At 58.4% G+C, this 57,242-nt stretch carries 50 protein-coding genes, 1 other RNA gene and 1 pseudogene (1 of these 52 running past the window's edge); 16 read left to right on the top strand and 36 right to left on the bottom strand.

The window, feature by feature from the left end:
• Positions 1 to 1,824 carry the 5' portion of a xanthine dehydrogenase molybdopterin binding subunit gene (gene xdhB / locus ACIPY9_RS20310; RefSeq protein ID WP_400705508.1) on the bottom strand. 543 nt of this gene lie to the left of the window's left edge, so the window shows 1,824 of its 2,367 coding nt (coding positions 1-1,824); the start codon lies at positions 1,822 to 1,824; its stop codon lies off the left edge, out of view.
• Entirely contained in the window at positions 1,817 to 3,271 is a 1,455-nt protein-coding gene (xdhA, locus tag ACIPY9_RS20305) for a xanthine dehydrogenase small subunit (protein ID WP_400705505.1), read from the bottom strand. The genes xdhB and xdhA overlap by 8 nt, the downstream gene beginning before the upstream one ends.
• 261 nt (positions 3,272 to 3,532) lie before the next feature.
• Here xdhA and ACIPY9_RS20300 point away from each other — a divergent pair, with 261 nt between their 5' ends.
• The 5 genes from ACIPY9_RS20300 (at position 3,533) to ACIPY9_RS20280 (ending at position 12,655) form a co-directional block, all read left to right on the top strand.
• Positions 3,533 to 4,192 carry a GntR family transcriptional regulator gene (locus ACIPY9_RS20300; RefSeq protein ID WP_400705502.1) on the top strand — a complete coding sequence of 220 codons (660 nt, stop codon included), beginning with the start codon at positions 3,533 to 3,535 and terminating at the stop codon, positions 4,190 to 4,192.
• Between the two features lie 4 nt (positions 4,193 to 4,196).
• Positions 4,197 to 7,685 carry a chromosome segregation protein SMC gene (gene smc / locus ACIPY9_RS20295; RefSeq protein ID WP_400705499.1) on the top strand — a complete coding sequence of 1,163 codons (3,489 nt, stop codon included), beginning with the start codon at positions 4,197 to 4,199 and terminating at the stop codon, positions 7,683 to 7,685.
• Positions 7,686 to 7,937: 252 nt separating this feature from the next.
• Positions 7,938 to 8,795, top strand: a complete 858-nt coding sequence (gene zipA / locus ACIPY9_RS20290; protein WP_400705496.1) for a cell division protein ZipA — start codon at positions 7,938 to 7,940, stop codon at positions 8,793 to 8,795.
• 113 nt (positions 8,796 to 8,908) lie between these two features.
• Positions 8,909 to 11,272 (top strand): NAD-dependent DNA ligase LigA, encoded by a 2,364-nt coding sequence (gene ligA, locus ACIPY9_RS20285; RefSeq protein ID WP_400705493.1) that lies wholly within the window; start codon positions 8,909 to 8,911, stop codon positions 11,270 to 11,272.
• Positions 11,273 to 11,482: 210 nt separating this feature from the next.
• Positions 11,483 to 12,655, top strand: a complete 1,173-nt coding sequence (locus ACIPY9_RS20280; protein ID WP_400705490.1) for a putative zinc-binding metallopeptidase — start codon at positions 11,483 to 11,485, stop codon at positions 12,653 to 12,655.
• A gap of 43 nt (positions 12,656 to 12,698) precedes the next feature.
• On the opposite strand, the gene ACIPY9_RS20275 is transcribed toward ACIPY9_RS20280, so the two are convergent.
• Entirely contained in the window at positions 12,699 to 12,974 is a 276-nt protein-coding gene (locus tag ACIPY9_RS20275; protein ID WP_400705487.1) for a hypothetical protein, read from the bottom strand.
• Positions 12,975 to 13,428: 454 nt separating this feature from the next.
• Between ACIPY9_RS20275 and ffs the strand changes: the two genes are divergently transcribed.
• The 6 genes and pseudogenes from ffs to ACIPY9_RS20245 all read left to right on the top strand — a co-directional run bounded on the left by ffs (position 13,429) and on the right by ACIPY9_RS20245 (position 19,144).
• An RNA gene (gene ffs / locus ACIPY9_RS20270) (signal recognition particle sRNA small type) lies at positions 13,429 to 13,525 on the top strand.
• A gap of 217 nt (positions 13,526 to 13,742) precedes the next feature.
• Entirely contained in the window at positions 13,743 to 14,183 is a 441-nt protein-coding gene (locus ACIPY9_RS20265) for a hypothetical protein (protein WP_400705484.1), read from the top strand.
• A gap of 589 nt (positions 14,184 to 14,772) precedes the next feature.
• The gene (locus ACIPY9_RS20260; RefSeq protein ID WP_400705481.1) at positions 14,773 to 16,065 is read left to right on the top strand and encodes an HNH endonuclease; all 1,293 of its coding nucleotides are present in this window, start codon (positions 14,773 to 14,775) and stop codon (positions 16,063 to 16,065) included.
• 53 nt (positions 16,066 to 16,118) lie between these two features.
• The gene (locus tag ACIPY9_RS20255; RefSeq protein WP_400705478.1) at positions 16,119 to 17,546 is read left to right on the top strand and encodes a hypothetical protein; all 1,428 of its coding nucleotides are present in this window, start codon (positions 16,119 to 16,121) and stop codon (positions 17,544 to 17,546) included.
• A 386-nt stretch (positions 17,547 to 17,932) separates the two neighbouring features.
• A pseudogene (locus ACIPY9_RS20250) lies at positions 17,933 to 18,839 on the top strand (IS3 family transposase).
• 62 nt (positions 18,840 to 18,901) lie between these two features.
• Positions 18,902 to 19,144, top strand: a complete 243-nt coding sequence (locus tag ACIPY9_RS20245; RefSeq protein ID WP_400705475.1) for a pyocin S6 family toxin immunity protein — start codon at positions 18,902 to 18,904, stop codon at positions 19,142 to 19,144.
• 293 nt (positions 19,145 to 19,437) lie between these two features.
• Here the strand turns inward: ACIPY9_RS20245 and argE are convergent, their stop codons facing one another.
• From argE to ACIPY9_RS20205, 8 genes are all read right to left on the bottom strand, one after another.
• A complete protein-coding gene (argE, locus tag ACIPY9_RS20240; RefSeq protein ID WP_400705472.1) occupies positions 19,438 to 20,589 on the bottom strand; it encodes an acetylornithine deacetylase in 1,152 nt (383 codons plus the stop codon).
• The gene (locus tag ACIPY9_RS20235) at positions 20,586 to 21,263 is read right to left on the bottom strand and encodes a DUF1028 domain-containing protein (RefSeq protein ID WP_400705469.1); all 678 of its coding nucleotides are present in this window, start codon (positions 21,261 to 21,263) and stop codon (positions 20,586 to 20,588) included. The genes argE and ACIPY9_RS20235 overlap by 4 nt, the downstream gene beginning before the upstream one ends.
• 11 nt (positions 21,264 to 21,274) lie before the next feature.
• The gene (locus ACIPY9_RS20230) at positions 21,275 to 21,691 is read right to left on the bottom strand and encodes a RidA family protein (RefSeq protein WP_400705466.1); all 417 of its coding nucleotides are present in this window, start codon (positions 21,689 to 21,691) and stop codon (positions 21,275 to 21,277) included.
• Between the two features lie 48 nt (positions 21,692 to 21,739).
• The gene (locus ACIPY9_RS20225) at positions 21,740 to 23,041 is read right to left on the bottom strand and encodes a flavin-containing monooxygenase (protein WP_400705463.1); all 1,302 of its coding nucleotides are present in this window, start codon (positions 23,039 to 23,041) and stop codon (positions 21,740 to 21,742) included.
• 125 nt (positions 23,042 to 23,166) lie between these two features.
• The gene (locus tag ACIPY9_RS20220) at positions 23,167 to 23,898 is read right to left on the bottom strand and encodes a class II aldolase and adducin N-terminal domain-containing protein (protein ID WP_400705460.1); all 732 of its coding nucleotides are present in this window, start codon (positions 23,896 to 23,898) and stop codon (positions 23,167 to 23,169) included.
• A 58-nt stretch (positions 23,899 to 23,956) separates the two neighbouring features.
• Complete coding sequence (locus ACIPY9_RS20215) at positions 23,957 to 24,790, bottom strand: transporter substrate-binding domain-containing protein (RefSeq protein WP_400705457.1); 834 nt, start codon at positions 24,788 to 24,790, stop codon at positions 23,957 to 23,959.
• Positions 24,791 to 24,817: 27 nt separating this feature from the next.
• Positions 24,818 to 25,690 (bottom strand): phytanoyl-CoA dioxygenase family protein, encoded by an 873-nt coding sequence (locus tag ACIPY9_RS20210; RefSeq protein ID WP_400705454.1) that lies wholly within the window; start codon positions 25,688 to 25,690, stop codon positions 24,818 to 24,820.
• A gap of 30 nt (positions 25,691 to 25,720) precedes the next feature.
• Positions 25,721 to 27,241, bottom strand: a complete 1,521-nt coding sequence (locus ACIPY9_RS20205) for an amino acid ABC transporter permease/ATP-binding protein (protein WP_400705451.1) — start codon at positions 27,239 to 27,241, stop codon at positions 25,721 to 25,723.
• 440 nt (positions 27,242 to 27,681) lie between these two features.
• Here ACIPY9_RS20205 and ACIPY9_RS20200 point away from each other — a divergent pair, with 440 nt between their 5' ends.
• Entirely contained in the window at positions 27,682 to 28,650 is a 969-nt protein-coding gene (locus ACIPY9_RS20200; protein WP_400705448.1) for a LysR family transcriptional regulator, read from the top strand.
• Here ACIPY9_RS20200 and ACIPY9_RS20195 read toward each other — a convergent pair.
• From ACIPY9_RS20195 to ACIPY9_RS20165, 7 genes are all read right to left on the bottom strand, one after another.
• A complete protein-coding gene (locus tag ACIPY9_RS20195; RefSeq protein WP_400705445.1) occupies positions 28,642 to 29,475 on the bottom strand; it encodes a lipopolysaccharide kinase InaA family protein in 834 nt (277 codons plus the stop codon). The two genes, ACIPY9_RS20200 and ACIPY9_RS20195, sit on opposite strands and share 9 nt — an antisense overlap.
• A 301-nt stretch (positions 29,476 to 29,776) precedes the next feature.
• Positions 29,777 to 30,292: an N-acetylmuramoyl-L-alanine amidase gene (locus ACIPY9_RS20190; RefSeq protein ID WP_400705442.1), complete on the bottom strand. Its 516-nt coding sequence runs from the start codon at positions 30,290 to 30,292 to the stop codon at positions 29,777 to 29,779.
• A 104-nt stretch (positions 30,293 to 30,396) separates the two neighbouring features.
• The gene (gene acpA / locus ACIPY9_RS20185) at positions 30,397 to 32,073 is read right to left on the bottom strand and encodes an acid phosphatase (RefSeq protein ID WP_400705439.1); all 1,677 of its coding nucleotides are present in this window, start codon (positions 32,071 to 32,073) and stop codon (positions 30,397 to 30,399) included.
• 103 nt (positions 32,074 to 32,176) lie between these two features.
• Positions 32,177 to 32,932: a substrate-binding periplasmic protein gene (locus tag ACIPY9_RS20180; protein WP_400705436.1), complete on the bottom strand. Its 756-nt coding sequence runs from the start codon at positions 32,930 to 32,932 to the stop codon at positions 32,177 to 32,179.
• A gap of 223 nt (positions 32,933 to 33,155) precedes the next feature.
• The gene (locus ACIPY9_RS20175; RefSeq protein ID WP_400705433.1) at positions 33,156 to 34,322 is read right to left on the bottom strand and encodes an MFS transporter; all 1,167 of its coding nucleotides are present in this window, start codon (positions 34,320 to 34,322) and stop codon (positions 33,156 to 33,158) included.
• 10 nt (positions 34,323 to 34,332) lie between these two features.
• A complete protein-coding gene (locus ACIPY9_RS20170) occupies positions 34,333 to 37,248 on the bottom strand; it encodes an aldehyde dehydrogenase family protein (protein ID WP_400705430.1) in 2,916 nt (971 codons plus the stop codon).
• A 139-nt stretch (positions 37,249 to 37,387) separates the two neighbouring features.
• Positions 37,388 to 37,531, bottom strand: coding sequence for a hypothetical protein (locus tag ACIPY9_RS20165; RefSeq protein WP_400705427.1), 144 nt, complete (start codon positions 37,529 to 37,531; stop codon positions 37,388 to 37,390).
• A gap of 486 nt (positions 37,532 to 38,017) precedes the next feature.
• Here ACIPY9_RS20165 and dnaX point away from each other — a divergent pair, with 486 nt between their 5' ends.
• From dnaX to recR, 3 genes are all read left to right on the top strand, one after another.
• Positions 38,018 to 40,153, top strand: coding sequence for a DNA polymerase III subunit gamma/tau (gene dnaX, locus ACIPY9_RS20160; RefSeq protein ID WP_400705424.1), 2,136 nt, complete (start codon positions 38,018 to 38,020; stop codon positions 40,151 to 40,153).
• Between the two features lie 61 nt (positions 40,154 to 40,214).
• The gene (locus tag ACIPY9_RS20155) at positions 40,215 to 40,541 is read left to right on the top strand and encodes a YbaB/EbfC family nucleoid-associated protein (RefSeq protein ID WP_400705421.1); all 327 of its coding nucleotides are present in this window, start codon (positions 40,215 to 40,217) and stop codon (positions 40,539 to 40,541) included.
• A gap of 190 nt (positions 40,542 to 40,731) precedes the next feature.
• Positions 40,732 to 41,334 (top strand): recombination mediator RecR, encoded by a 603-nt coding sequence (gene recR, locus ACIPY9_RS20150; protein WP_400705418.1) that lies wholly within the window; start codon positions 40,732 to 40,734, stop codon positions 41,332 to 41,334.
• A gap of 138 nt (positions 41,335 to 41,472) precedes the next feature.
• Here recR and ACIPY9_RS20145 read toward each other — a convergent pair whose 3' ends face one another.
• Entirely contained in the window at positions 41,473 to 42,021 is a 549-nt protein-coding gene (locus ACIPY9_RS20145; protein ID WP_400705415.1) for an adenine phosphoribosyltransferase, read from the bottom strand.
• A gap of 62 nt (positions 42,022 to 42,083) precedes the next feature.
• Entirely contained in the window at positions 42,084 to 42,818 is a 735-nt protein-coding gene (gene fnr, locus ACIPY9_RS20140) for a fumarate/nitrate reduction transcriptional regulator Fnr (protein ID WP_400705412.1), read from the bottom strand.
• 152 nt (positions 42,819 to 42,970) lie between these two features.
• On the opposite strand from fnr, the gene ACIPY9_RS20135 reads away from it, so the two are divergent.
• A complete protein-coding gene (locus ACIPY9_RS20135; protein ID WP_400705409.1) occupies positions 42,971 to 43,438 on the top strand; it encodes a chemotaxis protein in 468 nt (155 codons plus the stop codon).
• A 29-nt stretch (positions 43,439 to 43,467) separates the two neighbouring features.
• On the opposite strand, the gene hemN is transcribed toward ACIPY9_RS20135, so the two are convergent.
• The 16 genes from hemN to ACIPY9_RS20055 all read right to left on the bottom strand — a co-directional run.
• Entirely contained in the window at positions 43,468 to 44,850 is a 1,383-nt protein-coding gene (gene hemN / locus ACIPY9_RS20130; RefSeq protein WP_400705406.1) for an oxygen-independent coproporphyrinogen III oxidase, read from the bottom strand.
• 127 nt (positions 44,851 to 44,977) lie between these two features.
• Entirely contained in the window at positions 44,978 to 45,661 is a 684-nt protein-coding gene (locus ACIPY9_RS20125) for a sulfite exporter TauE/SafE family protein (protein ID WP_400705403.1), read from the bottom strand.
• 20 nt (positions 45,662 to 45,681) lie between these two features.
• The gene (gene ccoS, locus ACIPY9_RS20120) at positions 45,682 to 45,903 is read right to left on the bottom strand and encodes a cbb3-type cytochrome oxidase assembly protein CcoS (protein ID WP_400705400.1); all 222 of its coding nucleotides are present in this window, start codon (positions 45,901 to 45,903) and stop codon (positions 45,682 to 45,684) included.
• Positions 45,882 to 48,416, bottom strand: coding sequence for a heavy metal translocating P-type ATPase (locus ACIPY9_RS20115; RefSeq protein WP_400705397.1), 2,535 nt, complete (start codon positions 48,414 to 48,416; stop codon positions 45,882 to 45,884). Before ACIPY9_RS20115 ends, ccoS begins: the two co-directional genes overlap by 22 nt.
• Entirely contained in the window at positions 48,413 to 48,952 is a 540-nt protein-coding gene (locus ACIPY9_RS20110; protein ID WP_400705394.1) for a FixH family protein, read from the bottom strand. Before ACIPY9_RS20110 ends, ACIPY9_RS20115 begins: the two co-directional genes overlap by 4 nt.
• A gap of 12 nt (positions 48,953 to 48,964) precedes the next feature.
• Positions 48,965 to 50,380, bottom strand: coding sequence for a cytochrome c oxidase accessory protein CcoG (gene ccoG, locus ACIPY9_RS20105; RefSeq protein WP_400705391.1), 1,416 nt, complete (start codon positions 50,378 to 50,380; stop codon positions 48,965 to 48,967).
• A 190-nt stretch (positions 50,381 to 50,570) separates the two neighbouring features.
• Positions 50,571 to 51,023: a type II toxin-antitoxin system VapC family toxin gene (locus ACIPY9_RS20100; protein ID WP_400705388.1), complete on the bottom strand. Its 453-nt coding sequence runs from the start codon at positions 51,021 to 51,023 to the stop codon at positions 50,571 to 50,573.
• Positions 51,023 to 51,274 carry a type II toxin-antitoxin system Phd/YefM family antitoxin gene (locus tag ACIPY9_RS20095; RefSeq protein ID WP_400705385.1) on the bottom strand — a complete coding sequence of 84 codons (252 nt, stop codon included), beginning with the start codon at positions 51,272 to 51,274 and terminating at the stop codon, positions 51,023 to 51,025. Before ACIPY9_RS20095 ends, ACIPY9_RS20100 begins: the two co-directional genes overlap by 1 nt.
• Before the next feature lie 139 nt (positions 51,275 to 51,413).
• The gene (ccoP, locus tag ACIPY9_RS20090) at positions 51,414 to 52,391 is read right to left on the bottom strand and encodes a cytochrome-c oxidase, cbb3-type subunit III (protein ID WP_400705382.1); all 978 of its coding nucleotides are present in this window, start codon (positions 52,389 to 52,391) and stop codon (positions 51,414 to 51,416) included.
• Positions 52,388 to 52,582, bottom strand: coding sequence for a cbb3-type cytochrome oxidase subunit 3 (locus ACIPY9_RS20085; RefSeq protein ID WP_400705379.1), 195 nt, complete (start codon positions 52,580 to 52,582; stop codon positions 52,388 to 52,390). Before ACIPY9_RS20085 ends, ccoP (ACIPY9_RS20090) begins: the two co-directional genes overlap by 4 nt.
• A 5-nt stretch (positions 52,583 to 52,587) precedes the next feature.
• Positions 52,588 to 53,196, bottom strand: coding sequence for a cytochrome-c oxidase, cbb3-type subunit II (gene ccoO / locus ACIPY9_RS20080; RefSeq protein WP_400705376.1), 609 nt, complete (start codon positions 53,194 to 53,196; stop codon positions 52,588 to 52,590).
• Positions 53,196 to 54,638, bottom strand: coding sequence for a cytochrome-c oxidase, cbb3-type subunit I (gene ccoN, locus ACIPY9_RS20075; RefSeq protein ID WP_400705373.1), 1,443 nt, complete (start codon positions 54,636 to 54,638; stop codon positions 53,196 to 53,198). The genes ccoO (ACIPY9_RS20080) and ccoN overlap by 1 nt, the downstream gene beginning before the upstream one ends.
• A 361-nt stretch (positions 54,639 to 54,999) precedes the next feature.
• A complete protein-coding gene (gene ccoP, locus ACIPY9_RS20070) occupies positions 55,000 to 55,950 on the bottom strand; it encodes a cytochrome-c oxidase, cbb3-type subunit III (RefSeq protein WP_400705370.1) in 951 nt (316 codons plus the stop codon).
• Positions 55,947 to 56,150, bottom strand: a complete 204-nt coding sequence (locus ACIPY9_RS20065; protein ID WP_201006186.1) for a cbb3-type cytochrome c oxidase subunit 3 — start codon at positions 56,148 to 56,150, stop codon at positions 55,947 to 55,949. Before ACIPY9_RS20065 ends, ccoP (ACIPY9_RS20070) begins: the two co-directional genes overlap by 4 nt.
• A gap of 3 nt (positions 56,151 to 56,153) precedes the next feature.
• Positions 56,154 to 56,762: a cytochrome-c oxidase, cbb3-type subunit II gene (gene ccoO / locus ACIPY9_RS20060; RefSeq protein ID WP_400705367.1), complete on the bottom strand. Its 609-nt coding sequence runs from the start codon at positions 56,760 to 56,762 to the stop codon at positions 56,154 to 56,156.
• Positions 56,763 to 56,772: 10 nt separating this feature from the next.
• Positions 56,773 to 57,242 (bottom strand): cbb3-type cytochrome c oxidase subunit I (locus ACIPY9_RS20055; RefSeq protein ID WP_400705364.1); only part of this gene is annotated, 470 nt, incomplete at its 5' end.

Here is a 57,242-nt window from a genome sequence, read left to right as displayed (position 1 = left end):
GGTCTTGTAATAACCCGTGCTGGACAGCGATACCTGGCCCATCCATGCCTGTTGCGCCAGTTCCGCGAAGGTCAGCACCTGTTCGCCAACGCGCACATGGCCATTGCGAAACAGCACCTGCGACGCTTCGACCTGATAATGCCGCGCCGCAAACTCGATCAGCCGTTGCTTGAGCGTTTCCGCCGCATTCTGCGCGGCCTTGCCATTGAGGTCGGTGCCGCTGGAGGCCGCCGTGGGCGAGGTATTCGGCACCTTGTCGGTGTTGGTCGCGGTGATCTGGATACGCTCGATATCGACCTGAAACACCTCGGCCACCACCTGTGCGACCTTGACGTTCAGGCCCTGGCCCATCTCAGTGCCGCCGTGGTTCAGGTGGATGCTGCCGTCGGTGTAGATATGAATCAGCGCACCGGCCTGATTGAGGAAGCTGGCGGTAAAGGAAATCCCGAACTTGACCGGCGTCAGCGCCAGGCCTTTCTTGAGGATCGGGCTTTGGGCATTGAAGGCCCGAATCGCCTCGCGCCGTTCCGCGTACTGGCTGCTGTGCTCCAGATCGGCTGTCATTTCTTCCAGCAGGTTGTGCTCGACGGTCTGGTAGTAATGAGTGACGTTGCGCTCAGTCTTGCCGTAGTAGTTGGCCTTGCGCACCGTTAGCGGGTCCTTGCCCAGATAACGGGCGATGCAGTCCATCACTTCCTCGATGGCCACCATGCCCTGCGGGCCGCCGAAGCCGCGATAAGCCGTGTTGGAAGCGGTGTTGGTCTTGCAGCGATGGCCGTTGATGGTGGCATCGCCCAGGTAATAGGCATTGTCGGCGTGGAACATCGCCCGATCGACGATCGAAGCCGACAGGTCCGGCGAATAGCCACAGTTGCCTGCCAGTTCCAACTGAATGCCCTGCAGACGCCCGTCGTCATCGAACCCCACGTCGTACTCGATGTAGAACGGATGGCGCTTGCCGGTCATGGCCATGTCTTCGACCCGTGGCAGGCGCATCTTGGTCGGCTGGCCAGTCAGGTGCGCAATCACTGCGCACAGGCAGGCGGGGCTGGCGGCCTGGGTTTCCTTGCCGCCGAAGCCGCCGCCCATGCGTCGCATATCGACCACGATCCGGTTCATCGAAACGCCCAGCACTTCGGCCACCAGCTTCTGGATTTCGGTGGGGTTCTGGGTCGAGCAATAAACGATCATGCCGCCATCTTCGGTGGGCATCACCGACGAGATCTGGGTTTCCAGATAAAAGTGTTCCTGCCCGCCGATGTGCAGATGGCCTTGCAAGCGATGGGGCGCTTTTTGCAGCGCACTGGCCGAATCGCCGCGCTGATGGGTGTGGCTGTCCACCACGAAGTGCTTCTGGCGCAAGGCCTGGACCACATCCAGTACCGGCTCCAGATCCTCGTATTCGATAACGGCGGCCATGGCGGCCTTGCGTGCCGTTTCCAGGTCCCGGGCGGCCACGGCCAGCACCGGCTGACCGACGAATTCCACCTTGTCGATGGCCAGCAGCGGGTCGCCCGGCAGCAGCGGGCCGATATCCTTCAGGCCGGGAATGTCTTCGTGAGTGATGACGATGCGCACCCCGTCGAAGGCGTGACAGGGGCTCGTATCGACACTGATGATCCGGGCATGGGCGCGATCCGACAGGCGCGCATACACGTGCAACTGGTTGGGAAACTCCAGGCGGTCATCGATATACACCGCCTCGCCGCTGACATGCTTGTCGGCGCTGTCATGCTTGACGCTTCGGCCTACGCCGGTAGTCAGGTCCTGCTGAAACAGCTCGACCATTTCGGCCTGGGTCTTGTGCGAAGAGTGATTAGACATAGTCAGTCACCCGCGTCGCAATTGTCGGCGTTTGCAGTTCGATGAAGTATTTGCGCAGCAGGTTCTGTGCGCTGAGCAGCCGGTACTCCTTGCTGGCACGGAAATCCGACAGAGGTGTGAAGTCCTCGGCCAGCGCGGCACAGGCCTGTTCGACCGAGGCAGAAGTCCAGGGATGACCGATCAAGGCCCGCTCGCAGGCCGCTGCCCGTTTTGGAATGGCCGCCATGCCGCCGAATGCGATACGCGCCTCCACAATGCTGCCGTTCTCGATCAGCAGGTTAAAGGCGGCGCACACGGCGGAAATGTCGTCATCCAGCCGTTTGGACACCTTATAGGCTCGGAAGGCCCGGTGACCGGTAGCCTTGGGCACAATGATCTTCTCGATGAACTCGCTTTCCTGGCGCGCCGTGACCCGGTAATCGATGAAGTAGTCCTCCAGCGCCAACGTCCGCCGAGTATTGCCCTTGCGCAGAACAAGCTGCGCACCCAGGGCAATCAGCAGGGGCGGGGAGTCGCCGATGGGGGAGGCGTTGCCGATATTGCCGCCCAGCGTGCCCTGATTGCGGATCTGCAACGAGGCGAAGCGTTGCAGCAGCTCACCGAAATCAGGGTATTCGGCCTTGAGGGCCGCATGGCAATCGGTCAGGGAAGCGGCGGCGCCGATCTCCAGCCGATCATCGAAGTGTTCGATACGCTTGAGTTCAGCGATATGGCCGACATGGATCATCACCGGCAAGGGCTTGTGAAACTGAGTGACCTCCAGCGCCAGGTCCGTGCCGCCAGCCAGCAGCCGTGCCTGTGGGTGGGCTTCATAGAGCGTGGCCAGATCCGTCACGGTCAGCGGCACCAGAGAGCGCTTTTCGCCGTCATTCAGCTCGCCGGTTTCCTTGGGGGCAATGGCGCTCAGGCGGGCGATGGTCTGTGCCTGGCGCTGATCGAACTGGTCGGGTTGATGCGAGCTGCACGCCTGCTCGGCAGCGGCCAGGATCGGGCGATAACCGGTGCAGCGACACAGATTGCCGGCCAGCGCTTCGTGGGCCTGATGAGTGTCCGGCTGGCTGCTGTTCTTTTGCAGGGCGAACAGCGACATGACAAAACCGGGCGTGCAGAACCCGCATTGCGAGCCATGGCAGTCGACCATGGCCTTTTGCACGCTGTGCAATTGCCCCTGATGTTTGAGGTCTTCGACGCTGATCAATTGCTTGCCGTGCAGCGAGGCCACGAAGGTCAGGCATGAGTTGAGGCTGCGATAACGAATATGTTCGCGGCCCTGGCCATCGGTTTCCAGTTCGCCGACCACCACGGTACAGGCGCCGCAGTCACCGCTGGCACAGCCTTCCTTGGTGCCCGTCTTGTGGGCGTGCCCGCGCAGGTAGTTGAGCACGGTCAGGTTCGGGTCCAGGGTGTGCTCGGTCTTGAGCTCTTGGTTTAAAAGGAACTGAATCACGGTGCAGCACCCTCAATTTTTTGTAATCGACTGTGTCGATGAATCTATCAGTTTTGACCGTTGGGTCAATTTTTTCCTGACTTTAAGGTCAGAAAATGATGTTTTATTGAGCCATTCGCCTTGACACTGGCCTGTGGGTAGCAAGCCTCCACGAAGATTTGCTTGAATCGTGCCAGTTTCCACTGCCATGGCCCTGCGCCATGCCCGCAGGTTGCGATACACTTCGCCTCTTAATAAATAGACCGGCTTGAAAGGAAAGACATGACGTTCAAGGCATCGGACAGCCTCGCGGAACAAATCGCTCAGCACCTTGCCGAGCGGATTATCCGTGGCGAACTAAAACCTGGAGAGCGAATCCAGGAACAGAAAGTTACGCAGGCGTTGAACGTCAGCCGGGGAAGTGTGCGTGAAGCGCTGCTGATCCTTGAACGCCGCCATCTGGTGGCAATCCTGCCACGCCGCGGGGCGCAGGTGACAACACTGGATGCCCACAGCGTGATCGGCCTGTGCTCGTTGATGGCAGAGCTGTACATTCTGCTTGCCACGGCGGTTGCCGAACGTTGGCAGCGCGAGTCCGACCTGACGCCGTTCATGCAGATCCAGCAACGCCTCAAGGCCAGTCATGACCTTGGTGAGGTGACCGTGTTCGTTGATGAAAGCTTCAATGTCATGCGCGCAGCCTATCCGTTTGCCGACAACCCGTACCTGCAAGAGACGGTCGAGAACCTGCAGCCGTCCATGAGCCGCAGTTACTTTCTTGCCCTGGAACAGCGCAAGGCGGAGCTGGGCGATTACCTGGCCCTGTTCTCTCAACTGCTCGAAGCCGTTGTGGCCCGCGATCTGGTACAGATCCGCGAGGTACTCACTCAATATTGCCAACGCAGCTGCAGGCTGGTGCTGGCCGCGCTGACGGCAGGCTGACAGCATGCGTCTGAAGTGCATCAAGCTGGCGGGGTTCAAGTCCTTCGTCGACCCCACCACGGTGACCTTCCCCAGCAACATGGCGGCCGTCGTCGGCCCCAATGGTTGCGGCAAGTCCAACATCATCGACGCCGTGCGCTGGGTAATGGGCGAAAGCTCGGCCAAGAACCTGCGCGGCGAGTCGATGACCGACGTCATCTTCAACGGCTCCACCAGCCGCAAGCCCGTGAGCCAGGCGAGCATCGAACTGGTGTTCGACAACTCCGACGGCACCTTGGTGGGCGAGTACGCCAGCTATGCGGAAATCTCCATTCGCCGCAAGGTGACCCGCGACAGCCAGAACAGCTACTACCTCAACGGCGCCAAATGCCGGCGTCGCGATATCACCGATATCTTCCTGGGCACCGGCCTGGGGCCGCGCAGCTACTCGATCATCGAGCAGGGCATGATCTCCAAGCTGATCGAGGCCAAGCCTGAAGAGCTGCGCAACTTCATCGAAGAAGCCGCCGGTATCTCCAAATACAAGGAGCGTCGCCGGGAGACGGAAAACCGCATTCGTCGGACCCACGAAAACCTGGCGCGCCTGACTGACCTGCGCGAAGAGCTGGAGCGCCAGCTCGAACGACTGCACCGCCAGGCCCAGGCCGCCGAGAAGTATCAGGAATACAAGGCCGAGGAGCGTCAGCTCAAGGCCCAGTTGTCGGCCCTGCGCTGGCAGGCACTGAACGAACAGGTCGGCCAGCGCGAAACAGTGATCGGCACCCAGGAAGTGGGTTTCGAGGCGCTGGTGGCCGATCAGCGCAGCGCCGATGCCAGCATCGAGCGGCTGCGGGACGGTCATCACGAACTGTCCGAACGCTTCAATCTGGTGCAGGGGCGCTTCTATTCCGTGGGCGGTGACATCGCCCGTGTCGAACAGAGCATCCAGCATGGTCAGCAACGCCTGCGTCAGTTGCAGGACGATCTGCGCGAAGCCGAGCGCGCCCGGCAGGAAACCGAATCGCACCTGGGCCATGACACCACTCTGCTGGCCACCCTGAGCGAAGAGCTGGAAATGCTCGAGCCGGAACAGGAAATGACCCTCGCTGCCGCCGAAGAATCGGCCATCGCGCTGGAAGATGCCGAAGCCACGATGCAGGGCTGGCAGGAAAAATGGGACACCTTCAACCAGCAGTCTGCCGAGCCTCAGCGTCAGGCTCAGGTGCAGCAGTCGCGCATTCAGCAACTGGAGCAGAGCATCGAGCGCCTGGCCGAGCGTCAGCGTCGCTTGAGCGAAGAGCGCCAGTTGCTGGCCGCCGACCCTGAAGACGCCGCCATTCTGGAACTGAGCGAAGACCTGGCCACCCGTGAAATGGCCATCGACGACCTGCACCTGAACGAAGAGCAGATCGTCGAGCAACTGGAGCAATTGCGCGACCAGTTGCAGCAGGCCAATCAGGCGCAGCAGCAGGCCCAGGGCGAACTGCAACGCCTGAACGGTCGCCTGGCGTCGCTGGAAGCCTTGCAGCAGGCGGCCCTCGACCCGGACACCGGCACCGCCGAATGGCTGCGCGACCAGCAACTGGCCGAGCGCCCGCGTCTGGCCGAAGGGCTGAATGTCGAAGCCGGTTGGGAGCTGGCGGTGGAAACCGTGCTGGGTGCCGACCTGCAAGCCGTGCTGGTGGATGATTTCGACGGGCTCGATCTGGCCGGTTTTCAACAGGGCGACCTGCGCCTGTTCAGCCCCGGTGCCGAAACCGGTCGGCTGCCCGGCAGCCTGCTGGACAAGGTCGACAGCCCGGTGGACCTTTCCGCCTGGCTGGGGCAGGTCATGCCGGTGCAGAGCCTTGATGAAGCCCTGGCCCGCCGTGGGCAGTTGAATGCCGGGCAAAGCTTCATCAGCCGCGATGGCTATTGGGTCGGTCGGCACTTCCTGCGCGTGCGCCGTGCCAGTGAAGCCCAGAGCGGCGTACTGGCCCGTGGTCAGGAACTGCAACGGCTGGAACTGGAGCGCGATGAGCTGGAAGCGGCGCTGACGGCCCGTGAAGAGCAACTGCTCACGCTGCGCGAGCAGCAATCGCAGCAGGAGGAGGCCCGCGAGGATCTGCGCCGCCGCTTGCAGGACGAAACCCGTCAGCAAAGCGAACTCAAGGCGCAACTGTCGGCCGCCAAAGCCAAGGTCGAACAGTTGACCCTGCGCCGCACCCGGCTGGACGAAGAACTCACGGAAGTGGGCGAGCAACGGGCCATGGAGCAGGAACACCTGGGCGAATCCCGCGTGCAGTTGCAGGACGCGCTGGATGCCATGGCTCAGGACACCGAACAGCGCGAACTGCTGCAAGCCCAGCGCGACAGTCTGCGCGAGCGCCTCGACCGGGTGCGTCAGGAAGCCCGCCAGCACAAGGACCGCAGCCACCAGTTGGCGGTGCGTCTGGGCTCGATCAAGGCGCAGCACGATTCGACACGCCAGGCCCTTGAGCGCCTGAAAATGCAGTCCGAACGCTTGACCGAAAAGAGCGAGCAACTGGGCCTGAACCTGGAAGAAGGGCAGGCGCCTCTGGAAGAACTGCGCCTCAAGCTTGAAGAACTGCTGGAAAGGCGCATGGTCGTCGATGACGAAATGCGTGTTGCCAAGATGGCCCTGGAAGACGCTGACCGCGAACTGCGCGAGGCCGAGAAGCGCCGCACCCAGGCCGAACAGCAATCGCAACTGCTGCGCAGCCAGCTGGAACAGCAGCGTCTGGAGTGGCAATCCCTGACGGTGCGACGCAAGACCTTGCAGGACCAGTTGCACGAAGACGGCTACGACCTGCATGGCGTTCTGGCGACGCTGACCCCCGAAGCCACTGAGGCCGGGGCCGAGCAGGAGCTTGAAAGCATCGCGGCACGCATTCAGCGCCTGGGCGCGATCAACCTCGCGGCCATCGATGAGTATCAGCAACAGTCCGAGCGCAAACGTTATCTGGATGCCCAGAACGCCGATCTGGTGGAAGCCCTCGAAACGCTGGAAAACGTGATCCGCAAGATCGACAAGGAAACCCGCAACCGCTTCAAGGAGACCTTCGATCAGATAAACAGCGGAATTCAGGCACTTTTTCCAAAAGTTTTCGGTGGCGGCTCTGCTTATTTGGAACTGACGGGCGAAGATTTACTCGATACAGGGGTGACGATCATGGCGCGTCCTCCCGGCAAGAAAAACAGCACGATTCATTTGCTGTCCGGTGGGGAAAAAGCCCTGACTGCACTGGCACTGGTTTTTGCCATTTTCAAACTCAACCCGGCACCGTTCTGCATGCTCGACGAAGTCGATGCGCCACTGGACGACGCCAACGTCGGTCGTTATGCGCGTCTAGTGAAAGAAATGTCACAAACAGTGCAATTCATCTATATCACCCACAACAAGATCGCCATGGAAATGGCCGATCAATTGATGGGGGTGACCATGCATGAGCCCGGTTGCTCGCGGCTTGTAGCGGTGGATGTGGAAGAGGCCATGGCCCTTGTAGAGACGTGATTTACCGAGGGATGCGCCCAGGATCTGGCGTTTTAATGGCTCAAATATGTGAAGCGGTAGCGATAGATACCACCCTTGGCGCCAAAGAGGTGCAACAGACGGTGTAAAGTTACCTTTGGTCGTGCTAGTTTAGTGACCACTTTTTTATTTTGACGTGGGCAAAATGCCAGTTAGAACATAGACTTGGCACCACGTATTAAAGGGGTTTAGGCCCTTGTTTTCAAAAATATTCTTTTAGAGGCACTGGATTACATGGAAATCGGTCTGCGCGAGTGGCTGATCGTCATCGGCATTATTGTCATTGCCGGTATTCTCTTCGATGGCTGGCGCCGTATGCGCGGCGGCAAGGGAAAACTGAAATTCAGGCTCGACCGAAGCTTTTCCAACCTGCCGGACGACGATGACAGTTCATCCGCCGAACTGCTCGGCCCGTCCCGGGTGCTGGAGACCCATAAAGAACCCAAGCTGGACGAAGACGACCTGCCTTCGATGAGCGCGACCCCGCGTGAAACACGCGAAAGCAAGCGCAGCAACAGCGAAAAGAAACGCAAGGACGAGCCACAACAGGGCGACCTGAACCTGGACATGGATGGCCCGAGCCTGTTCACCGACCGTAACGACGACTTCCCGGACGACAAGCCTGCCCAGCGCATCACCGAAGACAAGGACCAGACCCCTGTCGAAGAAGTGCTGGTCATCAGCGTGATCTGCCGTGACGAAAGCGGCTTCAAAGGGCCTGCACTGTTGCAGAACATCCTGGAAAGCGGCCTGCGCTTCGGTGAAATGGACATCTTCCACCGCCACGAAAGTATGGCGGGCAATGGCGAAGTCCTGTTCTCCATGGCCAACGCCGTCAAGCCGGGCGTGTTCGATCTGGACGATATCGACCACTTCAGCACCCGTGCCGTGAGCTTCTTCCTCGGCCTGCCGGGCCCGCGTCATCCGAAGCAGGCGTTCGATGTCATGGTCGCTGCTGCCCGCAAGCTGGCCCATGAACTGAACGGCGAACTGAAAGACGACCAGCGCAGCGTCATGACCGCTCAAACGATTGAGCATTATCGCCAGCGCATTGTCGAATTCGAGCGCCGTGCGCTGACCCAGCGCCGCTGACAGTAGGAGCGAATTCATTCGCGAGGCGACCTTTCGCGAATGAATTCGCTCCTACAGGAATATGCGTTTGAATAAGCAGCCAAGGCTGCTTTTTTGTTTTTGAGAGAAACCGTATGAAAGCCGTCGAAACCCGAATCCTGGAACTGCGCTCAGAGCTGGACCAGCATAACTACCGCTACCACGTGCTGGACGAGCCCAGCATTCCGGATGCCGAGTACGACCGCCTGTTTCACGAATTGAAGGCGCTGGAAGCGGACAACCCGCATCTGGTCACCCCGGATTCCCCGACCCAGCGGGTCGGCAGTGCCGCGCTGTCGGCCTTCACACAGGTGCGCCACGAAGTCCCCATGCTCAGCCTGGGCAACGCCTTTGAAGAAACCGACATGCGTGAGTTCGACCGCCGCGTGAACGAAGGCCTCGACCTGCCGGCAGGCGACCTGTTTGGTGGTGGCGGCAAGGTGCAATACAGCTGCGAACCCAAGCTCGACGGCCTGGCGGTCAGCCTGCTGTATCGCGATGGCGCGCTGGTGCGTGGCGCGACCCGTGGCGATGGCACCACCGGCGAAGACATCAGCGTCAACGTGCGCACCGTGCGCAATATCCCGCTCAAGCTGCAAGGCACCGGCTGGCCTGATGTGCTGGAAGTGCGTGGCGAAGTGTTCATGTCCAAGGCCGGTTTCGAGCGTCTCAACGCCAGCCAGATGGAAATCGGCGGCAAGACCTTCGCCAACCCGCGTAACGCGGCGGCAGGCAGCCTGCGCCAGCTGGACTCGAAAATCACCGCCAACCGCCCGCTGGAATTCTGCTGTTATGGCGTCGGGCAGGTATCTGCCGAAATTTCCGACACCCATGTAGGCCTGCTCAACAAACTCAAGGACTGGGGCATGCCCATCAGCCGTGAGTTGAAGCTGGCCGACGGGATTGAAGAGTGCCTGGCGTACTACCGTGACATTGGCGAGCGTCGTCTTGAGCTGGCCTATGAAATCGACGGCGTGGTGTTCAAGGTCAACAACCTGCAGTCCCAGCGCGAGCTGGGTTTCCGTGCACGTGAGCCGCGTTGGGCCATCGCCCACAAATTCCCGGCCATGGAAGAGCTGACCGAACTGCTGGACGTCGAATTCCAGGTGGGTCGTACCGGCGCAGTCACACCCGTGGCGCGCCTCAAGCCGGTCAAGGTGGCAGGCGTTATCGTCTCCAACGCCACGCTGCACAACATGGACGAAGTGGCGCGCCTGGGCGTGATGATCGGCGACACCGTCATCATCCGCCGCGCCGGTGATGTGATCCCGCAAGTGGTGCAGGTCGTGCCGGAACGTCGCCCGGAAAGCGCCCGCCCGGTCGAAGTCCCGCAAAGCTGCCCGGTGTGCGGCTCCCATGTGGAGCGCACGCAACTGATCAAACGCAGCAAGGGCAAGGAAACCGTCAGCGAAGGCGCGGTCTACCGCTGCGTAGGCCGGTTGGCCTGCGGGGCGCAACTCAAGCAGGCGATCATCCACTACGTCTCGCGGCGGGCCATGGACATCGAAGGCCTGGGCGACAAGACCATCGAGCAACTGGTGGACGAAAAACTCATCGGCTCGCCCGCTGACCTCTACAAGCTGCAATACGAACAGATCATCGACCTGGAAGGCTTTGCCGAAGTCTCCAGCAACAAACTGCTCAAGGCCATTTCCGACAGCCGGAAGCCGACCCTGGCGCGCTTCATCTACGCCCTGGGCATTCCCGATGTGGGCGAAGAGACCGCCAAGGTGCTGGCCCGTTCGCTGGCCTCCTTGCAGCGCGTGCGTCAGGCCTTGCCGGAAGTGCTCACCTACCTGCCGGACATCGGCCTGGAAGTGGCCCACGAAATCCACAGCTTCTTCGAGGACAGCCACAACCGCGAAGTCATCGACGCCTTGCTGGGCGAGAGCGGCCTGCAATTGCAGGATGAAGGCGAGTTGGGGGCCGAGTTTGCGGCCAGCACTACGCTGGGCAGCCTGATCGACAAGCTGCACATCTTCTCGGTCGGGCCGGGCGGGGCGCAGAAACTGGCCGACAAGTTCGGCACCCTGGAAAACGTGATCAGCGCCGACTGGCTGGACATGCGTCAGGCACTGCCCGAGAAACAGGCCAAGGCCGTGCGCGAGTTTTTCGATGACAGCGCCAACGCCGAGCGGGCGCGGGCCATCGAAGAACAGCTCAAAGCGTTCGGCATGCACTGGCGTAGCGAAAAGAAAACCGTTGAAGGCCTGCCGCTGACCGGTCAGACCTGGGTGCTGACCGGCTCGCTGGAACTCATGAGCCGTGACATCGCCAAGGAAAAACTCGAAAGCCTCGGTGCCAAGGTGTCCGGCTCGGTATCGGCCAAGACCCACACCGTCGTCGCCGGGCCGGGTGCAGGTTCCAAACTCACCAAGGCCAATGAACTGGGCGTGAACGTGCTGGATGAAGATGCCTTCGTCGCATTCTTGGCCGGGCACGGCATCGCGGTGGATTGATTACCTCTTACACCCTGTGGGAGCGGATTCATCCGCGAAGACGGCGCTACGGCCCGGGTGTACTTCGCGAATGAATTCGCTCCTACACGCCCCGTAGGAGCGAATTCATTCGCGAAAGCCCCCATCCAAAAATCACCACCCCGCCAAATCCACGGAACCCCTGAACCTCCCCCATGATCTAGTCTGTTCACGGAGCACAGGGAGCCCGCCATGTACCGCTTTTTCGAACAACTGAGTTCACGGATCGCTGCACCCTTCGTCGGCGAAACAAAGCGCAACAGCAAGATCTGGCAATGCCGCTGCGGCCAGTCGGTGTTCTTCCCCAACTCCCAGTGCCTGGCCTGTTCGGCGGCCTTGGGCTACCTGCCTGAGCAGGAACGCATCGCCGCGCTCGAACCCGCCGCTGAACCCGACACCTGGCGCCTCAGCGACGACCCCGGCGCGGGTCTCTACCGACGCTGCGCCAACCTGCATACACCCGCCGCCTGCAACTGGTTGTTTCCCGCCCATAACACCGGCGAATTCTGCATCGCCTGTAGCCTGAACCGCACCATTCCCGACCTGTCTGTCCCGGAAAACCCCGAGCGCTGGCGCAAGGTCGAAACCGCCAAGCGGCGGCTGGTGGCGCAACTGATCTCGCTGGGTCTTGAAGTCATTCCCAAAAGCACCGATGAAGACACCGGGCTGGCCTTCGATTTCGTTGGTGTCGACCTGGAAGGCAAACGGCCCACCACCGGCCACGCCAATGGCCTGATCACCCTGAATATCGAAGAAGCCGACGATGCCCATCGCGAAGCCATGCGGGTGCAGATGCACGAACCGTATCGCACGTTACTGGGGCATTTTCGCCATGAGGTCGGCCACTATTACTGGGACCGGCTGATTGCTGACACCCATTGGCTCGAGGGCTTTCGCGCGCTGTTTGGCGACGAACGCGCCAGTTACGCCGAGGCATTGGAGCAGCACTACCAGAACGGCGCGCCGGACGGCTGGCCGCAACAGTTCGTCAGCGCCTACGCGACCATGCACCCCTGGGAAGACTGGGCGGAAACCTGGGCGCATTACCTGCACATGATGGACGCGGTCGATACCGCGCTGGGCTTCGGCATGAGCGCCCGGGAAATGGAACTGGACTACCAACCCTTCCCGCTGGACGTCCTCTACGACCCCCAACACCCGGAAGGCCCGGCCTTCCTGTCGTTCGTCAACGCCTGGATAGAACTGGCCAGCATGCTCAATGAACTGTCACGCAGCATGGGCCAGCCAGACTTCTACCCCTTCGTCCTGCCAGCCGCAGCCATTACCAAACTGCACTTCATCCACCTCGTCATCCAGGGCACAGGCGGCAAGGCAGACGAAGTGCTACAGGCCGCCAACCCGTAGGAGCGAATTCATTCGCGAACAGCCCTCACAGGGTGCGGCCAGCCTAATGCCTGACCGCCGCCCCGTTCGCTACAGCCCGAAACACTTGCTTCTCCACGGCATCCAGTGCATCACAGCCATCGCTCAACAACATCAATGCGGCATTGGCCATATAACGCACATCGCTGTCATCGGCGCCGTCCAGACACTCCAGCAGGCGACGAGCCATGCGAATGCGCCGGTCGGCACTGGCAAACAGAAAATCCAGCGGCGCCTGACTGTCGATATGCAGCACGGGGGTATCGGTGTTGTTGCTTCGGAGCGGGATAAAGCGACTCATGCTGCACCTCCGCAATGTGCGGGGGCAGGGGGATTGGGTGTGATTTTGAACATGATTGATTTCCTCATTGGATAGTGCTGCCAAAAACTCACTTCCACATGAGTGGGTGGCAGCTGTGCGAGGGTGTGGAAGACCGGTCAGAGGAACCCGGCGCACCCGAAGGTGCCCCCAGCGCACAGCCGCCATAGCGTAGCCATCGGACACCCGATGGTCTCCGATTACTAAGTACAGGCTTCTGTGGCCTCTAACACAGCGGGGCTTCCACACCCCATCGCTGATATGCAGCGACCGCGGGACTATAAGCCCCGAGCCCGCTCCCTGCAACCCGCACAGCCCTTGCGACACAAGTGCTTGAGCACTCTCGAATTTTTATCCTGGATTACGGGTTGTAACTTCGCGCCAGACCGGTACAATGGCGCGGCTCGCCGACTGGCGAGTGTCGTTATGGTGACCCCATTGGTCCCCTCGCAACGATTACCCGTCAACCTGGTCAGGCCCGGAAGGGAGCAGCCATAGCGGGAACATTGTGTGCCGGGGTGTGGCTGGTGGGGTTGCCTCCATTCTTTAAGTCCTTGAATTCTCAAGGATTTCTCGCTCAAAAATCTCGAAGTGGACCAGTGCCGTAGTACACCAAAGTGGTGCACTGTGCTGAGCATTCTAGTCGACTGTAAATCCCCGAGCCAAGCTCCTGTCATTGATGTCTCAACACTAGTCGCGTCCGCTAGGTTGCTCTAATGTTAGGGCTCCAATTCTCTACAGGGCAGTAGTATGGACATTGCAGCACTCAACGGCGTGGTGCAGGGGATCAACCTAACCAAACAACTCGCCAAGGCTGCGTTTGATGGGAGGGTAGATGCTGAGGCTAAAGCGAAGATCGGTGAAGTCCTTGAAAAACTGGGGGACGTGCAAGATGGGATGTTCAATCTGAGAGAAGACCTACACAGGCTCCAGCTAGAGCGAGACGATCTGAAGAAGAAGCTGGATGCCGCAGACTCGTGGCGACAACGAGCAGCCGCTTACAAACTTACGCAGACAGCGGGCGGTGCAGTTGTGTACATTTCGAGTGACGAAACGCCCCATTTCGCCTGCCCAAGCTGCTTCAATAAGAAAGAAATCCACCCGCTCCAAGACAACCGGACTGCCCGAGGCAAGTTCCGTTGCACTGGGTGCACGGCAGAATTCCCCATAAAGCCACAAAGAGGGGAGTGAGCGTACGTAGGCTGGAATAGCCGCGACACTAGCAGGAGCGGCAGTTACCGCTCCTTCGGGATTGTGTCTACTGTGGGTGTGGGGGTTGGCGCTTTCAGTGCTTGCTGCGGTCCCTGTGATCGCTACCATGGCGGGCGGTGTGATGTTCTTTCCGGCAGTAGCTTCTCTCTATGCTAAGTTGCGGAAGCGGCGCTCAATGGAAGGATAATTGACTGAAAACCCCAATCTCTCTGTCATACATCGAGAACCTCCCGTAGATAAAGGTCTGCGGGGTTCCGTTTCTGAATTGCACTGCTCTAATCCACCTTGCCCGTTTTGCCTAAGCTGCCTCTCTGTGGTCCCGTCCACTGCCCTTTGTTAGGACGCATGACCAATCCTCATCGGCCTCTAGCCGTCTCCAGCTGATGCAAGAGGCCTACCAATGAGCAGGATAGCCAAGCCTAGTCAATTGCCCATCTCTCGCGTTGAAGAGGGGGGCTTGTTGATGTGTCTTGTTTTATAGATTTGATCAGTTGCGCCTTGCATTCAAAACTCTCTCATGGGATGGTGGCATGTTGACATGCTTTGATTCCATGGAGGATGCCTTCATATGGCCGTTTGGGTAATTGCAGCAGGTGGCTTGAATGATGCTACTGCTCTTGAAAACTACAACAAGACCTTAGCAGCTCCTATTTCAAAAGCCCGACTTGATTCACTTCCTCCTGAAGTGATAATTCCTGATGGTGACCTGTATGCTTGGGGGTTTCCCAAAACACAGAAAGGTGGTAATGAGCGAAAGTTTGGTCAGATAGCTACAGGTGATATCTGCTTTTTCTGCACTACTCGCTGTGAGGGGCGGAGGAGCAATTGGTCCAATGCTTATAATTGGGTTGCCAAGGTTGTCGGTACAATTGATGGCGTCCACTCGGCGGCCGTGTCGTCAGCCTTCTGGGACTCTGAAAATTTCTTCCCGTATCTGCTTGGTAAACCCCTAGCTATAAATATCAGTTTTGAAGAGTTTTCTCGAGAAATTGATCCTGCAGGTAGGTACTATAACGGCAGTCCACAAAGTTCAACTAGACTTACTGATCTGGAAAAGTTGAGCCACGTTATTGATAAGTACGGCTCTGTAGATAATTGGGCTGAAAGCTACATCGGTAGGCTTTCTGTTCTGCCGGTTGTCACTGAGTACAATCAGCCAACATCTATGGTCAGTCGGGGTGCCCCCGAAGTAAGCGCGAGCAAAGTAGGTTATAAGATTGGTCTTCCTGTGATGAGGGAGTGGTTGATTAGAATCGCTCAAGCAAGGCGTAGGGTAACTTATAGAGAGTTTATGGATGTCTTTGGTATAGATAGGTACACCTCTAAGCACAGCATGGATAGACTGGGTGAGTATTCTCAGGCGCAAGGTGAGCCAATTATTACTGCGCTTTTAGTTGGTGGTGAGAGTAGTCATTCTTCTGCTGGTTTGAATAAATTTGGGGTTTTAGATGATGAGGCTGAGCGCCAGAAGCTCTATGAGTTTTGGTCTGGTGTTGAGATTGATGTTTCAGATTCGTGGATGTCTGATTCGCTTGAGGTAAGGGCGGCAAAATTTGCTAGTGTTGAGACGCGACCAGAACAGGCGGCGTTTAGACGTAAGCTTTTCAGTGCATACAGAGGCCGTTGTGTCGTAAGTGGATGTGATGTAGTTCGTGCACTAGATGCGGCTCATCGCCATGGGCGTCAATGGCGAAAAGGGCATAATAACGCAGGGGACGGATTTCTCCTTCGTAAAGACTTGCATGCCTTATATGATTCTAAGTTGCTAAGAATATCTGATGGTGGTCTTGTTGAGTTGTCAGATGAGGCTTTGGGGTGTTATGAGAGTTTTAATGGAGTTGTCGTAAAGCTGATTTCGTAATGATTTTATTGAGGTCTCAACTCTAGTTGGTTGATATTTTCAGGGGGTGAGTTGTGGCTAAGATCAAAACTCCTGCGACTATTAGTACAGAGTTTAATATAGATCTGGGTGTGTTGCTTAATGCGGGGATTATCGATACCCAGCTTTCGAGTGATACCAATTTGTTCATTGATCCCCTCCTTTTAGAGAGGAGCGTCCATCCTGAGATTAATATAGGAGCTGCGACAGCATATGAGCAAAGGTTTGAGCGTATAATAAAATTGTTGCGTGTCTCCGAAGCGAAAGGCGATTTGCCATGGCGGACAGTTGAGAAGCTTTTTAAGTTTTCAGAAATCAGTTGGACTTGCCTTGGCTATAGTTCGTCAGTTCGTGGTGCTGGCTTCGGGAAGGAGTTGACTACACATGCGTTGGATACGGCCTATCAAATCGTAAAGCTTGGAATTACCGATATAGACTTCTTTATGGGGCTCTCGCTTTTTGAAGAAGGTATAGGGGCTGATCGCATAAGCGATATGACGACGAATATAATTATCAAAGATTTGGTGCGGATGACTCAGAGGATCAATGCAGATCTTAAAATCCCCTCTAGAGAGTTCAAGGTGGAAGGGGAGTTGCAAGAACTGCCAGTTAATCCCTATACAGATGACCCCCTTATATTCGTTCCCACAGATATCGTTCGTGATCTCCCGATTGCCACCGATTGGGGTGATATATCTCGAGCGGTTAAAGAGAATGAAGAGTTGCGTGAGAGGGTGAGCGGAAAGATAGGTCAGATTTGGTCAACAATGACCAAGAAGGACAAGGCAAAAGTTAAGGTTGCGGCCCTTTCTAGTAAAGAAGCATTTGAACAGTTATTGGAGATGCTGCGGGAGGTTCCTCTCGAGTCCTATGATTTTGCGAAGGATACGAATGGAGAGGCATTTTGGGCGAAGTTGACAAAAATTGGTTATGAGTATCCAGTTAAGTTCAAAAGCAATACGGCTCCTGCTACGCCAGAAGATGCTGTGGCGTTTGTTGAGGAAATGATCTTACAATTTCAAGATCTTATTGAGAATAAAGGGGTTTGGAAAGAGCTGTGGAGTGATGATAAAAAACCGCGTAGAGAGAAGGCTGCTCAGCGATTGTTTTTTACCATGGCTTATTCATATTGTAAGGCTAATAATTTAGATATTACACCTGAGGCCGACGCAGGTAATGGCCCGGTAGATTTCAAGTTTTCTTCAGGCTTTAACAATCGGGTGCTTGTGGAGATAAAGCTATCAACCAACTCCCTGTTGCATGGCTATCAAAAACAATTAGAGATTTATAAGGCTGCCGAAGATACTGATCATGGAATTTACTTGGTCATTGATGTGGGTGGGCTTGGGCAAAAATATGCTGAGGTCCAGCGAGTCCGGAGGGAAGCAATTGATCGTGGAGAAAAGACGTCGAAGATATTCTTGATCGATGGGAATAGGAAGGCTTCCGCGAGTAAAAGGTGATAATCAGCTACCTTGCTTATCTATTGATTGCTGCAGTATGAAGGCAAGGTGGTTTCATAAGAACGCTCATCCCGAGCCACAAGGGTGAGGCACTTACACATGCTCTTGAGTTACCTAGTCCGGCAAACAAGATCGATAGCGGTAAATCTATTGCCCTACAAGAGGTGCTTGAGTACAAGCGGTCATACTAAATTAAGAAGGATGAAGCATGAAAATTTACAGGTACTCATTGTATTACAAGAATATCCGGTCATTCAAAGTCCTTACCAAGGAGGAGCAGGAACGTAACATTGGTTTGTTTTACACTGATCTTATTATGTAGTGGTCTAATGATTCCGGGCACCCATTTAGGCGAGAATGCTCGCCAGATGATATAGAGGTGTTTGATGGCCAAGCAACGTCGTTCCTTTTCCGCTGAATTCAAACGCGAGGCCGCAGCCCTCGTGCTCGATCAGGGCTATAGCCATATCGAAGCCTGCCGCTCACTCGGGGTAGTCGAGTCTGCGTTACGTCGCTGGGTGAATCAGCTCCAGCAGGAACGCAGCGGTGTGACTCCGCAGGCTAAAGCTCTGACACCTGAGCAGCAGAAGATTCAGGAGCTGGAAGCCCGCATCGCTCGTCTTGAACGGGAGAAATCCATTTTAAAAAAGGCTACCGCGCTCTTGATGTCGGAAGAGCACGAGCGCACGCGCTGATTGATCAACTGAGCGCCCAAGAGCCGGTTGATTGGCTTTGTGTGGTCTTTGATGTCACTCGCTCGTGCTACTACGCCCACCGTCTCAGACGTCGAACTCCAAACGCTGAGCGGGTTCGGTTACGCAGCCGGGTCAACGAACTGTTTACGCAAAGTCGAAGCGCTGCCGGTAGCCGCAGCATCGTGTCGATGATGCAGGAAAATGGCGAGCAAATCGGGCGGTTCAAAGTGCGTGGATTGATGAGGGAACTGGCGCTAGTCAGCAAGCAACCTGGATCACATGCCTACAAACAAGCGACGGTCGAGCGGCCGGATATTCCGAACATCTTGAATCGAGAGTTTGAAGTGCCGGCCCCCAATCAGGTCTGGTGTGGCGATATCAACTACATCTGGGCTCAAGGGAAATGGCATTACCTGGCTGTCGTTCTGGATCTCTACGTGCGTCGAGTTGTGGCTACATGACGGTTCAAGAAGCGCACCGAGACATCAGTCATTACTTGATGCATCGCTACAACTGGATTCAACCGTACCAGTTCAACGATGGGATGGCCCCGGCTCAGGCCGAGAAAAAGCTTAACGTCGTGTCCGGGATTAGTTGACCACTACAGACCAAACCCGCAAAACCGGGTAGAACAACTCCTAAATAGATTGAGAGGTGTATATGCATTTGTGCATCGAAGGTTTTTTTCCTGAAGGTCACGAAAACGAGTTTGTGCAGTTTGAGCTGGATGTAGCACCAGAGCTCAATCAGTCCGTGCTTGATTTGGTGGGGTGGGAGTCCCTTCAGGAAGGCGTGAGACATGGTGTTATAGAGCTTACAGAAGAGCAGGTCCGGCAGATTGAAGGTGTGCTCGGGAAGCCCATACCGCATGAACTTGATATTTGTATCAGCGTCCTGGCATAGGACGTTTTTTGCATCTGCCGGGGCGTTGAAATGATTGTCATTGGTTCTCGGCCGTCCAACAACAGCTTGCTCTCCTTGGTTGATGTGGTGTCGAAAAGGCAATCCAGGGGAGGCGTGTTGCAGTCGACGCTCGAGACGCTGACGGCCAGTCAGTAATGCTCTGGACAAACCTTCCAGGAACGGCACCTTGTCTGCGGAGCAGGGGCGGCAGGCTGCACGGTTGGCCATGAAGTAACGGGTTTAACGTGGCGGCTGAGCTGATACCCGTGCATCAGGCTCAGCTTGGCCGGGCATCACCGACAAACAAACGCCAGTACCTGTTTCAGCATGTCATCGCACTTTTCAAGCTGTTCGACGCTGATGAATTCATCCGGCTTGTGCCCTTGCGCCATGCTGCCTGGTCCGCATATCACAGCAGGGATTCCAGACTGGTCGAACAATCCTCCTTCGGTGCCGAAGGCAACGGTGTTGAATGCCCGGGAGCCGCAGAACTGCGCAATCCATTCTGCTGCCTGGCTGTGCAGTGAGGTGTCGAGCGCCGGGTAGCTCGACAGCTCGGTAAAGCGGATATCGCTTTGCCCACTCACGGCCCGCATTGCTGGCAGCAGGTTGTGTCGGGCGTAGGTGTGCAGGGCAGTGACGATCTGGTGTGGGTCCAGTGTCGGAAGCGAGCGGACTTCAAAGTCGAAATGGCAATGTGCGGGCACGATGTTCAGCGCGGTGCCTCCGTTGATGACGCCTGTCTGTACCGTGGAGAACGGCGGGTCAAAACGCACATCCTGTGCATCGTCGGTTTTTAACGCTTCCCCAAGACGACCCAGTTCACAGATCAGCCGTGCAGCGTATTCGATCGCATTGACGCCGCTGGGCGCATGAGCCGAATGGCAAGCAGCGCCATGGATTTCGCAGCGTACGGCCACTTTGCCCTTGTGCCCCAGCACGGGTTTGAGTTCTGTGGGTTCGCCGATGACGCACAGCAGGGGTTTTACCGGGCGGGAACGAAGCGTCTCCAGCAATGAGCGTACGCCCAGGCAACCGACTTCTTCATCGTAGGAAAGGGCAATGTGCACGGGCATGCGCAGCGATGCCTTTGCTAATGCCGGGATCAGTGCCAGCACGCAGGCAATGTAGCCTTTCATGTCGGCAGTACCACGGCCGTAGAGTTTGCCGTCGTCTTCGCTCAGCGTGAACGGCGGGAAGGTCCAGGCCTGGCCATCCACCGGTACGACGTCGGTATGTCCGGACAAGACGATGCCCGGCACTTCGGCGGGGCCGAGGGTGGCGAACAGGTTGGCTTTGGTCTTCTGCTCGTTGTAGATCAGTTCGCAGGCGACCCCGAAGCTGTCGAGGTAGTCACGGACAAAGTCGATCAAGGCCAGATTGGACAGTCGACTGGTGGTGTCGAAAGCGACCAGCCGCGCTAACAGCTCGCGACTGGTGTTCATCGTTCATCCCCTGGTACGCCATAACCCGGTGCCCCGGTGGGGTTCAGGGCGCGGTCGAGGTAATCCTGCACCTGTGGCCGGTAGGCTTGCCATAGAGTGTCCAGCTCATGGATCGGGTCGTGTTCGGCCCAGTCCACACGCAGGTCAACGATGGGCCAGGAGGGTTCGCCCACTACTTTCAGTGCAGCCGAATGCACCGGTCCGGCTTCGCCGCCTGCCGTCAGTCCTGCACGCATGGCGTGTATCAGACGCTCAGCCAATGGCCCGGAGGCCTGCTCGAAAGCCTGAATCATGGCGTCGATGACGGCAGGGCTCGCGAGCATATTACCGGCGGCGACGCACTGATTGCCGCTGCGTGCGTTATTGATCCCCAGTGTTTCGCTGCCGCTGAAATGCGCGCAGCGCCCCAGATGATCGATGACTGTCACTTGTCGATAGTCGCTGAAGACATTGCCCGCCAACGCTTGCTCCAACGCCTGGTCTGGCAGCATGCCTTGTTCTATGAGGTCCAGCGTTTGTGGCCCCAGTGCGGGCAGGGTGATGTTCTGCGAAGACACCGCGCCAACGCCGGCGCGCAGCCAGGGGCAACGTGCGCCTACGGCAATGCTCGATGAGCTGATGGCGATACCCAGCTGTCCGGTTTCCGGGCAGTGTGCAGCAATGGAAAAGGTCATGGCGGCAGTCCTTATTCGGGGATAACGGCGATCACATCGATTTCCATCAGCCATTGCGGCTGGCCCAATGCAGACACGACCAGGCCTGTGGAAATGGGGAAGACACCTTTCAGCCATTTACCTACTTCGTGATAGACCGGCTCGCGGTAGCGCGGGTCGATGATGTAGGTGGTGGTCTTGACGATGTGTGACAGGTCGCTGCCTGCTTCTTCGAGCAGTTGTTTGACGTTCCTCATCGCCTGATTCGCCTGTGCGGCGGGGTCGCCAAGGCCGATCAGGTTGCCGTCGAAGTCGGTGCCGACCTGGCCCCGCACGTACACGGTGTTACCAGCGCGCACGGCCTGGCACAGATCGTTGTCCAGATTTTGATTGGGGTAGGTGTCCTTGGTGTTGAACATGCGAATACGGGTATGGGTCGGGGTAGCCATGTGGAACTCCTGTGAGTATCGGGAGCGATGCGCGCCCTCGTAGAGTGATCAACCGTTGACGTTGCGTAACCGGGCAACAGGGGAAGGGGCGGCACGTTTGCCTTGGTCGTAGGACCGATACTTGTGCTGGGTGGCGATCTGCTCGGCCACATGTCTGGCGTCGTGCCACACACCCCAGATGAATGCGGAGCCGCGACGCGACAGCCATGGCAGGCCGACGAAGTACAGACCTTGTTCGCTTGACACGCCGCGCTGGTGGCGAGGCTTGCCCTTGCTGTCAAAGGCATCGACCTGCAACCAGCTGTAATCCAGGGAATAGCCCGTGGCCCAGATGATCGAGGTGACACTGGCTGCGGCCAGATCCAGTTCTTGCAACGGGTGGGTGATGCAGTCGGCATCGGCCACTCGCTCGCGTGCCGAGGGTTCCAGAGGGAGGTCCAGACCATTACGCTGCGCATAGGCATCGGCGGCATCGAGCAGGGATAGATAGTTCTCGTCGCCTCGGTTGAGGTTGTCCACCAGGTCTTTCTGGAAGCGCACCTTGCCATCGGCAAAGCGCTCGGTCAGCCCCACCAGGGTCATGCCTGCCTGGGCCAGACGACGGAAGTCCACCGTATAGCCTCCACGCGCACCGCTGACCGCAATGGTCACGTGTTCCTTTCCAGGCTGCACGGTTTCACTGTCCCACAGCCCCAGCACGCCCAGCCACCAGCAGAAATCCCGGCCACGGTAAGCACGTGGCGGACGGTCGTGAGGGCCGACCGATAGGTAGACCTGGCGGCCGGCGAGCAGTAGCTCTTCGGCAATCTGTACGCCGGAAGAACCCGCGCCCACCACCAGCACGGCCCCGTCAGGCAATTGCTGAGGGTTGAAGTACTGGGCCGAGTGAATCTGGTGGAGGGTGCCATCCCTGGGAGCTATCGCCGGAATGACGGGCTTCTGGAACGGGCCGGTCGCCGATACCAGGTGATTGACCACGTAAGTGCCTGCACTGGTCTCGACGGTGAATCCAGCACGTTCCAGATTACGGGTCACGCGCTTGACCTCAACGCCGGTCTTGATGGGGGCCTCAAATTTGCGTGCATATTGTTCGAGGTAATCGGCGACCTGTTCCTTGCCGGCGAACCCGTCCGGGTCGATGTCGAACTCAAGGCCCGGAAACCGGTCATGCCAGGCTGGGCCGTTGGCGACCAGAGAATCCCAGCGGCCACTGCGCCAGGCTTCGGCAACGCGGTGTTTTTCCAGTATCAGATGCTCAATGCCAAGGCGGCTCAGGTGCTCGCTCATGGCAATACCGGCTTGACCCGCTCCCACGATGAGCGTGTCTATTTCTGTGATTTTCTCTGTCATTTCGGCATCCTTCAACAGGCCGTTATCGACGTGTTGGCAGTAAAAAAGTAACGAAACGTCGGCGCGCAGGCGCAGAGCGTCCTACGGCATCCGCAGACGTGTAGCTCAGTCAGTAGCGGGTGTTGTCAGTCGACCAGCGAAGGGTCCTGCTGAATCATCAGCAGTTTCATTTCTTCAAAATGCTGGCGAGAGAAGTCGCTGATCTTTTCCCAGTCGCGGGCAGTCTTTTCCGCGACAGCGTCTGGAAGAATCTTCAGCGGCTGGCCTGTGGACCATGCGGTTACCAGAATCTGGCAGGCCCGCTCCAGGGTCCATATGTCGTCGAACGCTTCACCGATGGTCGGAGCGATGACGATCACGCCATGGTTGCCCATCAGCAAACGACTCTTGTCTTCGAGCAGCCCGGTCAGGCGGGCTCCTTCGGCGGTGGTGTCGGCCATGCCACCGTACAGTTCGTCCACCGCTACCCGGTTGAAATAGCGTGCGGTGTTCTGGTCGATCGCCGGGATATGCGGCTTGGCCAGACAGGCTACGGCGGTGGTGTAGACCGGGTGCAGGTGCAGCACCACACGGGCATCGGGCAGGCGTTGATGGATCTGCCCATGAATGGACCAGGCGGTGGCATCCACATCGGGCCGGTTGGCGGTGTCGGCATCATCGGCGTCAAGCAGCAGGAGGTCGCTGGCGCGCAGGCGTGAGAAGTGCTTCCACTTCGGATTCAGCAGGAACTGTTTGCCGTCGGCTGACAGGGCTGCACTGAAATGGTTGGCGACAGCTTCGTGCATGCCCAGGTGGGCGATGATGCGGAAGGTCGCGGCCAGGTCTATGCGCGTCTGTTCTTCAAGGGTGAGGGCCATGGTTATTGCACTCCGGTAGCGCGTGCCCGCCAGGACAGCAGGGCACGTTCATGGGCTGTCAGGGTTTGGGCATCAGTGCCGCGATATCGTCGGCTGTCGGTGCCTGAAACTTGTACTTTTCCAGCAGTGCTGCGTACTCCGGGGTTTTGCTGAATTTCTCAAGGCCATCGATAAGAGCGTTCTTGACCGTGTCGTTGCCTTTTTTCACACCAAAGCCATTGAGCACGGGGTAGATCAGGGTTTCGGAAGAGATCACTACACGACTGCCCAGTTTCTCGACCACGCCGCGAGCCACGGCTGCGTCGGTGATCTGTGCTTCAACTGCGTGCGCCAGCATGGCCTGGGTCGCTTGCGGGTCGGTGCCATACTCACTGATCGCGATAGGTTTCAGGCCGTTCTTCACGCAGTACTCGGTGGAGAGTTTCTGCAGTTGTTGCAGCCATGAAGTGGCGGCCATGGAACCGATTTTGTGTCCGCAGAAGTCTTCCGGGGTCTTGGGTTGATAGGCGCTGCCCTTGACCGACAGGATGGACTCGCCGCTCTTGAGGTAGGGGATCATGTCGATGACCTTGAGCCGGTCGGCGGTGATGTACATCGACGAGTTGGTGATATCGAACCGGCCGCCTTGCAGCCCGCCGATCAGGTTGGGAAAACGGGTATCGATGTTCTCTGCCGTCATCCCCATCACTTTTGCCAGCCCATCGAGAAACTCGATGTCGAAGCCTGCCGGGCGGTTCTTGTCCATGTATTCATACGGGAAGAACGTCATGTCGGAGCCCGCGATGATCTTGCCTGGCTGCTGGAAAGCCGAGGCCATCGATGACGTCATGGCAACCGCAGCGCCTAATACAGTCAGTGCAACGGGACGAACAATCAGACTTAACAGATTCATGGGTATTCCTCGAAGAGTCGGTAGTGTTCAGGCAGTAGCAATGTCGTTTCCGGCCTGTTGCACGAAAAACGAAGCGCCTTTGGGTTTCTGTGGCAGGCGGATCTGGTGCGGGGTGCTGCGTACCAGGCCGCTTTCCTGGCCGGCGACCATCAAGCCGGTGTGTTCGCTGGGCAACGGGTTTTCACCGAAGGGCAGGGCGTCCTCGGCGGCGTACACGCTGATGAACAAGGTGCGTGGGAATTCTGTTTCGTTGGGGCTTGAGGCATGCAACAAGCGGGTATGCATGAAGCACACTGAGCCCGAGGGGCCATGGCAGGCGACTGGTTGCTGGCAATGTTCCCGAATGACTTCGTCTTCCACGGCCCCTGTAAAGCGACCGTTCTGCCAATGGGACCAGAGCGCTCCCTTGTGGCTGCCCGGCACGACATTGAGAGGGCCGTTTTCCGGTGTCACGTCACTGATCATCAACAGGGCCGTTACCAGATCGTCATTGCTGTGCGGCGTAAACAGGAAGTCCTGGTGCCACTTCACCTGAGTGGCGGTGTGAGGCAGTTTTGAGTTGATCTTGCTGTGATGAAAGCGGGTGCCGTTGCCACCGATCAGTTGCGCGGCAATGGTCGCCATACGTGATTGAAAGGCCGTCCGGTGGTAGGCAGGCGAGATTTCCGTGGGGGAGGTCACGCGACGCAACGAAGGGTGATCGGGGCGATGGTCGCTTTCCAGATCGAAGCGTGGTCGACCGTCCTGAGTCTGTCCCCAGGCCTGGTTCTGGCTGCGGCTGTTTTCTACCCATTGGTCGAAGTCCTGTTGCAGCGCTGCCACTTCGTCGGTATCCAGCACGCTCTCCACCACGAGAAAGCCCTGTTCATGAAACTGGTCTATCTGCCATTGCTCGATCATGTTCTTCTCTCATCAAACAAACGTTAAGGTTTAAGCCAGCGAGACATCTTTCAGAAACGCTTCAACACGCGGGTGCTGGCCGTTGCGCAGCGCCTGTGGGTTGTCATCGCACACCACGCGCCCCTTCTCCATGAAGACGATGCGGTCGGAGACCTTGAAGGCGAAGTTCATTTCATGGGTCACGATGACCATGGTGATGCCTTCCTGCGCCAGGGTTTCGATGACCTGCAGTACCTCGTTGACCTTCTCCGGGTCCAGTGCGGAGGTGGGTTCGTCGAACAGCATGATTTGCGGGCGCATCATCAATGCGCGAGCAATGGCCACACGTTGCTGTTGACCACCGGAGAGCTGATGCGGGTACTTCCACGCGTGTTCCAGCATGCCGACCTTGTGCAGCAACGCGTACGCCTGCTGTTTGAGTGCCGGCTCGGATGCCAGGCGGTGGTAACGCGGAGCCAGTAGCAAGTTGTTGAGCACCGTCAGGTGCGGAAACAGGTTGAAGCTCTGGAACACCATGCCGATCTTCAAGCGATGCTCGACGTTCTCCACATAGCGCGGTTTTTGTGCGCCTTGGCGGGTCAGGTGAATGAATGGCTGGCCATTGATCTTGATGTCGCCGTTATCGATCTGCTCAAGGCCGTTGAGCAGGCGGATCAATGTGGTCTTGCCTGAGCCCGACGGCCCGATCACCGATACCACTTCGCCGGGGTGGATCTGCAGGTTGACGGCTCCCAGCACTTCGATGTCGTTGTAAGCCTTGTGTAAGCGGGTCGCCTGAAGTGCAGGGCCTTCAATGCTGGAGGCCGGACGGTCGGCGGCAACGCGCTGTTGGGTGGCCAGTTTGAGCATCTCAGCATCCGGTTCGCGTATCACCTTGCGCTGTGTCACATCCAGATAGCGTTCAAGTCGCTTGAGCAGGAAGTCGAATACGGTGACGATCAAGACGTAGTAGAAGGCCACTGCTGCCATGGTTTCCATCACCAGGAAGTTCTGTGAGTACAGGCGCTGGCCTACCATCAGGATCTCGGTCAGTGAGATCACCGAAACAAGTGAGCTGAGCTTGACGATGGAGATGTATTCGTTGGTCAGTGATGGCAATGCAACACGAAGTGCTTGTGGGATCACGATCCGCCATTGTGTGCCGACAAAGCTCAGGCCCAGTGCTCTGGCTGCTTCGCTCTGGCCCTTGGCAATGGACAAGAGGCCGCCGCGATGGATTTCCGCGACGTAAGCGGTCTCGCATATCACCAGAGCGATCAGGCCTGCCCAGAACGGGTTGGCCAGCACTGCCGAAGTGGCTGGCACCGCTTGTGGCAAGTTATAGATGAATATCAGCAATACCAGTAAAGGCAAACTACGGAATAACCAGATATAGCCCCGGGCAGGCAAGTTTATCAAGGGGTGGGAAGATTGTTTGGCCAGTGCCAGAACAAAGCCAAGCACAATACTGGCTACCCACGTTAATACACTGAGCTGAATGACGGTCCAGGTCGCCCTCCAGAACTCGGTGTCGCTGAGTAGACTAAACATGTATTTCCAGTCAAACGTCATCGTCAGTTCGCTCGGCAAATGAATAGTGAGGGGGGACGTCCTGTCTAAGTTAAATAGTGAACGTTCTTTTTTCTCCCTTCTGTGCCCATCATGATCGATGCCAAGCCTGCTAACCAAATAGTAAGTTTTGGTCCATAGCATAGGAAAATCCTAAGCTGTCAGATCCGAACGGCTTTTAACGCCGGATCCGAATGTCAGTCTTGTTGTCTGCGAAGTGCGCACTTTTAGGGCGGTCAATCAAACAGAAGATCATGATTGCGCGCATTCAGTGCGCTGCCTGTGGCCCGGAGCGACGGGGTTTGATCGGTCTTCAGGCATCAGATTCATTGCAGACACGCGCGTCTGCCCAGGAATGAAGAATAAAACGGGCCGCTGGCACGGTCCTCGCTAGGGTATAGGTAAAAGCTATTCAGGCAATGCTGTACATGGCGGGATAATCAGTGGCTCACTTCACATTGAAACAGCTTAAATATTTCGTCACCGCGGTTGAAAGGGACAGTATTGCCGAAGCGTCGCGACAGTTGCATATTTCGCAACCCTCTATTTCTGTCGCGATCAAGAACCTTGAAGAAGCCTTTGATCAACCTTTGTTTGTACGCCATCACGCGCAAGGTGTTTCCCTCACTTCAGGCGGTGGGAAAGTGTATGAAAAGGCGAAAGAGCTCTTGCGACTTTCCGAGGAGCTTGAGCAAAACTCCCGCGCGGATAACAAACATGTTTTCGGCACTATTGCCATCGGTTGTTTTGAATCGGCGGCGCCGCTTTATATGCCTCGGCTGGTCGCCGGTTTCAAACGGTTGTACCCCGATGTCACCATTCAGCTGTGTGACGGTGAGCAACACGAGTTGATGCATGGGCTGCATCGTGGACGTTTCGACCTGGCGTTTCTGTACGACCTGGAGCTGGGGGCCACGATCAATAAAGAAGAGTTGAATGCACCGCACAAGCCTTATGCGTTGTTGCCTGCCGCTCATCCACTCGCACAGAAAAAGACCGTGACCCTGGGTGAGCTGAGTCGGGAGCCGATGATCTTGCTGGATGCCGTGCCCAGCAGAACCTACTTCATCGACATCTTCACGGAAAAAGGCTATTCACCAGTAGTGGCATACAGCTCGCCCTCCATTGAGATGGTGCGCTGCATGGTCGGCCAGGGGTTGGGTTTTTCGGTATTGGTCACTCGGCCTTGTACTAACATGACCTACGACGGCGAGTTATTGGCCCAGCTGGATATTGAAGATGACATGCCCGCGTCGACATTGGTCATGGCCTATCTGCGTAACAACCAGCCAACGCGTGCAACCCGATTGTTTATGGATTACTGCCGCACAATCGAGTTGGCACCGCCTGCAACTGTGAAGCCGAGTTTGATTGACTGCGGTATGCGGGCGAGCTCGGGTAACTCAGTTTAACTGCCCTTCAAGAAAGACCTTGCGTCGCTCCTTCCTTCCCACCACCTCATGCTTGCACACCCCATAAAGCCCATCAAAGCGCTCCCGGTCCACTTTCTCGGCATCAATCACTTCGTAAATCAGCCTGTCGTAATCCGCTTCTGTAATGAACTTGTACAGCCCACGGCGATACAGAAAACCCATCTGGAAGGCGAGGGTTTCGGCGGGGAAGTGGGTTGTGCCGACAAAGCAGTTCTCCATGTCGATCACTTTCATCGGTTCATCGGCTTGCTCATTGAGCATGATGTTCAGTGCCGAGAAGTCCAGGTGGTAGATGCCTTTTGCATTGCTGTGCAGCAGCAGTTCAAGCGCCTGTTCCACGAACCACTGGACGCGATCGGGGTTTTGTTCAAGCCAGTCCTGGCCGTCGATGTAGCCGTCCAGCAGTTCGATCAGCAGCAGGGTTTCCTGCACCAGGCCCAGGCCGCGGCGGATGTAGCCGAAGCCGACCACGGCAGGCGAGGGGATGCCGCGCTGGCTGGCGGCGAGGGTGTTGTGCAGTTCTTCGACGGCCCAGTCGTAACGGCCGTCCGCGGTTTGGCGGCCCCGTGTCACGCGCCAGCGTGCCTTGAAGCTTTCAAGCAGTTGGGATTTGGCGAACATCCGCGTCTTGCCGGCCAGCAGTGGGCCGCTGATGCGTTTGCGGGACTTGCTCTTGGGTTGTTTGAACCAGCGGTTGACCGAGTCGAGCAGGGCGGCGGAAGGCTTTTCACTGAAGTGAAAAGTGGCCTTGCCGACCTGATAGGTGTGCAGAAAACTGGCTAACGCTGACGATACCGAAGACACGGCCTAATCCATTCTCGATTCAGTGAAGTGGCCTATTGTGTCATTGCGTAACATCTTTGTGACAGGATTTTCTGAAAAATCCTACATAGTAAAAAATGAACCTTAATTCATTCTTAATGACAGCCCTTTGAATTCAAGGGCTGTGGAGGAGTGACAGGCTTAGTTGAAAATTATTCTCAGGTTGGCAGTCCTCGTAAACGAGGCGTGTCTGTTTCAAGATGTTTAAAGATGAGGCGGCAAGATGCGCACCTCATCCAGCCAGCGTTCATGTATTTGCACCGTTGTTGGGCTTTAGTTGATATCAGTTCGTATTTGCAGGGTTCAGGCTATTGCTGATTCGCCCCGACAACCACTCGCTCACATCAAACGAAGGACAAGCCTTGGTGAATTCGTTGGGTGTAATCTTGCCGTCGCCGTTGCGGTCCGGTGACAAGTCCCGGTGGCCGAGGATGCGGGCAGTCGGGTAGCGGCTCTTGAGTTGTTCCAGCAGTGTTTCGAGAGTCGCGAACTGGGCGGTGGTGAAGTTGTTTTCCGGTTTGTTGCTGGCGTCTACGCCGCCAGCCAGGCAGACGCCGACTGAGCGGCTGTTGTGGCCTTTGGCATGGGCGCCGATGGCGGTTTCCGGGCGTCCGGTTTCCAGTTCGCCATTACGGCGGATGACGTAGTGGTAGCCCACGGTGTCGAAGCCGCGCTGGAGGTGCCATTGGGTGATTTCGCGTACGCCGATATCGGCCGTGGCGCGGGTGGCGGAGCAGTGGACGACGATGAGGTCGGTGCCGTCTCGGTCCTTGAGCGTGGGGGTGGTTGTCGGGTTCATGACTGCGTTCCTTGCAAGGTGATTGGAACCCTGTAAGGAATACAAGAGCGGCTTGTGCCTCAAGTCAGCCGCTGCGGGCAGCGGCTGACAGGTTTTTCACTGGTTTACGTGGGAAAGTGCAGCGCGTTGGTCAGGTCGCCCATGGGCGTCTGGCCACGGGCGCGCATGGCGTCGTCACGTCGTTTGAGGCCATCGAGTGTTTCCAGCCCGTGAATGCGGGTGATCAGGCGCAGGATCGAGGCGGTGTCGTAGACGGTATGGTCCACCGTGCCCTTGCGGGCGAAGGGCGAGACGACCAGCGCCGGGATGCGTGTGCCGGGGCCGAAGCGGTCGCCCTTGGGCGGGGCGACGTGGTCCCACCAGCCGCCGTTTTCGTCCACGGTGATGACGATCACCATGTTTTCCCATTGCGGGCTGTTGCGCAGCACTTTGATGACCCGGTCGATGTGCCGGTCGCCCGAAGCGACGTCAGCGTAACCGGCGTGCATGTTCAGGTTGCCTTGCGGCTTGTAGAAGGTGACGGCGGGCAGCTTGCCGGCTTCGGCGTCGGCCAGGAGGCGGTTGGTGCTGGATTCGTCGCCCAGGCCGCCATCGCGCAGGCGTTTCTTGCGCTCGACCGGGTTTTCCGGGCCTTGCTGCTTGAAGTAGTTGAACGGCTGATGGTGGTACTGGAAGTTGGGGATTTTCGGGATGCCGGTGGAGTCCTTGAATTCATCGAGAGTGACTTGCCAGGCACCGGCATACCAGGCCCATTCGATGCCTTTTTTCGACAGCTTGTCGCCAATGTGTTCGTGGCTCTGGGGCACCAGCACGTTGGCCAGGTCTGGTTTGGAGTAGTCCGGGTTCTGCGGATCGCGCAGCCAGGTGGGCCAGTACGGCGGGGCCAGGGTGTTGACGGCGTAGCCGTCTGGCGTGATCGCGCTGGGGCCGAACTGGGGCGGTCCTTCCATGGCGCTGGCCGGGGATTTGTCCAGCGGCTTCAAGCGCGGGTCTTGTGGGTCATCGCTTTGCAGGGTTGCGATCTGCGCCTTGGCGGCCGAGTGAGCGGCATCGGGGTAGAACGGCGCTGTCGCGGAAATCAGGTATTGGTGGTTAAGGAAGGAGCCGCCAAAAGCCCCCTGAAAGAAGTTGTCGCACAGCACGAATTCCCTGGCCACGTCCCACAGACGTAGCGAGTATCGGGTTTGCGGGTACGTGCCCATGGTCAGCCCGCCTGCATCGGCCCAGGCCACAAAGCGGTCATTCTTGCCGCCGTTGATCTGCATCTGGTTCTGGTAGAACACGTGCCACAGGTCACGGGTCACCAGGCTCAGGGGCAGGTCTTCGCCTTGGGGGCCTTTGAGCGGGAAGGGCGCATTGGGCAGGTTTTCCTGGTATTGCACGCCCGCCGGGTAGGTGACGCCATCGACGGTCTGCGGCCCGACCTGCAACACGCCACCCCAGGCCGGGGGCAGGGTTTTCAGCAGCGAGCCGTCGCGGTCGCGTTGCTCATAATCGGCAGGCTTGAGGGCCGACAGTGGTTTTTCGACGCCGGGGAAATCACCGAACAGGTTATTGAAGCTGCGGTTCTCGGCATAAATGACGACGACAGTCTTGATGTGCTTTTGCAGGGCCTTGTCCAGCGCGGCACCGGTCAGGTGGTGCTCGGCAGGGGAGGACGAGGTTTTTTCATGGGCCGTGGCGTAGCCGCCGAGGGTGACGCCAGCGCTCAATGCTGCCATGCCACCCAGAAAGCGGCGGCGGCTGGGGTTGGTGTGTGAGTCGTCGGGTTTGTCGCTCATGCGGATGACCTGCTCGCTGTAATTGTTACTAAAGATTTCTGGCGAGCCTATCGAGGCTGTATGACGGTATTGCGACAGAAGGGGCGAGGGAAGAAAGCTTCATTTATCGGGCGAGTTGCGCGGTGTAGCGCTCGACGATTTCCCGGATTTCCCCGGAGTCTTTCATGCGGACCAGCGTACGCAGGATTTCCTGTACGGGAATGGCCGGATCGTTGCGTACGATGCAGCCAGCCGGTTGTACGCTGATCTGTGAAATGACCTTCAATTGCTTGTTGTCGGGCAGGTCGCGGTTGATCCAGTCCAGAATCAGTTGGCTGCTGATTGCGTAGTCATAGCGCCCTGCAAGCAATTTGCGCAGGGCATGTTCCTGGCTGCGTGCGTCTTCGCGCACCCACTGCCGACTCTCGAACATATGCTGCACCGGGGTGTAGTTGTAGCCCAGCACGGTGCCGATGATTTCGTGATCGAAGCGGGGTGGCAGGGTATTGGCTGCCGCTTCGGCGGAGGCCACCAGCAGGTCGCGCTGGTAGAGGATCGGCAGGCTCCAGGAGTAGTTGTCTGACAGGGTCGGGACCCAGGCCTGTGCGGTGTAGCAGCGGATATCCACTTCGCCGCGCTCCAGGGCCGGCTGGACGCGCAGGCGCGGCATCACGTGAAATTCAGCTTCGCGGCCCACATGACGCGCCAGGCTTTGCATGATGTCGAACAGGATGCCTGAGGTGGGCTGGTGGTTTTCGATCCGGATCAAGGGCATCGACCAGCTTTCGGCCACCGAAAAACGCAGCGGGGGCTCGTCGGCACCACTGAAGGGGCAGTACAGCAACAGAAGAGCGCTGATTACGATTGAGCGTCGATGCATGGGGCCCTCAACCACGAGCCGCCATTCAACGACTCTTAAAAGACCTGATTACAGAGTGCCCTTGCTTTCATTCGTTCAGCCCGGTGCTGGTGTACCGATACCTGGGATGCATGGTCATTTCGACGGGCCTTGTATGAAATGTAGCTGCGCTTTGGTGAGGCGTGTTGAAAACAGGCGTGTGGGGCAGCAAGGTTCATTTACCTTATACCGTGCATGGTTTGTTTTATGGCCCATCAGCCAGTGCCTTGATGCGGAGGGTCCTCTTCAGCATCGGTAATGCAACCAGCACAAACAACCCGGCAGCGGCAGAGAGTGCCATCGGCAGGCCGTGGGCATTGGTGGTCATGGCCGCACCGCTGACCAGTGGCCCAAGGAGGCTGCCAACCCCCCACAGAAGTCCGGCGCTGGCATTGGCCGTGACCAGATCAGGGCCTTTGAAGCCTTCGCCGATCAGAATGATTGCCAGGGTATAGACGCCCCCCGCGACAGCCCCCAGCACCACAAGGCTTGGCCATAACAATAAGGGGTAGTTCATCAGCCATGGCAGACAGGCCCCGATAGCCAGGGAAAGCACACCGCATCCCAGGTAGATCACAGGCCTGGAAACCTTGTCCGATAGCCAGCCCAGCGGAAACTGGAGCGTGGCATCGCCCAGCAGTATCACGGTCACCATCAGCGCTGCGAGTTTGATGGCGTAGCCGTGTTCGGCGGCATACACCGGAAACATCGACAGAATCACGCTATCGAAGAACGAGAAGAAGATGATGCCCATGCACAGTGCCGGTGCGACTTGAATGAAGCCCAGTACCGAAAACGTTTTGCTTTCACCGTGATCGTGATGGATGACCTGTCTGGGCAAGGCAACCCCCGTCATTCCCAATGCCAGAAGATGCCCGATAATCACGACACCTATCACGTGTGGGCCTGCAGTACCGAACAGGGCCACCATCCCCGGTCCCATCACTTGGAAGATCGTGAAACAGGTGGTGTAGATCGCCACTATCCTCCCTCTGTGGGAGTCCTCGGCGATTTCATTCACCCAGGACTCTCCCAGAATAATGATGATCCCGGCGGCCACTCCCATCACCAACCTGGCCAGGGCCAGGCTGTACAAGGTCGAGGCAAACACCTCGATGGCCGCGACACTCAGGATCGAAAGCGTGAAACACGCCATATAGATATGCCTTCGGCTCAACCGCTGACAGACCCAGTCCACCATGAAGGCCGACAGGATGATGCCAGCCGCCGGTAACGCAGACATCACACCGATATGAACACTCGACGCCTGAGCCTGGTAAAGGCGCAGCGCGACCACCGGGACGGTCGAACCGATCGTCAGCCCGATAATGGAAACGCCCAGTATCAGAGCGGCCAGCAATAATTTATTCATCCGTCACGCCTCAGGCTCCTGCCGCAACAAGATGCTCATGGATATCCCGTTGGGGTAAGGTCGGTTTGGCAATTCGCACGCCGTTCACATAGAGGCAGGACGCTGCGACCCCGTGCCCGCCGTAAGGGTTGTAGCCTTTTTCCACGATATGCAGGTCAGTGTTATTGAGCACGGTGCCCGCATCCTGTTTTCCGCACGCCACCAGGCTGTCGATATAGGGGCTGCTACCAAACAGCGACACGTACATGGAGTTGGGTGCATAGAGCGGATGTTCAAAATAGTTCGCGAGTTCTGCGTCCTGGTCATAAGGCTGAATAAAGAACACCGGTGCAAAGAACTCTTTGTAGTTGCCGCCCAGGGACAAGGGGCGCTCAAACACGGTCGGGCGTATCAGCCCGCTGATGGGGTTGATTTCCCCTCCATAGGTGCAGTGCTCTCGGTAGTCCTTGAACATCTTGACCACTTTCAACGTGTGATCAGGGTCACTATTGGGCCCCACGATATTGTCTTTGCAGGCGTAGTCGCCGACATGGCTTTCGCACTTCGACAGTTCTTCGCGCAAGCGATGCATGAATTCAGCATGAACGTCCCGATGCACCAGAATGCTGTTGGGGCCTGCACAATCCTGCCCCTGGTTGTACAGCACCACCCGTAGAGCACTTTCAATGGCGGAGTCTATCGACGCATCGGCAGACACCACCAACGGGTTGTGCCCCGCGCCGTTGAGTATGAACAAGGTGCGTTTGAGATAGGACTTGCGGACTTTGGCCGCGTTTTCCGGTGTGCCGGTAAAGATCACCGCGTCGGAGATGGCCGCCGTCTGGCTGACAAACGTCTCTTTATCGGCAAAAGAGATATTCAGGTTCGGGAAGAAATGCTCCAACTGCAAGGCTTCCAGCAGTTTTCTGTAGTGTGAATGCATGGCAGTCGGTGGCCGAAGCCAGGCAGAGTCGGCCATCAATGAAGGAATGATGCCAAAGCAGGTCGTTGCATAGATGGGCTGGTTGAGTGGCAGGTAACTCGTGACGCAGTGAACCTTGCGCTCGAAGAATGGGCTGTTGAGTTCCAGGTTATCCAGAAGCTCGACACAGCGCTCAATTTCATCGGCTGCCACGTTGTAGCATTCAAACCCTGACAGGCTTTCTGCAATCGTTTCTGTGTGCTCTCGAAGATGCTGTGCAAACGCCGCAGCACGCGTTTTGACTGTCTGGAAATCGATGGCCTCCAGCACGCGTTCGCGGCCTTGTGCAGGCGCGACGGGCATCGGGTGTGGCGTGTCGGAAGACTCGGTTATCGTCTGGTTGACCTGTGTGCTCATGGTTTTACTCTCCCTGTAATGAACCGCCTGTTTGATCCGTGATTCAAGTTCCGTGCAAAAAGCCTGTATGCCCAGGCGATTGATGTATTCCTCCAGTCGCGGCCCGTTCTCCTCGCCGAACAGGCAGGCGTAAAGCATCCGATAGGCACTCTTGTGATCGGGAGCGCCCACCTGATCCAGAAGCTGTGTGATATGTGCTCTCTTTATCGGTCTGTGGTGCGGCGTCAGCTGTTTGAGCTGTTCGGCGATTCGGTACAGTATTGATTCCGCACATTCGTTGACCAATCGTGGCTGGAAGCGCGGTGCAATCCGTTCCTGGTAGTAGGTGAACGCTTTCTGCACAACCTGGGTGAAGGATTCATCCGCCAGGATGTCCTGCCGGGTTTTGTCGTGTTTAAGCAGGTAATAGTAAGCCGCATCAAGATCGTCGGGGTGGCAGGCGGTGAGGATGTTCAGTATTCCTCGGTAGGTGGCCATGCGTTTGCGATGAGACGGTGGGCGGTGAAAGTAAGTGATGGGGGTGTCATCGTTCCCGGCAAGCATACGTGCATGGTCGGCCCGATAATCGTCATATGCCTTGATTGACACTTGAGGGTGGAAACGAGTGGTGCGATACGGGTTACTGAACATGAAGTGTTGCAGTGCTTCTTCAGGCATGTACTTGCTGACGTCTTCCAGCGAAAAACCATTGCCTTTGCTTTTTGATATTTTCTTGCCGACCTTGTCGGTAAACAGACCGTACTTCATCAGAATCGGTGCCTGTACCCCCAGGACCTTGCAGATATCACGTACGGTATTGGCGGAGTCAGTCAGGTCCTCGCCATGCATTTCAAAAGAAATATCGCGATGAATCAGGCGCATTGCCCAATCGGCTTTCCATTGCAATTTACAGTGCCCGTTCAATACGGACGTGGTGATGTCTTCGCCAATGGGTTCGTCGGCGTAGTATTCCCGGGAGGTGATGCTGTACTCCTCGCCCGGTCGATTGATCAGCAGATCGGGCGGGATTTGATAGGTGATTTCCCCGCGTTGGAGATCAATGTTCCGGACCACCAGATGTTCAATGATTCGCCCGGAAAAGCGCGACACGGGCATGAACATGCTGTAGCTCTTTCTACGGGTAACCCCCAGGCGTGAGGCCACCACCTGATTGATCTCCTCCATTCGGGAAAGAAACTGCCTGATCGTGGCGTTGTAGTAGCCGGATCGATACAGCGTGCTGTTTGCAAGCAGTTGATAGTCCAGTGCATAGGGGGCGAGTGCACTGTCAAGCCGGGCGTTGATGCCTGCCGACAGACTTTCTGCTTTCTCGAAAGGATCGGGAATATCGCACAATGGTCGCCCTGTATGCCCTCGCAGGACTTCGGGGCGCGCAAAGGTGGTGGGTATCTTTCTTAAGGCATCCAGGTCGTCGGAAATAATAAAAAGCCGGGTTTCCCTGTCTGAAATCTTTTCAAAGGCGGTTCTCACGATACTGACGCGCAAGACTTCGCACAAAGTCCCGATATGAGGAAGACCGGAGGGGCCAAACCCTGCCCCAAACGCAACTGTTTCGTTTCCGTCGGCTGTTCTTTCCTGAATTTGCCGAGCAAGGTTTTTCCACCACATGCAATGAACTCCCTGTTTGATGCAATCAAGCGCCCACAAAAGGACGTTTCGCTTAAAACTGAAACGATCAGGTCATCGCTGACAGACAGGGCAATCCCCCTGAGCAGCTATCGGGAAGGCAATGAGGCCAAATGAAGAATCAGTGGCTGGCCAGAGGGGGGGAGAAGGTAAAGGCAAAGAGAATGCTGCGACGACGACTGTTCGCAACATGGCAATCCAGCGAGGCAATGCCCTTGGGGGCATGTGCCAGGTATAAAGACGGCTTCACTGTGGAAAGTGACATGGAAGGTATCAATAGTCAGATAATTGCAAATACGCTGGTCCGGTATTCGCAGTATTCATTTACAGGCAGGCAACCTTTACAACTTGTTGTCTGCCAACCCTTGTAAAAATGCAGCGTCCTGATCTGGTATTGATGTTTATCGTGATTGACCTCTTCTTGAGGACTCGCGATAAGTTTTTGAGCTTACGCCAGCCGTTTATTGAAATTCAATCCCTGTAGGACAAGAAAAACCATGCATGGCCGGAGATTTGGCCCTCTCGTTCCCGGTCATTGATCTATCGCATGTTTCAGGTATGAAAGAGGCGTTTGCCCTCGATTCATTGATGACCTCGAGGCCGATATAATTCATGAGGACGGCACCTGGGTCTTTTCAGGCCAGCGTGAGAAATGCCATGCCTGTCAGATTAACCGGGGACACCAGATGCAATTTTGCTCTTGCTCCGCTAGCATTAGCGGTCTTCCGCTTCCCAGTTGCGACGGTTTTCAATGAGTTATCAGGTTCTTGCACGTAAATGGCGTCCGCGCTCGTTCCGCGAAATGGTCGGCCAGACCCATGTGCTGAAGGCTCTGATCAATGCGCTGGACAGCCAGCGGCTGCACCATGCCTATCTGTTCACCGGCACCCGTGGCGTCGGCAAGACGACCATTGCGCGGATCATCGCCAAGTGCCTGAACTGTGAAACTGGCATTACCTCCACGCCGTGCGGCACCTGTTCGGTCTGTCAGGAGATCGACGAAGGTCGCTTCGTCGACCTGATCGAGATCGACGCCGCGAGCCGTACCAAGGTCGAGGACACCCGCGAGCTGCTGGATAACGTTCAGTACGCCCCCAGTCGTGGGCGCTTCAAGGTCTACCTGATCGACGAAGTGCACATGCTGTCCAGCCACTCGTTCAACGCGTTGCTTAAAACGCTGGAAGAGCCGCCGCCCTACGTCAAGTTCATCCTGGCCACCACCGACCCGCAGAAGCTGCCGGCCACGATCCTGTCGCGCTGCCTGCAGTTCTCGCTGAAGAACATGACCCCCGAGCGCGTGGTCGAGCACCTGAGCCATGTGCTGGGTGTCGAGAACGTGCCGTTCGAAGACGACGCACTGTGGCTGCTGGGCCGCGCCGCCGATGGTTCGATGCGTGATGCCATGAGCCTCACCGATCAGGCCATAGCCTTCGGTGAAGGCAAGGTCATGGCGGCGGATGTGCGCGCCATGCTGGGTACGCTGGACCACGGTCAGGTGTTCGATGTGCTGACGGCCTTGCTCGAAGGCGATGCACGCGGGCTGCTGGAGGCGGTGCGTCATCTGGCCGAGCAGGGGCCGGACTGGAATGGCGTGCTGTCAGAGATGCTCAATGTTCTGCATCGCGTGGCGATTGCCCAGGCGCTGCCCGAAGGTGTCGACAACGGTCACGGCGACCGTGATCGCGTATTGGCCCTGGCTCAGGCGCTGCCAGCCGAAGATGTGCAGTTTTACTATCAGATGGGCCTGATCGGGCGTCGCGACCTGCCATTGGCACCGGACCCGCGTGGCGGTTTCGAGATGGTGTTGTTGCGCATGCTGGCCTTCCGTCCCGCCGAGAGCGCCGATGCGCCGAGGCAGTCGCTAAAGCCAGTGGGGATCAACCCGGCCACGGTTGATTCCCGGGCTGCGGTGGCCGGCGCGACAACGGTTGCACCGGTCGCTCCTGTTGCGCCTGTCGCAGCCATGGCACCTGCTCCGGTTGTAGAACCTGTTGCCGTGGTGGAACCGGTCGTTGAAAAACCTGCGCCCGAGCCGGTACAGGCGGTTGCCGAGCCCGCGCCGGTCGAAGAAATCGACCTGCCCTGGAACGAGCCCAAGGCGCCTGCCGCCGAGCCGGTTCCCGAGCCTGTCGCGCAGCCCGCACCGGAGCCTGTGCTGGAAACGGTGGCAGAGCAGCCCGAGCTGACCCCGATGCCAGTGCCCGAGCCGGCCAGCCCGGTGCCGGACGCGCCGCAGGTCCAGCCTGAACCCGTTGCCGAAGCGCCTGCCATGCCGGGCATGCTGGAGGCAATTCCGGATTCGGCCTATATGTCCGCGCCGATGGATCGCGACGACGAGCCGCCGCTGGACGACGATTATGTGGAGCCGGATGTCGATATCGATCCGGCGTCCTACAACTACCTCGATGAATTGGCCCATGAGAGCGTCACCGAGGCCGAAGCGCCTGAACCCGAGCCTGAGCCTGCTGCGATGCCGGCCACCGGGCTGGCGCTGCAATGGCTGGAAATGTTCCCTCAATTGCCGATTTCGGGCATGACGGGCAGTATCGCCGCCAACTGCACATTGATTTCGGCCGAGGGCGATCACTGGCTGCTGCACCTGGATCCGGCGCACAGCGCCTTGTTCAACTCGACCCAGCAGCGCCGTCTCAATGAGGCGTTGAACCAGTTCCATGGTCGTACGATCAATTTGAGTATCGAACTGATCAAGCCCGAGCAGGAAACCCCTGCCCAGGCGGCGGCTCGCTTGCGTGCCGAACGCCAGCGTCAGGCCGAGGCTTCGATTCATGCCGATCCGTACGTCCAGCAAATGATGCAACAGTTTGGCGCAGTGGTTCGGGAGGATACGATCAAACCCGTGGACGCTTCCGTGGCGCAGACTCATTAACTGACGGCTCGACGCTTGTGGCGTCGCGCAAACGAACCATCCATTTTCGAGGAGATATCCCATGATGAAAGGTGGCATGGCTGGCCTGATGAAGCAGGCCCAGCAGATGCAGGAAAAAATGGCCAGAATGCAGGAAGAACTGGCTAACGCGGAAGTCACCGGTCAGTCGGGCGCAGGCCTGGTGAGCGTGGTGATGACCGGTCGTCATGACGTCAAGCGCATCACGCTCGATGACAGCCTGATGCAGGAAGACAAGGAAGTGCTGGAAGATCTGATCGCCGCCGCCGTCAACGACGCGGTGCGCAAGGTCGAGCAGGCGAGCCAGGAAAAGACCGCCAGCATGACCGCAGGCATGCAACTGCCGCCGGGCATGAAACTGCCGTTCTAAGGCTGTTTTGCATGTTGATCAATGCCAGGCCATGTGCCTGGCATTTTTTGTTGTTTGGTCGCGAATGAATTCGCTCCTACACCGGTAGGAGCGAATTCATTCGCGAACATCCATAAGCAACACCCGAATTGACGCTCACCGCAAGGCGCGGGTATAAACCGCCTCTTGTGTTTTTGTCGGACCTTTCTCCATGAGCTTCAGCCCCCTGATTCGTCAATTGATCGATGCCTTTCGCGTTTTGCCGGGCGTGGGTCAGAAAACCGCTCAACGCATGGCGTTGCAGCTGCTGGAGCGTGACCGCAGCGGTGGTTCACGTCTCGCGCTGGCGCTCAGCCAGGCCATGGAGGGTGTGGGGCATTGCCGCTCATGCCGCACGCTGACCGAAGAGGAGTTGTGCCCGCAATGCGCGGACCCGCGCCGCGACGACACGCTGTTGTGCGTGGTCGAAGGGCCGACGGATGTCTATGCGGTGGAACAGACGGGCTATCGCGGGCGTTACTTCGTGCTCAAGGGCCACTTGTCGCCCCTGGACGGCCTGGGGCCTGAGGCTATCGGTATTCCGCAACTGCTGGAACGTATCAGCGAGCAGGGCACGTTCACGGAAGTCATCCTGGCCACCAACCCGACGGTGGAGGGGGAAGCCACCGCGCACTACATTGCCCAGCTACTTAACGAGAAAGGCCTGATCGCTTCGCGCATCGCCCATGGCGTGCCTCTGGGCGGTGAGCTGGATCTGGTGGATGGCGGGACGCTGGCGCATTCGTTTGCAGGGCGCAAGCCGATTGCGTTGTGATTTTCGCGAATGAATTCGCTCCCACTCAGTAGGAGCGTGATTGTGTGTGGGAGCGAATTCATTCGCAAAGCAGCCAGCACAGCCTTCCCGGATAAATCCGGTCCCACTCGGTAGGAGCGAATTCATTCGCGAACGGTTTTACTGCTCGTTCAACGCAAAGCTGGTCAGGCAGAAAGTCGGGATGTTCATGTCTTCCAGGCGCTGTGAGCCGCCCAGTTCCGGCAGGTCGATGATCGCTGCGGCTTCATGAATGTGAGCGCCCATGCGGCGGATCAGGTTGGCGGCAGCAATCAGGGTGCCGCCTGTCGCGATCAGGTCATCGAACATCACCACCGAGTCGCCTTCGCACAGGCTGTCGGCATGTACTTCCAGGTAGGCCTGGCCGTATTCGGTCTGGTAGGCCTCGGACAGCACGTCCGCGGGCAGCTTGCCTTGCTTGCGGAACAGGATCAGCGGTTTGTTAAGTTCATAGGCCACCACCGAACCGATCAGGAAGCCACGGGCATCCATGACGCCGACATGGCTGAAGTCGGCATCGATGTAGCGCTGCACGAAGCTGTCGATCACCAGGCGTGTAGCCTTGGGCGATTGGAAGAGGGGAGTGATGTCGCGAAAGACCACGCCGGGCTTGGGGAAGTCCACGACAGGGCGAATCAGGGATTTGAAGCTCAGTTCATCAAAAAGCATTGCAGGTGATCCGGGGCAAGTTTAGGCGGTAGTTTAAGCCGGTCCGCCCCGGATCGCACGCATCAGCTTTCCATGGCACCGCCGGCCAGGGCACAGAGCTGGATCGGATCAAGGATATGGATCTCCTTGCCTTCGGCAGCAATCAGCTCGTTCTGCTGGAAACGGGTGAACACGCGGGAGACGGTTTCCACGGCCAGGCCCAGGTGGTTGCCGATCTCGTTGCGGGACATGCTCAGGCGGAACTGGTTGGCGGAGAAGCCGCGAGCCCGGAAGCGTGCCGAGAGGTTGATCAGGAAGGTTGCAATGCGCTCGTCAGCGGTCTTTTTCGACAGCAGCAGCATCATTTGCTGGTCGTCGCGGATTTCACGGCTCATGACGCGCATCAGTTGCCGACGCAGTTGCGGAAGCTGTACGGACAGCTCGTCAAGGCGCTCGAAGGGGATCTCGCAGACCGAAGTGGTTTCCAGCGCCTGGGCCGACACCGGGTAGGCCTCGGAGTCCATGCCGGACATGCCGACCAGTTCGCTGGGCAGGTGGAAACCGGTGAGCTGTTCTTCACCGCTGTCACTGATGTTGAAGGTTTTCAGGGCGCCGGAGCGCACGGCATAAACGGAGGCGAAGGTGTCGCCCTGGCGGAACAGGAATTCACCTTTCTTCAGAGGGCGGCCGCGCTTGACGATCTGGTCAAGGGCGTCCATGTCTTCCATATTCAACGACAGGGGCAGACAGAGCGGCGCCAGACTGCAGTCCTTGCAATGGGCCTGGGTATGAGCACGCACTTTGACTGGCTCGGACATCACTTAATTCCTTGTGGGAAATCACACATAGGTCGTAAGGGTAACTCACACGCAGTGGCTTAGACCAGCGTGGAAAGTGTTCCGGGAGGTCAAGGTTCTCGTCAGTGTGTCGATAAACTGACAGGAATTTAACCGTCATAACGGGTTTTGCCATGTCGATATTAAACACTGTCATTGGCACCATAAGCGTGCGTCAAACTGTCGCTCAGCCTGTTGCTGCACCGGTTCAGGGCGCTGAAGCCGCGACGTCTACGACAAGAGCGAAGGGTATTGAGGTGGACTTGTCGAGTGCAGGCAAGAAGGCGGCTGCCTCGTCTTCTGGCAACGATGATATCGAGCAAAGCGGGTTGCCCGAGTCGGTGCAGAAGATCCTCAAGGCCATCCGTGAGCTGCAACGAAAGATTCAGGAAACCCTGGAGAAGATCCAGAAGGTGCTCAACGACAAGACCCTCACTTACGACGAGCGACAGGCGCAGGCCACGGCGTTGCAGACGGTGCTGGGCCTGTTGCAGCGGCAGGTGAGCAATTCCACGGCGGATATGGCGACGCTCATGAACCAGATGCAGTCCAGCGATGCGGACAAGGTCAAGGCGGGGATGTTGGTCATGGCCAAAATGTAAGGGGCCGCGAACGGCCCCTTGGATGTCGTTTAGATCACTCGTGAAAACCGTTGCCGGTTCTGCTGGTTCAGGTAGTTATCAAACACCATGCACACCGAGCGCACCAGCAACCGTCCGGCTGGCAGCACATTGATCTGGGTATCGCTCAGTTCGATCAGGCCGTCTCGCGCCATGTCTGTCAGTTGTGGCCACAGCTCATCGAAGTAACTTCTGAAATCAATTGAAAAGGTTTTTTCGATTTCGATGAAGTCGAGGGTGAAATGGCAGATCAATTGCTGGATCACCGCTCGCCTGATTCGGTCATCCTCGATGCAGACCAGACCCCGTTTGGTGGCCAACTGGTCGCTGGCCAGCAGTCCCTGATAGTCGTTCAGGTCGCTGCTGTTCTGGCAGTACAGATCACCGATCTGACTAATGGCCGAAACGCCCAGGCCGATCAGGTCGCAATGCCCGTGGGTGGTGTAGCCCTGGAAGTTGCGTTGCAGGGTCAGTTCTTCCTGTGCGACCGCCAGTTCGTCATCGGGCAGGGCGAAGTGGTCCATTCCGATGTAGCGATAACCGGCCTTGGTCAGCTGCTCAATGGTGCGTTCAAGCATCAGCAACTTGGTTTCAGGGCTGGGCAGTTCGGCGTTTTCAATGCGCCGCTGCGGCATGAAACGCTCGGGTAGGTGGGCATAGTTGAACACCGAAAGGCGATCGGGTTGCAGGGTGATGATTTCCTCGACGGTGCGACTGAAGCCTTCGAGCGTCTGTTTGGGCAGGCCGTAGATCAGGTCGATGTTCACCGAGCGAAATTGCAGGGTGCGTGCGGCTTCGATGATGGCGCGGGTTTCTTCCAGGCTCTGCAGGCGATTGACGGCGCGCTGGACCGCAGGGTCCAGGTCCTGGACGCCCAGGCTGACGCGGTTGAAGCCCAGCTCGCGCAGCAGGCCCATGGTGGACCAGTCGGCTTCGCGAGGGTCGATCTCGATGCCGTAATCGCCTGAATCGTCATCGAGCAGGTTGAAGTGCTTGCGCAGTTGCGCCATGAGCTGACGCAGCTCGTCATGGCTCAGAAAGGTCGGTGTACCGCCGCCGAAGTGCAGTTGCTCGACCACCTGACCGGGCGCCAGATGGCTGGCCAGGGTCTGGATTTCCTGCTCGAGCCTTTGCAGATAGGCATGGGCGCGGCCACGGTCCTTGGTGACGACTTTGTTGCAGGCGCAGTAGTAGCAGATGTTCGCGCAGAACGGGATGTGCACGTACAGCGACAGGGGGCGTACGGCCTTGCGGCTTTCACGCAAGGCATGAAGCAAATCGAAGGCTCCGACTTGCGTATGAAATTGCACTGCGGTTGGGTAGGACGTGTAACGAGGTCCTGCCAGGTCGTAGCGGCGGATCAGATCTGTGTCCCAACGAATGGCGTCGAGCATGCGGGCATTCCCCCGGGTAGGCTGGCAATGTTGGCAAGTCTACGGAGCTGGCTGCACAAGGGTGTTGATATGCGTCAAATACGCACGGGGGCTGTCGATGAAACTGTTTACATGATGCTCAGGAGGCCTAATGGCCCATCAGCCAGTGTTGATGCGGCCCAGGCATCGTCCACAGCCCGAACAGAATCACCAGCGCGCCGCCCGCCATGCGAATCCCCCGTTGGCGCAGCAACGCGGTGGTGCGTTCGGCGGCAAGGCCGGTGGCCAGCAGCACCGGCCAGGTGCCCAGTCCGAAGGCGAGCATGAGCAGGGCGCTGTCGATGGCATTGCCCTGGCTGGCCGACCACAACAGGGTGCTGTAGACCAGACCGCAAGGCAGCCAGCCCCATAAGGCTCCCAGCAGCAGGGCGCGCGGAAGGCTCGACACGGGCAGCAAGCGGGTCGCGACCGGTTGCAGGTGACGCCACAAGCCGCGCCCCAGGCTTTCAATACGCGTCAGGCCACTCCACCAGCCGGCCAGGTATAAGCCCATGGCTATCAGCAGCAGGGCCGCGATCACACGCAGGGCCATGGCCACCGGGCTGTTGGCCACGGCCCAGCCTGCCAGCCCGATCAACAGCCCTGCGCAGGCATAGCTGAAGATGCGTCCGAGGCTGTAGGCCAGCAGCAGGCGAAAGCGGCGGCTGCGCTGTTCACGCGGGATGGCCAGGGTCAGGGCGCCCATCAGGCCGCCGCACATGCCCAGGCAATGGCCGCCGCCCAGCAGGCCGAGAATCAGGGCTGACAGCAGCAGGGGAACGAGTTCAGGCATGGGGGTTCAACGGCGTGTTCTCAGGCATCGGGCTTCGTCTCGCCTTGCTGCATGGCCTGAGGCTTGCGCGAGGCTTCGTCCAGGGCGGCTTGATGGTTGGGGTCCTGGTCGTCGAACAGGATGCTGTGGGCCGGGCTTTCCAGGTCGTCGTATTGCCCGCTGTCCACCGCCCAGAAAAAGACATAGACCGCGATGGCGACCAGCAGCAGGGCTGCCGGGATCATGATGTAGAGCGCGGGCATAAAACCTCCTGAACCGGCTGTCGAGTCACGACGACGGACGCCTGGGTGCCCGGTAGTCGGGTCAGGCGCAAGGCGTTGAGCACGACCGCCAGCGAACTGATGGACATGCCGACCGCGGCCCAGACAGGTGTGATCCAGCCCAGCGCCGCGAACGGCAGCATGAGGCCATTGTACAGGCCTGCCCACAAGAGGTTTTCGATAATGACCCGGCGTGTACGGCGTGCCAGACCAAAGGCTTGCACCAGTGCCTGCAGGCGATTGGACAGCAGCACCGCATCGGCACTGGTTTTCGCCAGGTCCGTGGCCGAGCCCATGGCGATGCTGATGTCCGCAGCGGCCAGTACCGGCACATCGTTGACGCCATCGCCGAGCATCAGCACCTTGCGCCCCTGTTCATGCAGCTTTTGCAGCATGGCCAGTTTGTCATCCGGGCGCAGGCCGCCGTGGGCTTCGTCGATGCCCAGTTCAGCGGCAACGCTGGCGACCATGGGTGAGCTGTCGCCCGACAGCAGCAGGGTTTTCCAGCCGCGAGCCTTGCAGGCCTGCAACAGCTGGCCGGCCTCTTCGCGCAGGCGGTCATCGAGCCCCAGCCAGGCCAGTGGTGAGCGATCATCGCCCAGCAACAGCCATTGGCCGGCTTCGTTCGGCATGGGGGGAATGTCGCTGGCGCTCAGGGCGCAGACGAATCCGGGCTGGCCGATACGCAGGCGCTGTGCCCCGACACATCCTTCCAGGCCAAGGCCCGGCGTGCTGTGGACGTCGGTGGCCGCCAGCGGTGCTCGTCCGAATGCGCGGGCGATGGGGTGCTCCGAACGGTTTTCCAGGGCGGCCGCCAGACTCAGGCAAGTGTCGGCGTCCAGCGTGCCGAGCGGCTTGATGCGGCGCAGGGTGAGCCGACCTTCGGTGAGAGTGCCGGTCTTGTCGAAGATGACGGTATCGATCTGGTTCAGGCCTTCGAGCACATGAGCGCGGGTCAGCAGCAGGCCGAGTTTGTGCAGGGTGCCGGTGGCGGCTGTCAGGGCTGTCGGCGTCGCCAGTGACAATGCACACGGGCAGGTGGCGACCAGCATCGCCAGAACGATCCAGAAGGCCCGGGCCGGGTCGATCTGCCACCAGACCAGACCGATGAGGACCGCAGCGGCCAGTGAGCCCAGCAGGAACCATTGAGCGGCGCGGTCGGCGATTTCCGCCAGCCGGGGTTTTTCGGTCTGGGCGCGCTCCAGCAGGCGAACGATGGCGGACAGACGGGTTTCATGGCCCAGTGCCTGGACATGGACTGTCAGCGGACCTTCGACATTGAGCGTACCGGCCGTCACTGAATCCCCCACGCTGCGCGGGTGCGGCAGGTATTCGCCGGTCAGCAGCGACTCGTCGACGCTGGACTGGCCCTCCAGCACTTTGCCATCGGCCGGAATGACGGTGCCGGGGTGCACCAGAACGCGGTCATTCAGGCGCAATTCACTGAGCAGAATCCGCTGGCTCTGACCGTCTTCGCTCAGGCGCAGGCAGGAGGCCGGCAGCAGGTTGACCAGTTGTGCGGTGGCGGCGGCGGTCCGCTCCCGTGCGCGTCGCTCCAGATAGCGCCCGGCCAGTAGAAACAGGGCAAACATGCCGGCGGCATCGAAATACAGCTCGCCGGTGCCGGTGATTGCTGTCCAGATCCCTGCCAGATAGGCACCGCCGATGGCCAGTGAGACGGACACGTCCATGGTCAGGTGGCGGGTGCGCAGGTCGCGCAGGGCACCTCGAAAGAAGGGCGCGCAACTGTAGAAGATGATCGGGGTGGTCAGAAACATCGCGACCCAGCGCAGGATGGTGTGCATCTCGGCGCTGAGGTCGATGTTGAACTCCGGCCATGTGGCCATGGTTGCCATCATTGCCTGAAACCACAGCAGGCCCGCCACGCCCAGTTGGCGCAGGGCCAGACGGTTTTCACTGGCCAGTTGTTCAGTGGCGCGATCGGCTTGATAGGGATGGGCAGCGTAGCCGATGCTGCGCAGCTCACCCAGTAACTGGCTTAAAGGCAACTGTCTTTCAGACCAGCGCACATGCAGACGATGACTGGACAGGTTCAGTTGCGCTTCGGCAATGGCCGGCAGACTGCGCAGGTGACGCTCGATCAGCCAGCCACAGGCGGCGCAACTGATACCTTCCATCAGCAGCGTGGTTTCGGACAGTTCCCCTTCATGGCGTACGAACGAAGCCTGCACGTCGGGGCGGTCATACAGCTCCAGTTCGTCGACCAGTTGCGCGGGCAGGCTTTCGGGGTTGGTCGAGGTGTCGCTGCGGTGGCTGTAGTAGCTTTCCAGCCCGCCCGCGACGATGGCCTGGGTTACGGCCTGGCAGCCGGGGCAGCACAGTTCCCGGGTTTCGCCGAGCACGACAGCGGTGAAGCGGCTGCCCGGTGGAACGGGCAGCGCACAGTGGTAGCAACTGCGTGTAGGAGCGGATTTATCCGCGAAAGGGGATGGTCTGTTCGCGGATGAATCCGCTCCTACGGGTTCTGTATTCAATTCTTTCTGTCTTCCGCACCTTGCAGCGGCTCGTCGCCCAGCATCAGGGCCGCGTCATGGCTGACCTGTTCTTCCTCGAACAGACGCCAGGTCTGGCCGTTTTCGCTCCCCAGCAGTTCGACGAAACGACGACCTTCGATCTTGTCCTGCAACTGGCCGATGTAGCGACCGGCTTCGGAGGGGCTGCGGGTCAGGAAGATGCGGCGATCCTTGTCCGGCTGGGTAGGGGAGATCAGGTTCAGTTCCAGTCGTTCAGGCTGGCTGTTGCCGGTCAGGCGCAGCTCGGCCTCACCGGTCTGTTCGTCCAGATGAATGCTGGCCCGCAGCTTGAGGGTCTGGGCCAGCAGCTCCCGGTTCAGGGAGCGGTTGATGCCTTTGCCGGCCTCGTAATAGTTGTCGTTGACCAGATTGTCCGGGTTGTTGACGGCAATGGTCACCATTGACAGGCTCAGGGTCACCGAGCAGGCCAGGATGCCGATGATGATCCATGGCCAGCGGTGCTTGTACCAGGGGCTTGAATCGAGTGCGACTGACATGACGGGTGTCCCTTAACGGATTTGTGGGCCGATGAAGCGGCTCTGGGCTTCGACACGGGTATCGCTGTTGTCGATGTCCTTGAGTATGAAGGTGACCTCGTTGGTGCTCGATGGCATCTTCTCGGGGGCGCTGGACAGCTCCACCGGCATGGTGAAGATATCGCCCGCCGCCACCTTGATCTCACGTTTGCCCTGCAGTTTCAGGTCAGGCAGGCCGGTGGCCTCGAGGATGTAGGTGTGATCCACCTGATCCTTGTTCATCACCTTGAGGCTGTAGACGTTTTCGATGCGGCCTTCGGCATTTTCGCGGTACAGCACACGGTCCTTGCTGACATCGAACCCGACCAGCGAGCGGGTGAGGAAGGCGCTGGCCAACAGGCCGATCATGATCAGCAGCATCACGGCATAGCCAATCAACCGTGGACGCAGCTTGTGGGTGACCTGCCCCGACAGGTTGTGTTCGGTGGTATAGCTGATGAGCCCGCGTGGGTAGTGCATCTTGTCCATGATGGTGTCACAGGCGTCGATACAGGCGGCGCAGCCGATGCATTCGATCTGCAGGCCGTCGCGGATGTCGATGCCGGTAGGGCAGACCTGAACGCACATGGTGCAGTCGATACAGTCACCAAGGCCCTGGGCCTTGTAGTCCACGTCCTTTTTGCGTGTGCCACGTGTTTCTCCACGACGTGGGTCGTAGGAAACGATCATGGTGTCCTTGTCGAACATGACGCTCTGGAAGCGGGCGTACGGGCACATGTAGACGCACACCTGCTCGCGCAGCCAGCCGGCGTTGCCGTAGGTCGCCAGGGTAAAGAAGCCGATCCAGAAATAGGCCCAGCCATCGGCCTGCCCTGTGAACAGGTCGATGCTCAGGTCACGGATGGGCGAGAAATAACCGACGAAGGTCAGGCCGGTCACGAAACCGATGAGCAGCCAGAGGCTGTGCTTGCTGAACTTGCGCATGAACTTGTTGGCGCTCATGGGGGCCTTGTCGAGCTTGATGCGCTGGTTGCGGTCGCCCTCGGTGACCTTTTCGCACCACATGAAAATCCAGGTCCAGACGCTTTGCGGGCAGGTATAGCCGCACCAGATGCGCCCGGCATACACGGTGATGAAGAACAGGCCGAAGGCACTGACGATCAGGATGCCCGACAGCAGAATGAAGTCTTGTGGCCAGAAGGTGGCACCGAAGATATAGAACTTGCGCTCCGGCAGGTTCCACCACACCGCCTGATGGCCGCCCCAGTTCAGCCATACCGTGCCGAAATACACCAGAAACAAGGCGAGTCCGCTCAGCATGCGCAGGTTACGGAACCGGCCTGTGAAGGCGCGGGTATAGATGTTTTCTCGCGCGGCGTAGAGGTCGACAGAATGACTGTCATGCTTGGAGGGCGGGGTGATGTTGTGTACGGGAATCCTGTTGTTCATTGGGGCGTCCCACGGCAGTGGAAAAATGCCGCAGCCAGTGCATGCCGACCGCGATCAAGGCTTGTCTCTTATGGCGTCCATGATACGCCTGCCCTTATACCTCAAGACTGCGACCTTTGGTCGCGTTGGGTTCCTCAAGCGGTTCGTGTAAGTGATCTGGATCAATTGACAGGGTAATTATGTTCGTCTGTCAGCGGGGCGCTGTCCGATAGACAGCAGGTTCTTCATGCAACTGACTGACCCACGGGTTGAGCACGGAGACACCGCTGTGCTGAAAATCAACGGTGTTGCGGGTCACCACTTTCATGCCGTGTATCAGCGCAGTGGCAGCAATCAAGGCATCGCATTCGCTGCGTGGATCAGGGATATGAAGCTGCGCACAGCGTCTGGCCACAGCGCTGTCCACGGCCAGGATGCGCCCGGCGAAGGCTTTCAAGACATGATGTTCCAGCCAGGTGCGCAGTGCCGCGCCCTGGAGGGGATCGCGGCGCTCGATGCGCAATACGCCTGTTTCCAGTTCCATGACCGTGACGGCGGAGATGAACAGGCTGGCGGGTGTGGTGGTGTTTGCCCATGCGACGACATTGGCGTCCACATGGCGCTTTCTGAGTTCGGAGACCACGTTGGTGTCGAGCAGGAACATCAGGACAGGTCCACGTGACGAGGTGTGATATCGGCCCGTTGGGGATCGAAATCGATCTCGATGTCGGCAGGCATGATCAGCATGTCGACGATACTGACCGAGCTGCCCGTCAGCTTCCGGTAGTCCTCGATCGAGAGCAGGACATGGGCCGGACGCCCCCTGTCGGTGATGAACACCGGGCCTTCGTTGGCCGCCTTCTTGGCTCCGCTGGTGTCCTGATTGAATTCGCGGCTTGTGAGTGTCGTTGTCATGGCATGACCTCCTGGAAATGTCTGTTGGTTTCTAGACCTGCGTTCGGCAGTCTAGTTATGTAGAAACGTATCTACAACAGACAAATCTTATCCAGATGCAACAACCCCGTCGAACGACGGGGCTGCCCGGTCCGCACGATCATTGAGGCTCGGCAGGCTTTTCCTGACGGGACAGGCTGTAGATATAAGCGGCCAGGAGATGAACCTTGTCATTGCCCTGGGTGGCGCGCTGGGCAGGCATCTGACCCTGACGGCCGTAACGGATGGTCTGTTGCAGTTGCGCAAGGCTCGACCCATAAATGAAGGCTCCCGGATGGGTAAGGTCCGGCGCTCCCAGCGCTGGCGTGCCTTTGCCTTCTGCCCCATGGCAGGCCACGCAGTTGGTCGCGAATATCTTCTGGCCAGCAGTGGGGTCGGCCTTGGCATCTTCGGGCAGTTTGCGACCGTCGAGCCGGGTCAGGATGTAGGCCGAGACATCACGCACGCCCTGTTCACCGACAATCTCGCCCCAGGCCGGCATGACGGCATGACGACCGTCCATGATGGTGGCCTTGATGGTCTGCGGGTCGCCGCCCCAGCGCCAGTCGGCATCGGTCAGGTTGGGGAAACCATAGGCGCCCTTGGCGTCCGAGCCGTGGCACACCGAGCAGTTGGAGGCAAACAGACGGCCGCCCATCTTCAGGGCCTGTGGGTCTTTGGCCACGTCCTCGATGGGCATCGCCGCGTATTTGGCGAACAGAGGCCCGAAGCGGTTTTCGGCGCGAGCCATTTCCTTTTCCCACTCATGAGCGCCTGTCCAGCCTTGCTGGCCGTCCGAAAACTGAAGCTGTTTTTCGTTATCCGCGTACTGATAACCGGGCAGCAGGCCTTTCCAGTTGCCCAGCCCCGGATACAACGCCAGATAGCCCAGAGCAAACACGAGGGTGGCGACGAACAGCAGGAACCACCAGCGCGGCAGCGGGTTGTCGTACTCCTCGATCCCGTCGAAGGAGTGACCCACGGTTTCTTCGGTCGATTCATTGCGCTGGCCCTTGCGGGTTGCCAGCAGCAGCCAGGTCAGGACGAAGAGAGTGCCCAGGGTCAGAACCGTGACATACAGGCTCCAGAAGGTGGTCATGCTTTCTTGCTCCCGGGGGCACTGTTTTCCTGCTCTATCTGCTCGACGGCTTTCGGGTCGTCCGCGAAGGGCAGCATGGTCGCGTCGTCGAATTCAGCCTTGCGTTTCGGGCTGAATACCCACAGCGCCAGGCCGATAAAGGCCACCATCACCACCAGTGTGCCCAGACCTCGAATCATTCCGATATCCATCGCGTTCACCGTTTGCTTTTGATGATTGTGCCAAGGCCTTGCAGGTAGGCCACCAGCGCGTCCATTTCCGTCTTGCCCTTCACGGCGGCTTCGGCACCGGCGATGTCTTCGTCGGTATAAGGCGTGCCGAGGGTGCGCAGGACTTCCATCTTTTTAGCCGTTTCCTTGCCGTCGAGTTTTTTCTCGACCAGGAACGGATAGGCCGGCATTTTCGATTCGGGCACCACATTGCGCGGGTTGTACAAATGGGCGCGGTGCCAGTCGTCCGAGTAGCGGCCACCGACGCGGGCCAGGTCGGGACCTGTACGTTTGGAGCCCCACAGGAACGGGTGGTCCCAGACGCTTTCGCCCGCCACCGAATAATGACCGTAGCGTTCGGTTTCGGCCCTGAACGGGCGGATCATCTGTGAGTGGCATCCCACGCAACCGTTGGCGATGTACACGTCACGGCCTTCGACTTCCAGAGCGGTGCGTGGCTTCATGCCTTCGATCGGCTTGTTGGTCACGTCCTGAAAGAACAGCGGCACGATCTGGGTCAGGCCGCCAATGCTGACGGCAATGACCATGAAGAACGCCAGCAGGCCGATGTTTTTCTCCAGTACCTCATGTTTCATCAGTGAGTCCCCGCAACGGCGATCTGGGCAGCGGCTTCTGCTTCTTTCGGGTCAGACGTCCGTACCGTCTGCCAGACGTTCCAGGCCATCAGCAGCATGCCGCTGGCAAAGATGCCCCCGCCGATCATTCGCACGATATACCCCGGATGGCTGGCAGATATGCTCTCGATGAATGTATAGACGAGGGTTCCGTCGTTATTGATTGCTCGCCACATCAGGCCCTGGGTGATGCCATTGACCCACATCGAAGCGATGTAGAGCACGGTGCCGATGGTGGCGAGCCAGAAGTGCGCGTTGATCAGCCCGATGCTGTGCATCTGCGGACGCCCGAAGACTTTGGGGATCATGTGATAGATCGAACCGATGGAAATCATCGCCACCCAGCCCAGGGCACCGGCATGTACGTGGCCGATGGTCCAGTCGGTGTAATGGGACAACGAGTTTACAGTCTTGATGGCCATCATCGGCCCTTCAAAGGTCGACATGCCATAGAACGCCAGGGACACCACCAGAAAACGCAGGATCGGGTCGGTGCGTAATTTATGCCAGGCCCCCGAGAGGGTCATCATGCCGTTGATCATGCCGCCCCAGCTCGGGGCCAGCAGGATGATCGACATCACCATGCCCAGCGATTGTGCCCAGTCTGGCAGTGCGGTGTAGTGCAGGTGATGCGGACCGGCCCAGATGTACAGGGTGATCAGCGCCCAGAAGTGGACGATGGACAGGCGATACGAGTAAATGGGGCGTTCGGCCTGCTTGGGCACGAAGTAGTACATCATCCCCAGAAAGCCTGTGGTCAGGAAAAAGCCTACGGCGTTGTGCCCGTACCACCACTGAATCATCGCGTCGGTGGCACCTGCATAGGCCGAGTAGGATTTGAACAGGCTGACCGGCAGCGAGATGTGGTTGACGATGTGCAGCATGGCCGTCACCAGAATGAACGCGCCATAGAACCAGTTGCCGACATAGATGTGTTTCGTCTTGCGCTTGACGATGGTGCCGAAGAACACCACCGCATAGGTGACCCAGACAATGGCCAGCAGAATCGCGATCGGCCATTCCAGCTCGGCGTATTCCTTGGTGGTGGTGTAACCCATGGGCAGGGTGATGAGTGCGCCGACAATCACCGCTTGCCAGCCCCAGAAGGTGAATGCCGCGAGGCTGTCGGAAATCAGCCGTGTCTGGCAGGTCCGTTGCACCACGTAATAGGACGTTGCAAACAAGGCACAGCCGCCGAAGGCGAAGATCACGAGATTGGTGTGCAGGGGGCGCAGACGTCCGAACGTTGTCCATTCCAGGTCGAGGTTCAGCTCGGGCCAGACAAGCTGCGAGGCGATGAAAACCCCGAGCCCCATGCCGAAAATTCCCCAGACCACCGTCATGATGGCGAACTGACGGACCACCTTATAGTTATAAGCAGTCGGGCTGATTGCAGTGCTCATTTCCAGGGTTCCACGGATCAGTATTTATAGGTATTCAAAAGGCCACGAACCTGCTCACGGTCAAGACCGGGGCAAGTGTTTGCGTTGAGGCGATGGCCCTTTGAGGCATGTTCCCTGTACACCGGAGCATGGCCGAAGCGGACCGAAAAAGGCGGGGGAGACAGGTCGAGACGCGTGATGCCGGAAAATGCCGAAGGCATTCTCTTCCCGTGACCTGTGACCAGGCTAAGGCCAGTCCACTGCGGGCAAGCTTAGTCGTGAAAGACCGGCATGGGAAGTTTGAGGTGAGGGGAGGGCTGTTCAGGAAAAATTCCGCACCCCGTTGCAGGGTGCGGAATTCAGGGTGCTACGGGCTGAATCGTTACTGTGACTGCTTTTCCTTGTTGGCGAGTTGATCAGGACTCTGGGAAAGGCTGTACACATAGGCGGCCAGCAATTGCACTTTGTCATTGCCCAGCAAATCGGCCTGAGCAGGCATATGACCCTGGCGACCAAGACGAATGGTCTGTTGCAGTTGCGCAAGGCTGGTGCCGTAGATGAAACCGCCCGGTTGTGTGAGGTTGGGGGCGCCCATTGCTTCGACACCTTTACCTGTTGCACCGTGACACGCTACGCAAGTCGAGCTGAATACTTGCTGTCCGGCGGCCAGATCGGCGGTGTTGTCGGCAGGCAGTGGCAGACCGGCCAGCGAGTGGCGAACGTAGGCGGCGACGTTCTTGACGCCTTCTTCACCGATCACGGGACCCCAGGCTGGCATGGCCGCGACACGACCCATCATGATGCTGTTCTTGATGGTGTCGGCACTGCCGCCCCAGCGCCAGTTGGTGTCGGTCAGGTTAGGGAAGCCGTAGGCACCCTTGGCATCCGAGCCGTGGCACACCGAGCAGTTGGAGGCGAACAGACGGCCGCCCATTTTCAGGGCCTGCGGGTCTTTGGCGACTTCTTCCACGGGCATGGCGGCGAACTTGGCAAAGATGGGGCCGAATTTGGCATCCGCCCGGTCCATTTCCTTTTCCCATTCGTGGGCACCGGTCCAGCCGTTTTCATAACCGGGCAGGATGCCTTTCCAGTTACCCAGGCCCGGGTAGAGGATCAGGTAGCCGACTGCGAACACCAGAGTGCCCGCGAACAGCATGAACCACCATTGCGGCAACGGATTGTCATACTCCTCGATGCCGTCGAAGCTGTGGCCCATGGTCTGGTCGGTACTGCCCTTGGTTTCGCCTTTGCGTGTGCCGATCAACAGCCAGGTCAGCCCGATCAGGCTGCCGAGGGTCAGCACGCAGATATAGGTGCTCCAGAAGGTGGTCATGGCTGGTTACTCCGCACGACAGGTTGTTCCGTTTCAGGTTTCGCGTCAGTGCTCAAGGGGTGTGGCTCGTCGGCAAAGGGCGCCATGCGAGCCTCGGCGAAATCCGGGTTGCGTTTGCTGCTGGATACCCACAGGGACATCCCGATGAAGGCGATCGCCACTACCAACGTGCCGAGGCCGCGCAAGTCTTGGATATCCATGCCTCACCTCTTGCTCTTGATGGAAGTGCCCAGCACTTGCAGGTAGGCGACCAGTGCATCCATTTCGGTCTTGCCCTTGAGGCTGGCGACGGCACCGGAGATGTCGGCATCGGTGTAAGGCACGCCCAGGGTACGCATGGCGCGGATCTTGGCTTCGGTGTTGCTGCTGTCCACCTGCTGGGTCACCAGCCATGGATAGGCAGGCATTTTCGACTCCGGCACGACGTTGCGCGGGTTGTACAGGTGAGCGCGGTGCCAGTCGTCCGAGTAGCGTGCGCCGACGCGGGCCAGGTCAGGACCGGTACGCTTGGAACCCCACAGGAACGGATGATCCCAGACGCTTTCGCCCGCTACCGAGTAGTGGCCATAACGCTCGGTTTCGGCACGGAACGGACGGATCATCTGGGAGTGACAACCCACGCAACCTTCGCGGATGTAAATGTCGCGGCCTTCGAGTTGCAGGGCGGTGTAGGGCTTCATGCCTTCGACCGGCTTGTTGGTCACGTCCTGGAAGAACAGCGGCACGATCTGGGTCAGGCCGCCGATGCTGACGGCCAGAACCATCAGGATCATCAGCAGGGTGACGTTTTTCTCGATCACTTCATGTTTCATGGTCAGCTCCTCAGGCCATCTGTGCTGCAGCGGCGGCTTCGGCAGGGTTGGAAGCCCGCACGGTGCGCCAGGTGTTGTAGGCCATCAGCAACATGCCCACGAGGAAGATGGCGCCACCGACCAGACGAACGATGAAGCCCGGGTGGCTGGCCTGCAGGGCTTCGACGAAGGAGTAAGTCAGGGTTCCGTCTTCGTTCACCGCACGCCACATCAGGCCTTGAGTAATGCCGTTGACCCACATCGAGGCGATGTAGAGCACGGTGCCGATGGTGGCGAGCCAGAAGTGCGCGTTGATCAGGCCCAGGCTGTGCATCTGTTGACGACCGAAGACCTTGGGAATCATGTGATACAGCGCGCCGATGGAGATCATTGCCACCCAGCCGAGTGCGCCGGCGTGTACGTGACCGATGGTCCAGTCGGTGTAGTGGGAAAGGGCGTTGACGGTCTTGATGGCCATCATCGGACCTTCAAAGGTCGACA

This window comes from Pseudomonas sp. NPDC089734 (assembly GCF_044748865.1).
Taxonomy (GTDB): domain Bacteria; phylum Pseudomonadota; class Gammaproteobacteria; order Pseudomonadales; family Pseudomonadaceae; genus Aquipseudomonas.
Note: the sequence above shows the minus strand (reverse complement) of the source record. Positions and strands in the feature narration are given on the sequence as shown.

What these genes read in the sequence shown, in the direction of transcription:
- ACIPY9_RS20225 (WP_400705463.1), bottom strand. Translation starts at nt 23,041, where the DNA reads ATGACAGAGAAAATCACAGAAATAGACACGCTCATCGTGGGAGCGGGT.
- ccoP (WP_400705370.1), bottom strand. Translation starts at nt 55,950, where the DNA reads ATGACCACCTTCTGGAGCACCTATATCTGCGTGCTGACCCTCGGCAGC.
- ACIPY9_RS20215 (WP_400705457.1), bottom strand. Translation starts at nt 24,790, where the DNA reads ATGAATCTGTTAAGTCTGATTGTTCGTCCCGTTGCACTGACTGTATTA.
- ACIPY9_RS20065 (WP_201006186.1), bottom strand. Translation starts at nt 56,150, where the DNA reads ATGGATATCCAAGACTTGCGCGGCCTCGGCACGTTGGTAGTGGCGATC.
- ACIPY9_RS20110 (WP_400705394.1), bottom strand. Translation starts at nt 48,952, where the DNA reads ATGTCAGTCGCACTCGATTCAAGCCCCTGGTACAAGCACCGCTGGCCA.
- acpA (WP_400705439.1), bottom strand. Translation starts at nt 32,073, where the DNA reads ATGAGCGACAAACCCGACGACTCACACACCAACCCCAGCCGCCGCCGC.
- ACIPY9_RS20145 (WP_400705415.1), bottom strand. Translation starts at nt 42,021, where the DNA reads ATGCTTTTTGATGAACTGAGCTTCAAATCCCTGATTCGCCCTGTCGTG.
- ACIPY9_RS20235 (WP_400705469.1), bottom strand. Translation starts at nt 21,263, where the DNA reads ATGACCTTTTCCATTGCTGCACACTGCCCGGAAACCGGACAGCTGGGT.
- hemN (WP_400705406.1), bottom strand. Translation starts at nt 44,850, where the DNA reads ATGCTCGACGCCATTCGTTGGGACACAGATCTGATCCGCCGCTACGAC.
- recR (WP_400705418.1), top strand. Translation starts at nt 40,732, where the DNA reads ATGAGCTTCAGCCCCCTGATTCGTCAATTGATCGATGCCTTTCGCGTT.
- ACIPY9_RS20265 (WP_400705484.1), top strand. Translation starts at nt 13,743, where the DNA reads ATGGACATTGCAGCACTCAACGGCGTGGTGCAGGGGATCAACCTAACC.
- zipA (WP_400705496.1), top strand. Translation starts at nt 7,938, where the DNA reads ATGGAAATCGGTCTGCGCGAGTGGCTGATCGTCATCGGCATTATTGTC.
- smc (WP_400705499.1), top strand. Translation starts at nt 4,197, where the DNA reads ATGCGTCTGAAGTGCATCAAGCTGGCGGGGTTCAAGTCCTTCGTCGAC.
- ccoG (WP_400705391.1), bottom strand. Translation starts at nt 50,380, where the DNA reads ATGAACAACAGGATTCCCGTACACAACATCACCCCGCCCTCCAAGCAT.
- ccoO (WP_400705367.1), bottom strand. Translation starts at nt 56,762, where the DNA reads ATGAAACATGAAGTGATCGAGAAAAACGTCACCCTGCTGATGATCCTG.
- fnr (WP_400705412.1), bottom strand. Translation starts at nt 42,818, where the DNA reads ATGTCCGAGCCAGTCAAAGTGCGTGCTCATACCCAGGCCCATTGCAAG.
- ACIPY9_RS20095 (WP_400705385.1), bottom strand. Translation starts at nt 51,274, where the DNA reads ATGACAACGACACTCACAAGCCGCGAATTCAATCAGGACACCAGCGGA.
- ccoO (WP_400705376.1), bottom strand. Translation starts at nt 53,196, where the DNA reads ATGAAACATGAGGTACTGGAGAAAAACATCGGCCTGCTGGCGTTCTTC.
- ACIPY9_RS20085 (WP_400705379.1), bottom strand. Translation starts at nt 52,582, where the DNA reads ATGGATATCGGAATGATTCGAGGTCTGGGCACACTGGTGGTGATGGTG.
- ACIPY9_RS20280 (WP_400705490.1), top strand. Translation starts at nt 11,483, where the DNA reads ATGTACCGCTTTTTCGAACAACTGAGTTCACGGATCGCTGCACCCTTC.
- ligA (WP_400705493.1), top strand. Translation starts at nt 8,909, where the DNA reads ATGAAAGCCGTCGAAACCCGAATCCTGGAACTGCGCTCAGAGCTGGAC.
- ccoS (WP_400705400.1), bottom strand. Translation starts at nt 45,903, where the DNA reads ATGCCCGCGCTCTACATCATGATCCCGGCAGCCCTGCTGCTGGTCGCC.
- ACIPY9_RS20180 (WP_400705436.1), bottom strand. Translation starts at nt 32,932, where the DNA reads ATGCATCGACGCTCAATCGTAATCAGCGCTCTTCTGTTGCTGTACTGC.
- ccoP (WP_400705382.1), bottom strand. Translation starts at nt 52,391, where the DNA reads ATGACCACCTTCTGGAGCCTGTATGTCACGGTTCTGACCCTGGGCACT.
- dnaX (WP_400705424.1), top strand. Translation starts at nt 38,018, where the DNA reads ATGAGTTATCAGGTTCTTGCACGTAAATGGCGTCCGCGCTCGTTCCGC.
- ACIPY9_RS20135 (WP_400705409.1), top strand. Translation starts at nt 42,971, where the DNA reads ATGTCGATATTAAACACTGTCATTGGCACCATAAGCGTGCGTCAAACT.
- ACIPY9_RS20175 (WP_400705433.1), bottom strand. Translation starts at nt 34,322, where the DNA reads ATGAATAAATTATTGCTGGCCGCTCTGATACTGGGCGTTTCCATTATC.
- argE (WP_400705472.1), bottom strand. Translation starts at nt 20,589, where the DNA reads ATGAACACCAGTCGCGAGCTGTTAGCGCGGCTGGTCGCTTTCGACACC.
- ACIPY9_RS20100 (WP_400705388.1), bottom strand. Translation starts at nt 51,023, where the DNA reads ATGTTCCTGCTCGACACCAACGTGGTCTCCGAACTCAGAAAGCGCCAT.
- ccoN (WP_400705373.1), bottom strand. Translation starts at nt 54,638, where the DNA reads ATGAGCACTGCAATCAGCCCGACTGCTTATAACTATAAGGTGGTCCGT.
- ACIPY9_RS20220 (WP_400705460.1), bottom strand. Translation starts at nt 23,898, where the DNA reads ATGGCCCTCACCCTTGAAGAACAGACGCGCATAGACCTGGCCGCGACC.
- ACIPY9_RS20155 (WP_400705421.1), top strand. Translation starts at nt 40,215, where the DNA reads ATGATGAAAGGTGGCATGGCTGGCCTGATGAAGCAGGCCCAGCAGATG.
- ACIPY9_RS20125 (WP_400705403.1), bottom strand. Translation starts at nt 45,661, where the DNA reads ATGCCTGAACTCGTTCCCCTGCTGCTGTCAGCCCTGATTCTCGGCCTG.
- ACIPY9_RS20260 (WP_400705481.1), top strand. Translation starts at nt 14,773, where the DNA reads ATGGCCGTTTGGGTAATTGCAGCAGGTGGCTTGAATGATGCTACTGCT.
- ACIPY9_RS20170 (WP_400705430.1), bottom strand. Translation starts at nt 37,248, where the DNA reads ATGTGGTGGAAAAACCTTGCTCGGCAAATTCAGGAAAGAACAGCCGAC.
- ACIPY9_RS20230 (WP_400705466.1), bottom strand. Translation starts at nt 21,691, where the DNA reads ATGGCTACCCCGACCCATACCCGTATTCGCATGTTCAACACCAAGGAC.
- ACIPY9_RS20205 (WP_400705451.1), bottom strand. Translation starts at nt 27,241, where the DNA reads ATGACGTTTGACTGGAAATACATGTTTAGTCTACTCAGCGACACCGAG.
- ACIPY9_RS20210 (WP_400705454.1), bottom strand. Translation starts at nt 25,690, where the DNA reads ATGATCGAGCAATGGCAGATAGACCAGTTTCATGAACAGGGCTTTCTC.
- ACIPY9_RS20300 (WP_400705502.1), top strand. Translation starts at nt 3,533, where the DNA reads ATGACGTTCAAGGCATCGGACAGCCTCGCGGAACAAATCGCTCAGCAC.
- ACIPY9_RS20165 (WP_400705427.1), bottom strand. Translation starts at nt 37,531, where the DNA reads ATGTCACTTTCCACAGTGAAGCCGTCTTTATACCTGGCACATGCCCCC.
- ACIPY9_RS20275 (WP_400705487.1), bottom strand. Translation starts at nt 12,974, where the DNA reads ATGAGTCGCTTTATCCCGCTCCGAAGCAACAACACCGATACCCCCGTG.
- ACIPY9_RS20245 (WP_400705475.1), top strand. Translation starts at nt 18,902, where the DNA reads ATGCATTTGTGCATCGAAGGTTTTTTTCCTGAAGGTCACGAAAACGAG.
- ACIPY9_RS20190 (WP_400705442.1), bottom strand. Translation starts at nt 30,292, where the DNA reads ATGAACCCGACAACCACCCCCACGCTCAAGGACCGAGACGGCACCGAC.